Below are 57,671 nucleotides of genomic sequence, written 5' to 3'. Positions count from 1 at the left end.
AAAGCTACGAATTTAGTTAAATTAAAATATCCTAATATAGTTATTGACGGACCTTTACAATATGATGCAGCTACCATTCAAGAGATAGGAAAAATAAAAGCTCCAAATTCAAATGTTGCTGGAAAAGCTACAGTATTAATTTTTCCTGATTTAAATACTGGCAATACTGTTTATAAAGCGGTACAGAGATGCGGAAAAATTGATGCTATTGGACCTATTTTGCAAGGAATGGATAAACCAGTTAATGATTTATCGCGTGGAGCATCTGTAGAAGATATTGTTTACACAGTTGCAATAACTGTAATTCAATCTCAAAAAGAATAATATAATTTATAATAATATGATCAACAATTAAATATATTTAAAAAAAATAATCAAAAAAAATTATAAAATCTTTTCACGATTTTTATAAAATTTTTGAAAAGCAAGTAAAGTATTATCACTAACATGATGCTCTATGCCTTCTGCATCCAGCTGAGCGGTTTTTAAATCTATTCCTAATGATAATAAAAATTTTTTTACAATTACGTGACGTTTATGATTCTTTATGGCGAGTTTTTTTCCTTTATCAGTTAAAAAAATTCCCCGATATGACATTTTTTTTATAAGACCAGCTTCAAATAATCGTCTTAACATTTTAGCAACAGTAGGCTGAGCCACGCCTAAATATATTGCAATATCTATTTGACGTATAATATCTAACGTTTTTTTAAGATAATTAATTAATTCAACATAGTCATCAATTAATTCATGACGATGTGCTTCTCGTGTTTGTTGAAATGCTTCAATATGTTCTTTTATTGCTTTAAAATTTTTTTTTATTAATATAGTATTGTTTTTTATATGAAAAACCATCGTAAGTTTTCCTTCTTATTATATTAATAGATTTAATTATTTTAATATTTTCAAATAAATATTAAATAAAATATATCATTTTAATAAAAACAACAATATCAAAAAAAATCAGTAATTTAATTGATTTATTGAAACAATATTATATCCGTTATCAACATGAATAATTTCTCCTGTTATTCCATTGGCAAGATTTGAACAAAGAAAAGCAGCAACATTGCCTATATCTTCAATAGTTACATTCCTTTTTAATGGAGTTACTGATTGAAAATGTGATAGCATTTTTTTAAAATTTTTTATACCAGATGCAGCAAGAGTTCTTATTGGACCAGCAGAAATTCCATTTACACGAATGTTATTTTTTCCTAGTGAATTTGCCATATAACGAACATTAGCTTCTAAAGAAGCTTTAGCTAAGCCCATAACGTTATAGTTTAAAATAACTTTTTCGGCACCCAAATATGATAGTGTTAATAGACTAGATTGCTCATTTAACATATTACAAGATTCTTTTGCCATTGCAGCAAAACTATAAGAACTAATTTCATGCGCAGTAATAAAACCTTCTCTACTAACTTGTGTTAAGTAGTCGCCATCCAATTGATCAATAGGAGCAAATGCAACTGCATGTACAAAACCATCAAAATTTTTCCAGAAATTTTTTAATTCATTAAACATAAATTTTATGTTTTTATCGCTCGATACGTCACAAAGTAAAACAATATTAGATTTTAGTTCTTTTGCAAAATTTTCTATTCGACTCTGTAACTTTTTTTTTTGATAGCTAAAAGCTAATTCAGCTCCTTGTTGATGCATAGCTTTTGCTATGCCCCATGCAATGGATCTTTTACTTGCTACACCAGTAATTAAAATACGTTTACCTGAAAGAAAACCCATAAAATACCCAATTTATAGTGAAATTTTTTATATTATATATCATCTAATATAGATAAAATTTTTTTAACACTAGTTGTTATGTTTATATATAAAATCGTTTATTTTTAATCCCAACATAAATAAAGTTAAAATATAGCTTGTTCCACCTATAATACAAATGCTAATTAAACGTAGTAATCTATAAAAGATAGTCCCAGTATTCCATACTGGATAAAAATTAAGAAAACCATATAATGTAATAATCATTATTATAATAGCTATTAATATACGTAGTAAAAAAATTTTCCATCCATTAATTAGATAAAACCTTTTTGTTTGTATTAGTTTTAAAAATAATAAAATTGAATTAACATTAGCTGATAATCCAATCGATAAAGCTAATCCTATGTGTTTAAAAAATTTTATAAATATTATATTCATCATTTGTGTAATAATCAATGTTATTATACTAATTCTTAATGGAGTTTTCATATCATTATATGAATAAAAAGCTGGTGCTAATATTTTTGTTAAAATTAAACCTATCAAACCTAACGAGTAAGCCATTAATGCATGTTTTGTCATTAGAGCATCAAACATTGTAAATTTATTATATTGAAATAAAGATATAACTAAAGGTCCAGCCAAAATATAAATAGCAACAGCGCTTGGGAAAGCTAATAAAATAGATAATTTTAATCCCCAATTAATAAGATTAGAATATTGATCTGTGTTATTTTGAGATACACTATTGGATAATAGTGGTAATAAAATGCTACTAATTCCTGCGCCTAAAATTCCGCATGGTAACTCCATTAATCGATCAGCATAATACATCCAAGAAACTGAACCAGAATCTAAAAAAGAAGCAAAAATAGTATTTGTTAATAATGTTATTTGATTAATTGACACACAAAATACAGCTGTACAAAAATTTTTTAAAAAATCCCAAACTTCGCGATTTTTTAAATTAAATTTAGGTAATATACACATATTAATTTTTTTTAAAAAAAAGAATTGATATAATAATTGTAATATCCCTCCAATAAAAACAGCCCAAGCCAATATTAGTATTGGTGGATTAAAATAAGGTATTAAAAAAAGAGAACAGAAAATTATGCTAAGGTTTAATAAACATGGAGAAAATGCTGGTATGATTAAATAATTCCAAGTATTTAAAATACTCGCTATTAAAGATGTCATAGAAATAAAAAATATATAAGGGAACACAATCTTTAACATTAAGGAAGTTAAAATAAATTTTTTTTGATCATTTTGAAATCCAGGAGCAGTTATTAAAACAATATAAGAAGAAAAAAAAATTCCTAAAACAGTTATAACAATTAACGATAACATTAATAATCCAGTAATATATGAAATAAAAATTTTTGTTTTATTTTTTCCCTTCCTTTTTTTATATATAGTTAAAATAGGCAAGAAAGCTTGAGAAAATGCTCCTTCTGCGAAAATTCTCCTTAATAAATTAGGTATTTTAAAAGCTACAAAAAAAGCATCTGTATTACTTCCTGAACCAAAAATATGTGCAATGATTGCATCTCTAATAAATCCTAATATTCTAGAAAAAAAAGTTGCAAAACTGATTAAAAAAAATGATTTTAGTAAATTCATATCTGTTATAAAATATTATAATAGTATTGATAATGATAAATATTAGTATTTTATTATGAATAATATATAAAAAATTTAATAAATAACATTTATTGATTAATTTTTGATAATCTTTAGTTTTTTAAAATTAAAAAAAATGTTAATATCTTATTTAAGATTATACCGAAGTGGCGAAATAGGTAGACGCAGTTGATTCAAAATCAACCGTAGAAATACATGTCGGTTCGATTCCGATCTTCGGTATTTACTATTTAAAATTTATTTATTAATATTTTTTTAAAAAAAGTTAATATTATCATTGTAATAAATGAAAGTTTTAATAAACAATTTTCAGAATATAAATAATATGAACCTTGAATTTTCAAAGATTTTCAATAATTTAGATAAACAAACTTTTTTTTCAAATACGCTATATATTGTTCCAACTCCTATCGGAAATATTTCTGATATTTCTTTACGAGCGATACAAATATTATCAAAAGTAGATTTAATAGCAGCAGAAGACACCCGATATACTAGTATTCTGCTCAAAAATTTTAATATTAAAAAAAAATATATATCATTTAATGCTTATAATGAACCACAAAGAAATCATCAGTTGATAAAATTGTTAGAAAAAAAAAAGTATTGCTATAGTATCTAAAGCAGGAACTCCATTAATTAATGACCCTGGTTATAAATTAGTGCAACTTTGCAAAGAAAAAAAAATTCGAATTATTGCATTACCTGGTGCTTGTGCAGCAATTACTGCATTAATTGCTTCGGGATTACCTTGTATCCGATTTTGTTATGAGGGATTTTTACCAAAGATTTCTAAAAAAAGATACGAGCTTTTATGTTCATTGTCTAAAGATGTCCGAACTTTAATTTTCTATGAAACTAATCATCGTATTATAGAAAGCTTAAAAGATATGAAAAAAGCATTTGGTGAAACTAGATATATTGTTTTAGCACGAGAAATTACTAAAAAATGGGAACATATTTATGGTTCTCAAATATGTAAATTAATAGAATGGTTGAAAGAAGATAGAAACAGATATAAAGGAGAACTAGTTTTATTAGTAGAAGGATATAAAAATTTAAATAAAAAAATACTTGACAAGAAAATAATTAAAACTTATTTTTTATTAAAAAAAGAACTTTCTTTAAAAAAAGCAGTATACTTAACTGCAAAAATTCACGATATCCAAAAAAATTTATTGTATAAATTTGCAATAAATGAAGAAAAATTAGAAGTATAACTATCAATATTATTAAAAAAACACTAACTAGACAGTCGCTTTTTAAAAAATCAAAAAGAGGAAAGTCCGGGCTCCAAAGAGCAAAGTGCCAGGTAATACCTGGGAGGTGAAATTCCTACGACTAGTGCAACAGAAAAAAAACCGCCAATTTAGGCAAGGGTGAAAAGGTGTGGTAAGAGCACACCGCATATCTGGAAACAGTATATGGCGATGTAAACTCCACTTGGAGCAAGGCGGAATAAAGATTTTGTACTGCTCGTACAAATAAAATCAGGGTAGCGCTGCTTGAATTAGTAAGTGATTACTAATCTAGATGAATGACTGTCCAAGACAGAATCCGGCTTATCGGTTAGTAGTTTTTTATATTAACAAAAACAATACGTTCAAATGTATTGTTTTTGTTACTTTCATTTTATATGATAATCAATGTACCATAAACATGGTTTATAAATGATGCTATATAATAAAAACTTAGAAACTTTTTCTAATAAAAAAGAAGATATTAATAATATTATAAAAAAAATAAAATGCCAAAATATAGATGGTGCAGAAATCAGTTTACAAAAAATAATTGGTATAAACGTAAAAACTCGTTATGGAAAACTGGAAAACATTGAATTTCATAATGATGAAATATTAAATATAACAATTTATTCTAAATTACGTAGAGGCAGTGCTTCTACAACTGATCTCTCAAAAAAATCAATTAATTCCACATTAGAAAATGCTTTAGATATTGCGCATTATAGTCAACCAGATACTTTTTCTAGTATGCCGGAAGAAGAATTGCTTGCTTTTAAAGCTAGAGATTTAGATTTATATCATCCTTCTACTATTAGTGTTGACGAAATAATTAATTTAACCGCTTGTGCTGAAAAAGTTGCGCTTAATTTTGACAAAAAAATAATTAATACAGAAGGAGGAAACTTTAATGGTTATATAAAAATAAAAATTTTTGGTAACACATACGGTATGTTACAAGATTATTATACAAGTTATTATTCTCTCTCAACATCAGTAGTTGCAGAAAAAAATAATAAAATGGAGGCTGATTACGATTATACTGTTAGTAGAATCATAGATGATTTAAAAAAACCAGAATTTATTGGTAAATCATGTGCAAAACGTGTATTACGTAAATTATCTCCAAAAAAAATATCTACTATGAGTACACCAGTAATTTTTTTAGCTGATATAGCAACTAATCTTTTTAGATGTCTATGTGCAGCTATCAATGGTAAAAATGTATATCAAAAATCAACTTTTTTATTACATTCTTTAGATAAACAAATTTTTCCTGAATGGATATCTATTGAAGAAAAACCTCACATTTTAAGAGGCATCGCTTCTGCTCCATTTGATGCAGAAGGAGTGGCTACAAAAAAAAACATTATTGTGAAAGATGGTATTTTAAAAAATTGGTTATTAGATAGTTATTCAGCAAAAAAACTAGGTTTAAAAAGTAATGGACATGCAAATGGTATATATAATTTGACAATAACTCATAAAAATAACAATTTTGATCAATTGTTAAAAAAGATGAATAAAGGACTAATTATAACTGAACTCATGGGTCAAGGAATTAATATTATTAATGGAAATTACTCTAAGGGAGCAGCAGGTTTTTGGGTTGATAACGGAAAAATTCAATACCCTGTTAATGAGTTTACTATTGCCGGAAATTTAAAAGAGATGTGGAAAAATATTGTCTCTATTGGTAATGATATTGAAAATAGAGGAAGTATTCAATGTGGTTCAGTATTATTATCAGAAATATACGTAGGAGGAATATAAACTACATATAAACCATTATAATTTTTCAAGAGGTATTTTTTATGTCTTTTAAAACAGTTTCTTCAGGAAAAAATCTTCCAGAAGATGTATATGTTATCATTGAAATTCCTTGTAATTCCGATCCTATTAAATATGAGATTGATAAAAAAACAAATGTTTTTTTTGTTGATCGTTTTATTAATACAGCAATGTTTTATCCATGTAACTATGGATATATTAATAATACTTTATCATTAGATGGTGATCCACTTGACGTTTTAGTGCCCACTCCATATCCATTAAGATCGTCTTCTGTAATTTTGTGTCGCCCAGTTGGGATGTTAAATATGATTGATGAATCAGGAGATGATAAAAAGATTATTGCAGTGCCTCATAAAACAATATCTCAAGAATATGAAAATATTAAAAATATAGAGGATGTATCAAAATTATTACGTTTACAGATTGTTCATTTTTTTGAACATTATAAAGATCTTGAAAAAAATAAATGGGTAAAAATTATAGGATGGTCATCTATCGAAACAGCAAAAGAAGAGATTATAAATTCTTTTAAAAGATTTCACCTTAGAAATAAAAAAAGTACTTAAATTAAGTATAATACTAACATATATATTATACATGAACAATAAACCCAGGATTAATAAAAGTTTGACGAGGAAAATAATCTATATCTTGTGAACAATTTAAACTATTAATTTTTGCTCCAGCTGAAATAGCTATTATATGTCCTGCAGCTGTGTCCCAAATGTTTGATGGACTAAACCTAGGATATATTTGTGCTTTTCCTTCTGCAATTAAACAAAATTTTAGAGATGACCCCACAGAAGTAATTTGATCGTGATTAAAATTTTTAAGGTAATTTTTTAATTCAAAATCTTGATGATATCGACTAATTATTATTAATGGATTATTTTTTTTTTTAGAAAATATTTGTTTTTTTTTTCCGTTTTTTTCTTTCCACGATTCTTTTTTTGTAGCATAATAAATAGTACTTAAAGCTGGAGCAAAAATTACACCTAAAATAGGTTTTCCGTGTTCAATCAAAGCAATATTAATTGTAAATTCATTATTGTGATGAATAAATTCTTTAGTTCCGTCTAATGGATCAATTAACCAATATTTTGTCCACTTTTTTCTTTTTTCCCATTTTTCAAGGTTTTCTTCAGACAGTATTGGAATATAAGGAGTCATTTTTTGCAATCCTTTAATTATAATTTTATTTGATAAAAGATCAGCAATAGTAACAGGAGAACTATCATCTTTTTTAAAAACTTCAATGTTTTTTTGTTTATAAATAGTCATAATATTTTTACCTGCTTTATACACTAATTTACAAATTTTTTTTAACATTTTATTATCTCTTTAAGATGATATAAATAATTTTAATATCTATTTTTTATAACACATGGTTTTTTATTATGTCATTTATAGTTAAATTTTAGTTTTTGTAACGAAACCACTAAAAATTTATTCAGGTATGATATTAATAAAAATTGAAGCAGTAATATTATTTTGAAAATTAAATTGTACTTCATGTTTACCAGCAACTCTGATCATATTTTTTGTTAATTTAATTTCATTTTTTTCTACTATAATACCTATTTTAAATAAAGCATTTTTAATATTTTTTGCGTTGACAGAACCAAATAATTTTCCTTTTTTTCCAACTTTAGCTTTAATTATAATTTCTCCCAAAGCTTTTATTTTTTCGGCGCGTTGTTGTAAGTTTTTAATCATTTTTAGAGATTTTTTTTCTAGTTCTTCGCGTTTATTTTTAAAATTTTTAATATTTTTTTGAGTCGCAGAAATTGCTTTTCCTTTAGGAATTAGAAAATTTCGTGCATACCCTGATTTTACCTTTATATGGTCACCAAAATTACCTAGCTTTTTTAACTTATTAATTAAAATTATATCCATAAAATATTCCTATAAAATTTACTGATGACGATCAGTATAGGGTATTAGCGATAAGTAACGTGCACACTTAATAGCATGAGAAAGTTGTCTTTGATATTTTGAACGTGTTCCTGTAATACGACTTGGAACAATTTTACCACTTTCAGTAATATAACTTTTTAATGTGTTGATATCTTTATAATCAATTTTTTTTATACCTTCTACAGTAAAACGACAAAATTTACGTCTGCGAAAATAACGTACCATATAAAAACTCCTATAATTTTTTTTTGAATGGTTTTTTAATAAATATTTTTTAGAAAAAAAAGCGATTTTAACAAATAAAAAAATGCATTTTTTTAAAAAATTCTACACATGAGTGGATAGTTTAATTACATTATTACTTTCATGAATTAGATTTTCACGACGTTCTTCTTTGAATTTTAAAATAGGTGAAATATCAGTATGTGCGCTTTTAGCTTTTATGATTATATGACGAATTATTGAATCATCAAAACTAAAATTTTTTGATAATTCTTGTACGATATTTTTTTTTGTTTCAATATTTATTAAAATATAATGCGCTTTATTTAATTTTTTAATAGAATAGGATAGCTGTCTTCTCCCCCAATCTTCTAATCTATGTATAATTCCTTGTTTTGAAGTTATATATGTAGTATATTTTTCAATAATTTTTTTTACTTGATCACTTTTATCGGGATGAATTAAAAAGACAATTTCATAATGTTGCATAAAAAAACCTTTTATTTATTTTAAAACATTTTCATAAAAAAAACAATTAATATTGTTTATTATATTTTTTTTACATATTTTTGAAATACTATCATTTTATAACGTATAAATAAATACTAATTTATTTTATATTATTATTTATAATGGTTTTTGTTCTTTGTTTTAAAATTTCAAATAATAATATACCGGTAGCAACTGATACATTTAATGAAGAAACTTTTCCTACTATTGGAATACTTAATAAAACATCACAATTTTTTTTTACTAAACTGCGAATGCCTTTATCTTCCGATCCCATAACTAAAGCTAGTGGGCCATTCATTTTTGTGTTATAAAATAATTGATCAGCCTCACTATCGCTGCCTAATATTTGAATATTATAATCTTTTAATAAAGATATTGTATGTACAATGTTCGTTACACGAATGACAGCAATGTTTTCTGTTGTACCGCAAGAAGTCTTTTTAACTGTTGCATTAATTTTAGCTGAACGTTTTTTAGGAATAATGACTACATCAACACCTGCTGCTTCTGCGCTTCTTAAACAAGCACCTAAATTATGTGGATCAGTAATGCTATCTAAGATTAATAAAAATGGATTTTTTATTTTTTTTAATAAAATATATAAATCTTTTTCTTGCAAAGATATAGATGGTTTAACGTATGCTACTAAACCTTGATGAACACAATTTTTAAATTTTTTAAACCAATTGTTATCTACCTTATTAATATTAATATTATGTTTTTTAAGTTCATTAATTAATAGTACACGTCTACTATTATTTTTTTTTATGCAAAAAATTTCTTTAATAGAATCTGGATTTTTTTTTAATAAAGAAAATATCTGGTGAATACCAAAAACTGTTTCAAACATATGTCATTTTATACCTATAATAAATATTTTTTTAAATTATTAATAAAAACTTTTTTAAATATATTATTAATAATAAAAGTTCTTATTATACTAAAATCAACATAAATAACAATTTTTTATAAAATTTTAATGTAAAATAGTGTAAAAATATAATCTGTTTTGTTCTTATAAAAAGGAAAAGTGTTTCTAATTGTTCTTTTCCTTTTTTTTTCACTTTTTTAAAAAAAATTAGAATTGGAATTTAAAAAAATTGTATCTAAACGATCTGGACCAGTAGAAATTATGTATACTGGAATACCAATTATTTCTTCGATAGCTTTAATATAAGAATAGGCTAAATTAGGTAAATCTTTACAAGATTTTATTCCAAAAGTACTTTTTTTCCATCCTTTATAAATTTGATAAACTGGTGTTACTGATTCCCAATCTTTTAATAGAATTGGTGTGTTTTTTATTTTTTTTCCGTCTTTTCTATAATAAGCAACACATATTTTTATTTCTTCTAATTGGTCTAAAACATCTAATTTAGTAATACAAATACTTGAAAGAGAGTTAACATGAATAGAACGACGAATTGCTACTATATCTAACCATCCAACTCGTCGCATACGACCTGTAGTTGAACCAAATTCATTACCGTTTTCTCTAATTTTTTTTGCTAAATTTCCGAAAATTTCAGTAGGAAAAGGACCTGAACCTACTCTTGTACTATAAGCTTTTATTACTCCTAAAACGGAATGTATGTTTTTCATACCAATACCAGTACCTGTGAAAACTCCTCCAATTGTGGTATTAGAAGATGTCACATAAGGATATGTTCCATGATCAATATCTAATAATGCACCTTGAGCACCTTCAAATATAATTTTTTTATTTTTTTTACATTTTTTTTCTAAAAATTCTGAGACATCTACTAATATTTCTTTGATATAATCAAATGACTCTATTGTGTTTTTTAATGTTAAATTAAAATCAATACTATCTTCTTGATAAAAATTTTTTAATTGAAAATTATAAAAATTTAATGTTTGTTTTAATTTTTCAGAAAAATTTTTTTTATCAAAAACATCACCAATACAAAAACCCCTACGCGCTATTTTATCTTCATAAGCTGGACCAATGCCACAACCAGTAGTACCAATTGCTTGTTTTTTATTTTTTTCACGAGCAATATCTATTTTTACATGATATGGCATCACCAGATGACAGTTTTTAGAAATCAATAATCGTTTTTTTACTGAAATTCCTTCTTTTTCTAACATATATATTTCTTTAATTAAAGCATCTAAAGAAACTACTACTCCATTACCAATAATACTAATCACATCTTTATGCAAAATTCCGGATGGAATTAAGTGTAAAATAGTTTTTTTATTATTAATAACAATTGTATGGCCTGCATTATGTCCACCTTGATATCTCACAACATAATTTACTTTTTCAGTAAGGAGATCTACAATCTTACCTTTTCCTTCATCTCCCCATTGTATACCTAAAATTACTATAGCTTTCTTCATTATTTATTTACCAATCTTTAATTTTTAATGGCAACTTTTTGTACATTATGTATGAATATTATAATTATTTAATTATTATTTTTAAAAAAAATTATGATGAGTCTATATTAAATTTAATTAATTTTTGTTAATGAAAATATATTCTTTTATTTCATTTAAAGAAATACTAAATATTTCATAAATATGTAATTTAAAAATTTTTACATATTACACACAACAATTAATATTTTTAGTTCTTGTTAAAGAAAAATATTTGTTGAATTTGGTTTAACGCAATAGATTTTTTTTCATGATTTAACCAATAAATGTTTTTCCATTGACGTAACCAGGTCATTTGTTTCTTTGCAAGCTTTTTAGTATTATTAACTGCTTTAATAATCATATTATCATAACTAATTTCTCCAGATAAATAAGACCACATTTCACGATATCCTAATGTACGCATAGAAGATAAATCTTTATTCATATCTTTTTTTATATAAAATTTTTTAACTTCTTCTTCTAAACCTAAATCTAACATTTTTTTAAATCTTAATGAAATAAGTTTATTAAGTTTTTCTTTATCTGAAGGATAAATAACAAATTGATAAAAATCATATGGTAAAGAGTGATTATTTTTTTTAGTTAAACTTGTTAATGTTTTACCTCCTGATAAATAAAAAATTTCTAAAGCTCTTAAGACTCTTTGAATATCGTTAGGATGAATTCTATTGCTAGCAATAGGATCAATTTTAGATAATTTACTATGCAAGTAAATAAGATTGTTTGAGTATTTCTTTTTTATTTGATTTCTTAGCTGAAAATTACTAGAAGGTAATTTTGGTAATCCATTTAATAATGTTTTAAAATAAAACATTGTACCCCCAACTAAAAGAGGAATATTACCACGTTTTGTTATACTGTTCATTGCAGCACAAGCATCAAAATAAAAATCTGCTACAGAATAATTTTTTTTTGGATTGCAAACATCAACTAAAAAATGAGGTGCAATTTTTAGTTCTTTTTTTGATGGTTTATTAGTTCCGATATCCATACCTTTATATACTAGCCCAGAATCAACACTAATAATTTCTAATGGTAATTTTTTTTTTAGCATAATTGCTAATTTAGTTTTTCCTGATGCAGTTGGTCCCATTAAAAAGATAGCTTTAGGTTTTATTAATTGTTTTTTATGCATTATTATTTAATATTTTAAAATAGTTTTTCAATATTGATTTCGTGTAAAAAATTTGGGAACAATGTCTTGAAATCATTTTTGCAGATCAGTTGAATATTTTTGATAAAAGCGGTAACTTGAAAAGTATTAGAATAAAAATTTTTTTCTGTACTTGCGTTAGCTAACCAATCTAATAAATCGTTTAAAGATAAATAGGAGTTTTGTGCAAGATATTTTAATAAATTTAAAATCAAATTTTCTAAATGTTTTATTCTTAAACATTTAGGAATTTGATATAGTGTTATATAATTTAAATCTTGTTTGAAATTTATTCCGATATTTTGCAGTTGTTTGTGATATATTAACAGCGATTTTTTTTCATTATCATTAATATGTATTTTAATAGGAAACAAAAGAAGATGTTTTTTCTTATATAAACTACTAGAATATTGTATCAGTTGTACTTTTTTTAAAAAAATTAAACCTAGCTGTAAATCAAGAAATATTAATCCTGTATTATTTTCTATTAATGCAACTTTTTTTTTAAAAATGGTGATAACTTTTTTAAAATTTACAAATTTTTTAGAAATATCATGATTAGATATTTCTAATTTATTTATTGCTTGTGTAGTATTAGTTTCATGTTTTTTTTCCTTACATTCATCGTTTTTTAGTAATATATGATTTTTTATAATTTTTTTTTTGTTATAAAAATTATTTTTTTTTTCTATAAATAAATTATTTGTTAAAAAATTTTTCTTATTTATTAAAATTTTCGAAATTGCTTCATATATAAAATTATAAACTAATTTAGGTTCATAAAAACGTACTTCACTTTTTTTGGGGTGTATATTTACATCAATTTTTTGAGGTTCAATTGTAAAATAAAGTACATAACAAAAATTAATATCTTTATAAAAATAATTTTTTGTAGCTTTGCGTATACATTGAAAAAGTATATTGTTGCGAACAATCCTTTTATTAATATAAAAATATTGTATATTTTTTCCCTTTATATTTTTTAATGGATTAATTATCCATCCTTTCAAGGAATAATTATTATTAAAATAGTTAACTTTTTCAGCGTTTATTATAAAATTTGATCCTATAACATCTTCTATTCTTTTTTCATTATTGTTGAATTTATTAACAGAACGATATCTCCTAACGTTTTTATTATTGTGATTAACTGAAATAGATACATAAAAGTTAGATAAAGCAAGAATTTTAATAATTTCATCTAAATGTAAAAATTCTGTCGCTTCAGTACGTAAAAATTTTCTTCTTACAGGAACATTATAAAACAAATCTAATATTTCTATTGTTGTACCGTAAGGATGTGCGATAGGTTGAATTTCAATGTTTTTTTGTTCTCCTTCAGAGTAAATTTTCCAACCTTCTTTTTGTTGTTGTGTTCGAGAAATTAATGAGCAACGTGAAACAGAACTAATACTATATAAAGCTTCTCCTCGAAACCCAAAACTTTTTATAGCATCTAAATCTTCTATTTTATAAATTTTACTGGTAGAATAACGTGCTAAAGCTAAAGATAACTCCTCTTTTTTTATTCCATGTCCATCATCATAAATTTGAATTAGTTTTTTTCCTCCTTTTTCAACATTAATATTAATGTTTTTAGCTTCAGCATCTAGACTATTTTCAATTAGTTCTTTAACAACAGAAGCAGGACGTTCCACTATTTCACCAGCAGCAATTTGTTTAATTAATTCTTTTGACATCATTTTTATTAACATAAATTTTTTATACTTAATTTTTTGTTAACACGATTTAAAAGCGTTAAGATTAATATTTTTTTCAATGTTATGTAAAATTACAAAAAATTATTCATGATCTTTTATGGTTTTTTTTAATATTGATTGACCATATTTTGAATGAGAAAAAATTTTTACATAGCGAGAAAAATTTTTATAGAAAAAAAATAAGGATAAATCTGGATAAGGTAAAAATTTTTTTCCTTTTTTAGGCCATTCAATTAAGAAAATGCTATCTTCCTCAAGATAGTCTTGAATTCCTATTTCATACAACTCATCTTGATAAATAAGACGATATAGATCAAAGTGATGAATAATAACTTTTTTTAAATTATATGATTTTACTAGTTCATACGTTGGACTGTTTATTTTATCGTAATAATTAAAACCGTTCATAAATCCATAAACAAAAGTTGTTTTTCCTGAACCTATATTTCCATATAAATAAATAGTACCTATAGTTTTGAATTTTTTTGCTATTTTTTTACCAAAGTTAATAGTATCTATACTTTTATTTAATAAAATTGAATAACTTTTCATTTTTTTAAAAACCTAGGATTAATAAATTTATATAATACTTTAAATAAATCTGTTGCTAATAATCCTCTTGTTCCTTTTTTCTTTGCTAAAAAATCAGCAGCAGCACCATGTGCTATACATCCTATAGAAGCAGCTGTAAAAAGATCCATATCAACCATAAATGATCCAATAATTCCACTTAAAATGTCTCCCATGCCTCCAGTAGCCATTCCAACGTTTCCAATATCAGCAATTGCAATTTTTTTTTTACTAGCAATTATTGTCCCAGGCCCTTTTAGAACTACTATACCTTTATGTTTTTTTCTTAATTCTTTAGCTATAGACAATCGATTATTTTCAATATCTTGAATTTTTACGTTTAATAAAACGGCGGCTTCTTTTGGATGTGGAGTAATAATACAATTATTATTTTTATATGTATGTTCTGATAATATACTTAATGCGTCTGCATCTAATAATATAGGTTTTTTACTATTTATTACTGTTAAAAAAGCGAATTTTCCCCATTGATTTTTTCCTAATCCTGGGCCAATAATGATGACATCACTCCAGAGTATTTCTTTTTCTAAATTAAATTTTGTTAATTCGTTTACCATTAACTCAGGTCTAACTGTTATATTAATCATAGCAATATTTTCTTTATGAGTAAGTATTTTAACTAAACCTGCTCCAGCTCTTAAAGCTCCTTCAGCTGTCATATAAACAGCTCCTACTGTTCCTTTATATCCACCTATTACTAAAATTTTTCCGCAATTACCTTTATGCAGAATAGGACTTCTTGGAAGTAATTTATTTTTTAAAAAGTTAGTATTTATTCTTTGTATAGGCGATTTTTTTCTTTTTAGCCAATTATTCATATTCAAATGAATATAATGAATTTTTCCAATGTATTGACGTGCTTTTCCTGTCAAATGCCCAGGTTTAATAAATAGAACAATAATAGTATCATCAGCTTGTATTGTTTCTCCGAAAGTATTGCCAGTTTCAGAAATTAATCCTGATGGAATATCTATTGATAAAGTTTTAGCATGATGCATGTTAACTTTTTTAATAATTTTTTCATATTTTTCTTTATAAAACACATATAATTGATCTCCTAATAAGGCATCTATAATTAAATTTGCTTTTGGAAAAGTAGAATTAAGAGAATAAATTTTTTTACCTGTTCTTTTCCAAATTTCTCTTAAAGAGTCTATATATTGATTTTTAAAAAATATTTTTTCTTGGGAATCAATAATGTTTACGTTATAACCTTCATAATAAGCTAAAATAGCAATAGAATATCCGTATAATCCATTTAAATTATGACCACATAATAAAAGCCAATTTTTTAGATTTGGATATATTTTTTTAATTTTTTCATAAATAGATGTACTAGCTTTTTGTAAAAATTCTTCAAAAGAAAGATTATAAAATTGCATTATTTCTTTTTGTAATTTGATAGAATCGTGAACAGACCAAATATCATTTGGTAAATTTATATTTATCATAATAATTTATTTATGAATTTCATTACATAACTTAAAAAGTTTTTTTTAAGTATTATTTTTTAGTAAAGAAAAACTTTCGATAATAATTTAACTCTGCAACCGATTCTCGAATATCAAACAAAGCTTGATGTTTACTCTTTTTTTTAATTGATATTAAAATTTCTGGCTTCCAACGCACTGCTAATTCTCTAATAGTACTTACATCAATATAACGGTAATGAAAATAGGACTCTAAATGTGGCATATATTTAAATAAAAAACGTCTATCTTGTGCTATTGTGCTTCCACAAATAGGAGATTTTTTTTCTGGCACCCATTTTTTTATAAAATTTATTGTTAAATCTTGAGCTAATTTTTCATTATAATTACTAGATTTTACTTTTTCTATTAATCCGGTATGTGAATGTGTTTTTTTGTTCCATTGATCCATATTTTCTAATACTTCATCTGTTTGATGTATTGCTAATGTAGGTCCTTCTGCTAAAATATTTAAATCACTATCAGTAATTAGAGTAACGATCTCAATTATACGATCTTTTTCTGGGTTTAAACCAGTCATTTCTAAATCAATCCAAATTAAATTTTTTTCATTTTTTTTGTTCATTTTATTTTAGAGAATGGTATAATTTATAAAAATTTGTTAAAATTTTAAAAATTTTGTTGTCTTCATTGATGTAATATAGCATTAGTTTGATATTTGAAAAAATAATACGCCTAATAATTATTTTTATATATTTTACCTAAATATTTATTTAGATTAAAGTACTGAATTTTATAATAACTTATCTTTTAATAGATAAATAAATATTTTTTTATTACTTTATAAAAAGTAGGGAAAAAATGTTAGATTTTTTAAAACTTAAAATTAGTTATCTTTTTTTAAATAAATTTATTGTTAAATTTATTAGTTGGTTAGTTAATATACAAGTTACTTGGTTAACTAAATTATTTATAAAACTATTTATTTGGTTTTATAAAATTGATATGTCTGAAGTAAAAGAATCTAATATAGAAAAATATAAAAACTTTAACGATTTTTTTGCAAGACCGTTAAAAGAAGGTATGCGTCCTATTGATAATGATATAAAATCTATAGTGTTTCCAGCAGATGGTAAAATATTTCAGTTAGGTTGTATTAAATATAACATATTGTTACAAGCAAAAAAAAAATACTATACATTAGAATCATTGTTAGCAGGTGATGAAAAAATGGCTGAAAAATTTTATAATGGTAAGTATATTAGTATTTATTTACATCCATCTAATTATCATCGTGTACATATGCCTTATACGGGTATTATTCGTAAAATTATTTATGTTCCTGGAGAACATTATCTATTAAATACAGTTTCTATAAACAATGTTAAAAACCTTTATGCACGTAATGAACGTGTGATTTGTTATTTTGAAACAGAAATAGGTCCAATGATACAGATTTTAGTTGGTGCCGCAATGGTTGGTAGTATTGAAATATTAAAGAAAGGAACTATTATCCCCCCTCGTGAAGGGGTAATAAAAAAATGGAATTTTTCTAAAGATCATGTATCTAATTACCAAAATTTTTTGTTGAAAGGACAAGAAATGGGTAAATTTAAAATAGGTTCTACAGTAATTAGTTTATTTTCTTCAAATAATAATATGAGAATACTTTCTCATTTAACAGTGAATAGCCTAACTCGTGTAGGTAAACCATTTGCGGTTCATTCATATAAAAGTAAATAAACAATTGTTAATTTATTAAAATAAGAGAGAGATAAATCTTTTGCGTTTTCTTTACTATATTATTCTTAATTTTTTTTTATTAATTAATAGTTCTTTTTCGCATACTTTAGTTCATGTTGACCAAGTAGAAAAAGAACCAATAAACTTACAATTTCAAAAGAATCAATTAATTAAAAAAAAATATAATCAATGTAATAAAGTTTCATTACTTTTAGTAACTGCATCTGAAATAAAAAATGATATTAATGAAATTATAGCAAAATATATAGAACAATTAAAAAAAATAATAAATAATTTGATTAAAAAACTATTAATGCAAATAGCTTATAAAGCTAATGTAGCTTATATATATAAAAAAAAAGTAAAAAAATCATTTTTTAAAGATCGAAAAAAGCAGTCAATATATGATTTTATGATAATGCATCATAAAAATAATTATTACTTAGATGAATGCTTAAGTTTTCTTCATACTAAAATACATAAAAACAGACAAAAAAAAGCAGAAAAAATATTAGAAAAAATAGAAGAACCTGTTAAAAATAATCAAAAATTACCATCAGTCATTAGAAATCAATTACGTATAAATAAAGATCTTTTTAATGTTTTAAGCCAACAAAATCAACAAATGGAATCTATTTTAATACAAAAAAAAATTGTTCATTCACAAATTATTCAAGTACGTCATGTCTTAAATACATTATATGAACAATCAAAATGGTTAAAATTTTCTAATTTAGTTGGAGAAGCTTTACGAACTCAGCTAATACATTTACCTTCACCTGAAATTCAAAAATCTAAAAGTATAGATAACCAATTAGGAGATTTACATGCAAAAAAATTAATTTATCAAAATAAACTGGATCATGAAAAAGATATATTACAACAATGTTTTAATGAAAATAAAGATTTAGATAAAAATCAAAAAGATACTTTGATTTATCAATTAAAACATAGAAATAATTTACTTAATTTGTTAATCATAGGATGTGATAATTTAATTATAGAACTTAATAAATTAAGAATTAGTAGACATGAACTTAAAAATATTTTGCTTGCTGTCAAAGAATCTACACATCGTTATTTATTTTGGACAGCAGATATTAGTCCAATTAATTTTTATTATCCTGTAGAAGTAATACATGCTTTTTCTTTCATTCTTTCACCTAATGTTTTTAGTCAATTATATAATTCATTATTAATAATCTTTAGTAAAAAAGAAACATTAATAACAATTATTATATCTCTTTTGTTTATTGGTTTGAGTTTACAACTAAGAAAAAACTTTTTATTATTTTTAGAGAATACTGCAAATCAAGTAGGAAAGGTGACTCAAGATCATTTTTATATTACATTATTTACTGTTTTTTTATCTATTATAATTACAGCGCCACCAATATTATTATGTGCGACGTTAGGAACAGCTTTACAAAGATGTTGGTCTTATCCAATAGCTGTTTCTTTAGGTGAAGGAATTATTTCTACATTACCACTATTATTTATTTTTATGATTAGTGCAGCTTTTGCTGAAAAAAATGGTTTATTTCTTATTCATTTTCAATGGTCATATAATCGTGTTGCCCATGCTATGCGTTATTATCGTTTAATTATTTGGTTTATTGTACCATTAATTATGTTAATGGTTACCTTCGCTAATTTTGAAGAACATCAATTATCAGCAACACTAGGAAGATTATGTTTTATATGTATTTGTGGAGCACTAAGTGTTGTAACAAGTAGTTTTAAGCGTGCTGATATTCCTTTATATCTTGATAAAGAAGGTAATTGTAAAAATTTAATTAATTATTTTTTATGGAACGTAATGATTGCTATTCCTATATTATCCGCTTTTGCAGCTTGTATAGGATATTTAGAAACAGCAAAAGCTTTGTTAGCTAAACTTGAAATTTCAGTAGCTATTTGGTTTTCTTTACTAGTAATTTATTACATTATAAGACGTTGGATGCTGATTCAAAAAAGACGAATTGCTTTTGATCGTGCTCGTCAAAAAAGAGCAGAAATACTAGCTAATAGATCACGTAGTGAAGAAGAAAAAGAATTATTAATGCAAAATGCTGATTCAGTAGAAATTGATGAACCTATTATTGATTTAGATAAAATTAGTTCTCAATCTCTGCGTCTAGTAAGATCTATTTTAACATTAATAGCCTTATTATCAGTTATAATTTTATGGTCAGATATTCACTCTGCTTTCAGTTTTTTAGAAAATATTCATTTATGGGAAGTACAGCGAACAATTAGTAATGTAAATCATGTATATCCTATCACTTTAAGTTCCATATTAATAACAGTACTCATACTTTTTATTACTGCACAATTAGTAAGAAACATGCCAGCATTATTAGAATTAGCAATTTTACAACATATCAGTTTAAAACCAGGTACTGGTTATGCTATTACTACTCTTACAAAATATTTTTTAATGTTTATAGGAGGAGTAATTGGATTTTCATTTATTGGAGTTGAGTGGGTAAAGTTACAATGGTTAGTAGCTGCTCTTGGTGTTGGATTAGGTTTTGGTTTACAAGAAATTTTTGCAAATTTTATTTCAGGTTTAATTATTTTATTTGAAAAACCAATTAGAATTGGAGATACAGTAACTCTTCGTAATTTAACTGGTAGCATTACACGCATTAATACACGAGCAACTACTATTATAGATTGGGATCGTAAAGAAATTATTGTTCCTAACAAAGCATTCATTACTGAACAATTTATTAATTGGTCTCTTTCTGATTCTGTTACACGTATAGTTTTAACAATACCTGCATTCACTAAAGAAAGTACTGAAAAAATTACTACCATTTTAAAAAAAGCAGCAGAAATGTGTTCTTATGTTTTGACTATTCCTTCTCCTGAGGTTTTTTTAGTAGATTTACAAAAAGGCATTCAACTATTTGAATTAAGAATTTATGCAGCTGAAATTGGGCATCGTATGCCTTTACGACATGAACTACACCAATTGATTTTAAAAGGATTTAAAGAGCACAATATAGATTTACCATTTCCACCAACTCAAATACGAACGGAAATTTTTCATAAAAATAAAAAAAAATTATAATTTAGAATTAATTTTTTTTAAAAATTACTTATTTAATTAACCTATAATTTTTTCTTTATATATTTTTTTTTTATGCTAAAATCTTGTTGCAGTTTTTTTTTTGAATAAAGTTTTTATCAAAAATAAAAATTTTATTTAACAAATAATAAAAATAATTCAAATACTAAATTTCAGTTGTTAATAACTTATTTGATATAGATCCGGTACCTTATGCGAAAGATACTAACAAATCAAGAAAATTTAATTAAACAATTTAAAACTTTGTTAAAAGAAAAAAAATTCGGTTCTCAAAATGCTCTTGCTCAAGAGCTAAAAAAAAAAGGCTTTCAAAAAATTAATCAATCTAAAATTTCACGTATATTAATGAAATTAGGTGCTATACGTATAAGGAATACTAGAATGGAAATGGTTTATTGTTTACCACCTAGTGAATTAAATATTCCATCTATTACAAATACATTAAAAAGTTTGGTGTTAAATATTGATTATAATGATGTAATGATAATTATTCATACCATACCCGGAAGCGCTCATATTATTGCAAAATTAATTAATTCTTTAGAAAAAAAAGAAGGTATTTTAGGCACACTTGCTAGTAATGATACAATATTTATAACTCCAAAAATTATTTCAAATATTAAAAAAATTTTTTTTGTTCTTCAAGATTTATTTGATAATAAATAAATAATTTAAAATTTTATATATAAAATATATAATCTTTTATATATCTATTAAAATTTTCATTTTTTCATATAAATAATATACCGTAATTTTTGAACAAAATTTATGAAAATATCAGATATAAATTAGAAAACTTTTTATGTATTTTATTAATATGGTCATTTCAAGAAATTAATAATTGACATATTAAAAGATAAATATTTAATAAAATTACTAATATTACGATTAACCAACCAAAATATTTGGTTAAAGTTGTATTTACCATATCATCCATTAATTCACGATTTCCTGTAAAAACAAGTAATGGTACTATTGCTAAAGCAATACCAAAGCTTAATAAAACTTGACTAAATATTAAAATTTTTGTGGGATTCCACCCAATTAAAATAACAATAAAAGAAGGAATCACAGTAATTAATCGTCTTATAAATAATGGAATATTAAATCTAATAAATCCTTGCATTACAACTTGTCCTGCTAAAGTTCCTACCACTGTAGAAGAAATACCAGCTGTAATTAAACTTAACCCGAAAACTGTTGCAGCGGCATTATTTAATAATGGTTTTAATGTCATAAATGCTTGATCAAGTTCAGCTAATTTAGTATAACCATTAAAATGAAAAACTGCGGCAGAAGTGGCCATCATTGCTAAATTAACAAAACCAGCTATTGTCATAGCAATAGTAACGTCTAGTTTTGTGGCATTATAACGTTCTTTTCTTGTATTTTTGTCACCTTCTTGAGTTAAGGCTGAGTGTAAATATATTACGTGAGGCATAATAGTTGCACCTAAAACTGCTGCTGATAAAAACACTGAATTTTTATCTGGTAAATATGGTATAAACATTCCTTTTGTTAACTTTAGAGCGTTAGGTTGAGAAAAAATTAATTCAACAATATAAGAACCAGCGACAAAAATTAAAAATCCTCCAATAATTATTTCTAGTATTTTTTCTTTTCTGTTTTGAAACGTTAAAATAAAAAATGTTAGAAAACCAGTTATAATTGCTCCTTTTATTAAAGACATGCCAAATAATAGTTGAAAACCTAAAGATGCTCCAATAAATTCTGCTAAGTCTGTTGCCATAGCAATAATTTCTGCTTGTATCCAGTATAACCAAACGACTTTTTTAGGAAAACGGTCTCGAATATGTTCAGCAAGATTCTTTCCTGTTGCAATTCCAAGCTTAGCAGAAATTAATTGTATTAACATTGCCATAATATTAGATAATACCACTACCCAAAGTAAACTATATCCATATGATGAACCTGCTTGAATATTAGTCGCAAAATTTCCAGGATCAATATATCCCACAGCTGCAATAAAAGCTGGTCCTAATAAAGCGAGATTTATTTTTTTCTTATTTTTTATGATATAGTTTACTGAACTACTTTTAGTCATAAATTTTACCTTATTCATATTTTTTAATATATTTTTTTAATATGAACCAAATAGATAATTATTTAATAATAAATTATAGCATTTGCTATAAAAATAAAAAATAAATTAATTAGAAGTATTCATGTTTATGAAACATTAAAAAAATTAGTAAAAATTATAATGAATATTCCAATTAATTTATATTATTAGTATAATTGAAAATTATGATGTGTTAAAAAATTATAAATTATAATATCATTTTTCATAATCTTTATAAAAAATAAACATTATCTATTTAAGATACTTCACTTTAAAATATATGAACAAATTCAAATGTCTTTAAAAATTTTAACTTCAACTATTATTGGAATAAAAAAATTTATTAAAAATCCTATAATTGAATTGCATCAATCAGATAAAGGAACTTTAGCTGTACTCGATAAAAATATACCAGTTATGTATGTTTTAACACAAGAAAGATTGTCATATTTACTAGAAATAGAAAAAAAAATGTTTTTAGAAAAAAACTATTTTTTAGATAAAAGTCAATCTAAAAAATCTTTTAGAAAAAACTTAAATGACTATCAAATACTACCAAAAGAAAAATTTGCGATGTATAAAAAATGGCAACCAGATATTGACTTTCAAAAAAAAGCTGCTGTTTGGGGGGTGATATTAGAACAACCTGTTAGCACATCAGAATTAGCATCATTTATTGATTATTGGATCGTAGAAGAATGTATTTTACATCACGTTCAATGGCAACAAAAACTTGCACGGAATATTAAATTAAATCGTTTAATAGATAATAAAATTACGAAAAAAAAACATACTGGATCTAACAATCACCATTATAATGATAATGTTCCAGATGGTTTTAGAAGTGAATAATAATGAAAAAACATGATTATTTTTTTAATCGTTTAAAAAAAATAATTCCTCAACATATTAAACCAAAATTTGGTACTGGATTAGAATTATTAAAATGGAATCAAGAACAAGGTAAATTAAATTCTACAAAAATTATTAAAAAAAATTATGAAATAAAATTTAAAAAAACTGTTATGCAATCTGGTATTCACGAATTATATAAAGATTGTTCTTTTGATAACTATCAATTAGAAAATGAAAGACAAAAAAAAGCATTATCTATGGCAAAAAGATATTTAAAGGAATTTAATCAAAATAGTTTAGCTAGTTTTATTTTTTCTGGTAAACCAGGAACAGGTAAAAATCATTTAGCTACAGCAATAGGTATGAATCTTATTTTAAATGGTAAAAGTTTTTTACTAATTACTGTTGCAGATATTATGTCTAATATTAAAGAAACTTTTTCTTTTAAAAATTCATTACATGAAAAAAATTTACTATATAATTTTTCTAATATTGATTTATTAGTGATTGATGAAATCGGTATTCAGATAGAATCACGTTATGAAAAAATTGTAATTAATCAAATTATTGATCGTCGTTCTTCTTCAAAACGTCCAACAGGTATGCTTTCAAATCTTGATTATATAAGTTTAAACCATTTGCTAGGAGAAAGAGTAATGGATAGAATGCGTATAGGGAATAGTATTTGGGTACGATTCGATTGGGAAAGTTACCGTAAACATATAAAATAAACACTGTTATTTATACTAATAAATATCGCAGATTATTTTTCAAATTATATTAATTTATTTATAATGAAGATCAACGATTTCTTTATATTATATTTTAAATAATTTTTTTACAATACCATAAGTATATAGATTATTAAATTATAATTAAATAATATAAAATTTAAATAATCTGTCATCTAAGATTGCAAACATTTTTTTTAATACAATTTTATTGTAATTATTATAAAATAGCAAAAAAATAAGAAAACCTCACAAAAGATAAAAACTCAACAGTAAATTATCTTTTTAAGATAAATAACTAAAAATTTTATAATAATTCACAAAATTAATATCATTCTCTTTAAATTTGTAATCCAATACTATATTTTAAATACTTTTAAAGTATACCACAAACAACGTTGAAACTATTAATATACTATATTCATCATTTAATTAAAGGAAGGAAACATTTGTTTAAGTTAAATTATAAATTAATAAATTTTCTTGCTACTATATCAAATATTAATAATCTTTCTTTCAATTATGGTTCAGAAATTGCTATTTTAGGCTATTCTAATGTTGGAAAATCTACTTTAATCAATATCCTAGCTAACAAAAAAATATCAAGAACTAGCAAAAAAGTAGGATGTACTAAATTTATCAATATTTTTGAAGTTATTTCTGGAAAAAGAATTATTGATTTTCCTGGTTACGGTTATACAAATTTTTCTAAAAAAGATGAAAAAAAAACAAAAAAAATGTTATACGATTACATTGTAAGCCGAGTTTTTTTAAAAGGTGTATTATTATTAATAGATATTAGATTTCTTTTAAAGGATATAGATCGAGAAATTTTAAATAAATTAATGCTTAGAAAAGTTTCTATTACCATTGTATTAACAAAATCTGATAAGGTTTCTTCTGCGAAGAAGAATGTTCAATATGAATGTCTTAAAAAAGAAATAAGCATGATTAGTGATAAAATAAGTATAATAATTTTTTCGTCAAAAATTAAAATAGGAATGAAAAAACTTATTAATACTATCAATAAAAACTTATCACAATAAAATTTTTTAACTTAAAAAGTTAATAACGTTTTTTTTAAAATTTAATTCTTTTAATAAAAAGAATAACCTCTTTTTATCACATTTTCGAATAAAAAAATTATTATACTTATCTTTAATAACTACATTTGTTTTTATTTTAGCTAATTGATAAGATAAGAATGCGATTTTTTTATGATTTTTTAATTGCTTGAAGACAAAATTAGAACAATTTTTATTGTATATATCAAATTTCTCAATGCTATCATAAATAGATTCTATATTACCAAATTTTTGTATAAGATCTTTTGCTCTTTGTTTTCCTATTCCAGGTACACCTGGAATATTATCTGATATATCACCAATCAATGCGAAATAATCAACAATAAAATTAGGGGTTATACCATATTTTTTTTCAACTTCTTTTGGTCCAATTAATTCTTTATTTATAATATTAAATATATTAATTTTATTTGAAACTAATTGAGTCATATCCTTATCAGCTGTGCTAATTAGTACAGGTTTTTTTTGAAATTCAGCTAATTTAGCAATAGTGCCAATAACGTCGTCTGCTTCAACTCCTGGAATAGAAATAATTGGAATACCCATTGCTTGAATAATATCATGTAAGGGTTTAATTTGAATAGATAGTTCGTTAGGCATTGGTAAACGATGTGATTTATACTTTTCGTATAACTCATTTCTAAATGTTTTTCCTTTATGATCAAAAACAACAGCTACATTAATAGGTTGATATTTTTTTATTAAAAAATTGAGTACATAAATAAAACCATATATTGCACCTATAGGTTTTTTTTCCGTGTTAACCATAAAAGGATAAGAATAATAAGCTCTATATAAATGAAATGATCCATCAATTAATAAAAAAATATTGTCATTTTTTTTTTTCATAAAGTATTGTTTTAAACCATAAAATCAATAAAAAACAAGAATTAGTTTTACTTGGCAAATTCCTACTCTCACATGGGGAGACCCCACACTACCATCGGCGCCATAGTGTTTCACTTCTGAATTCGAAATGGGATCAGGTGGTACCACTACGCTATTTTTACCAAGTAAAACATAAATAGATTCTTATCTATATCATTTATAGTAAGCGAACAACATTTCTGCAAATCAAAATAACATAAAAAATTTTTGATGTTGTAAGATTAAGCCTCACGGGTCATTAGTACTAGTTAGCTCAACGTATCGCTACGCTTACACACCTAGCCTATCAACGTCGTTGTCTTCAACGTCCCTTCAGGACTCTCTTAGAGTCAGGGAGAACTCATCTTAGGGCAAGTTTCGTGCTTAGATGCTTTCAGCTCTTATCTTTTCCGTACTTAGCTACCGGGCAATGCCATTGGCATGACAACCCGAACACCAGCGGTACGTTCACTTCGGTCCTCTCGTACTAGAAGCAACCCCCTTCAATTCTCCTACGCCCACGGCAGATAGGGACCGAACTGTCTCACGACGTTCTAAACCCAGCTCGCGTACCACTTTAAATGGCGAACAGCCATACCCTTGGGACCTACTTCAGCCCCAGGATGTGATGAGCCGACATCGAGGTGCCAAACACCGCCGTCGATATGAACTCTTGGGCGGTATTAGCCTGTTATCCCCGGAGTACCTTTTATCCGTTGAGCGATGGCCCTTCCATTCGGAACCACCGGATCACTAAGACCTGCTTTCGCATCTGCTTGCGTTGTCACGCTCGCAGTTAAGCCAGCTTATGCCTTTGCACTAAACTTACGATTTCCGACCGTAATTAGCTGACCTTTGTGCTCCTCCGTTACTCTTTAGGAGGAGACCGCCCCAGTCAAACTACCCACCAGACACTGTCTGCACTCCGGATGACGGAGTAACATTAGAATATTCAACATTAAAGGGTGGTATTTCAAGGACGGCTCCATATAAACTAGCGTTTATACTTCATAGCCTCCCACCTATCCTACACATCGATGTTCAATCTTCAATATCAAGCTATAGTAAAGGTTCACGGGGTCTTTCCGTCTTGCCGCGGGTACACTGCATCTTCACAGCCATTTCAATTTCACTGAGTCTCGGGTGGAGACAGCCTAGCCATCATTACGCCATTCGTGCAGGTCGGAACTTACCCGACAAGGAATTTCGCTACCTTAGGACCGTTATAGTTACGGCCGCCGTTTACCGGGGCTTCGATCAAGAGCTTTTCTTTTAGAAAAAAAAAAGATAACCCCATCAATTAACCTTCCGGCACCGGGCAGGCGTCACACCGTATACGTCCACTTTCGTGTTTGCACAGTGCTGTGTTTTTAATAAACAGTTGCAGCTAGCTATTATCTTCGGCTAGTTTCAGCTTAAAGAGCATGTCTTTTTACTTACTTCTAGCGTGCCTTCTCCCGAAGTTACGGCACCATTTTGCCTAGTTCCTTCACCCGAGTTCTCTCAAGCGCCTTAGTATTCTCTACCTAACTACCTGTGTCGGTTTGTAGTACGGTTCTATATTATCTGAAGCTTAGAAGATTTTCTTGGAAGCATGGCATTAATTACTTCAATTCCTAAGAATTTCGTCATCACACCTCAGTTTTTATTTTTCGGATTTTCCTGAAAAATTAACCTACATGTTTAAACCGAGATTTCCAACACTCGGCTAATCTAGCCTTCTCCGTCCTTTCATCGCAATAATATAAAGTACAGGAATATTAACCTGTTTTTCCATCGATTACGCTTTTCAGCCTCACCTTAGGATTCGACTTACCCTTTTCTGATTAACATCGAAAAGGAAACCTTAGTCTTTCGGCGAATGGGTTTCTCACCCATTTTATCGTTACTCATGTCAGCATTCGCACTTCTGATACTTCCAGTAAATTTCACAACTTACCTTCTTCAGCTTACAGAACGCTCCTCTACCCAACAAAATTATTTGTTGCCGCAGCTTCGGTACATAATTTAGCCCCGTTACATCTTCCGCGCAGGCTGACTCGACCAGTGAGCTATTACGCTTTCTTTAAATGATGGCTGCTTCTAAGCCAACATCCTGGCTGTTTAAGCCTTCCCACATCGTTTCCCACTTAATTATGACTTAGGGACCTTAGCTGGCGGTCTGGGTTGTTTCCCTTTCCACAACGGACGTTAGCACCCGCTGTGTGTCTCCCGTAATAACATTCTTTGGTATTCGGAGTTTGCATTGGATTGGTAGGCTGGAGTAGCCCCCTAGCCAAAACAGTGCTCTACCCCCAAAGATGAGTTTACGAGGCGCTACCTAAATAGCTTTCGAGGAGAACCAGCTATCTCCCGGTTTGATTGGCCTTTCACCCCTAACCACAAGTCATCCACTAATTTTTCAACATTAGTTGGTTCGGTCCTCCAGTTAGTATTACCTAACCTTCAACCTGCTCATGGTTAGATCACCGGGTTTCGGGTCTACATCCTACAACTTAACGCCCAGTTAAGACTCGGTTTCCCTACGGCTCCCTTATACAGTTAACCTTGCTATAGAATATAACTCGCTGACCCATTATACAAAAGGTACGCAGTCACATTATAAAAAAAATGCTCCTACTGCTTGTACGTATACGGTTTCAGTATCTTTTCACTCCCCTTTAGGGGTTCTTTTCACCTTTCCCTCACGGTACTAGTTCACTATCGGTCAATCAGGAGTATTTAGCCTTGGAGGATGGTCCCCCCGTATTCAAACAGGATATCACGTGTCCCGTTTTACTCATTGAGTACACAAATTATATGTTTTTATATACGAGACTATCACTCTGTATCGTGTGATTTTCCAAACACTTCTACTAACAAAATAATTTGATAAAACTCTGGGCTTTTCCCCTTTCGCTCGCCACTACTAAGGGAATCTCAATTGATTTCTTTTCCTCAGGATACTTAGATGTTTCAGTTCTCCTGGTTTGCTTCATTATATTATATATTCGTATAATGATGATGTATGTTACTACATCGGGTTTCCCCATTCGGACACTACCGGTTATTAACGGATCTTATCGCCTTACCGATTCTTTTCGTAGATAAGCACGTCCTTCATCGCCTCTGATTGCCAAGGCATCCCCCGTATACGCTTAATTGCTTAATCTTACAACTCAAAAATTTCTTTTTAATATGTTGTATGCTATTCAACATTTATCTATACAGCGTTTTTTGTTGAATATTTTGATTTGCCAAAAATGTTAAAGATCGTGTACTAAAAAAATAACTGATATATTTTAATAAAATAAAAGTAGTCCTCCTTTTACGATAAAAGGAGGACTATGATATATAACGATTATTCATTAATATATTTACTAAATAATTTGTTGTGAGCACTTTTCAGGAATACCTTTTAACAAAGTTAAGGAGGTAATCCAACCGCAGGTTCCCCTACAGTTACCTTGTTACGACTTCACCCCAGTCATGAATCACAAAGTGGTAAGCACCATCCCGAAGGTTAAGTAACTTGCTTCTTTTGCAATCCACTTCCATGGTGTGACGGGCGGTGTGTACAAGGCCCGGGAACGTATTCACCGTGGCGTTCTGATCCACGATTACTAGCGATTCCGACTTCATGGAGTCGAGTTGCAGACTCCAATCCGGACTAAGACGTATTTTATAAGATTTGCTAGCTCTTACGAGATTGCTACTTTTTGTATACGCCATTGTAGCACGTGTGTAGCCCTGGTCATAAGGGCCATGATGACTTGACGTCATCCTTACCTTCCTCCGGTTTATCACCGGCAGTTTCCTTTAAGTTCCCGGCCGAACCGATGGCAAAAAAGGATAAGGGTTGCGCTCGTTGCGGGACTTAACCCAACATTTCACAACACGAGCTGACGACAGCCATGCAGCACCTGTCTCACGGTTCCCGAAGGCACTTCTATATCTCTATAAAATTCCGTGGATGTCAAGACCAGGTAAGGTTCTTCGCGTTGCATCGAATTAAACCACATGCTCCACCGCTTGTGCGGGCCCCCGTCAATTCATTTGAGTTTTAACCTTGCGGCCGTACTCCCCAGGCGGTCGACTTAATGCGTTAGCTTCGAAAACTACAGGTCATGCCCACAATTTTCAAGTCGACATCGTTTACAGCATGGACTACCAGGGTATCTAATCCTGTTTGCTCCCCATGCTTTCGCACCTGAGCGTCAGTATTCATCCAGGGGGTCGCCTTCGCCACTGGTATTCCTCCAGATATCTACGCATTTCACCGCTACACCTGGAATTCTACCCCCCTCTATGAGACTCTAGTTTATCAGTTTCAAATGCCATTCCTAAGTTAAGCTCAGGGATTTCACATCTGACTTAATAAACCGCCTACGTGCTCTTTACGCCCAGTAATTCCGATTAACGCTCGCACCCTCCGTATTACCGCGGCTGCTGGCACAGAGTTAGCCGGTGCTTCTTTTGCACGTAACGTCATGTATCAAACGTATTATATTTGATATTTTTCTTTCGTGCTGAAAGTACTTTACAACCCGAGGGCCTTCTTCATACACACGGTATAGCTGCATCAGGCTTGCGCCCATTGTGCAAGATTCCCCACTGCTGCCTCCCGTAGGAGTCTGGACCGTGTCTCAGTTCCAGTGTGGCTGATCATCCTCTCAGACCAGCTAGAGATCGTCGCCTAGGTGAGCCTTTACCCCACCTACTAGCTAATCTCGTCTGGGTTCATTTAATAACATAAGGTTATTATTTGTTAAAATAATAATCCCCTACTTTGGTCTAAACGACATTATGCGGTATTAGCCATCATTTCTAATGGTTATCCCCCTTTATTAAGTAGATCCCCAGATTGTACTCACCCGTTCGCCACTCGCCGACAAAGAAGCAAGCTTCTTTTCGTTGCCGTTCGACTTGCATGTGTTAAGCTTACCGTTAGCGTTTAATCTGAGCCATGATCAAACCCTTCAATTTTTATTGACTTTTCTTTTAATTCATGTTTTTAAACTTACTATATAACGTAACTTTAACATGCATTAAAAATATCTGTTTTTATGAAGATATTTCCTTGAAAAATGCCCACACAGATTATTTAGTTAATTATAAAAGAACAGTTTTTATTAAAAAAAAACATATTCATTATATATTGAAAAATAAAAAAAACAATACTTTTATATACTTTATATAAACTTTATATAATTAAAAATTTTAAAAAATGTTGTTTTTTATAAACTTTTTAACAATTTTTACAAAAAAAGTAAGCGAATAATATACCTAACTCGAATAATAAGTAAATGAAAATCGCAAGAAAAGTTTGAGAAATAATATCTGGAGGAGTTAAGAAGATACTAATTATAAATGAACTTAAAAAAAAATAGGAACGTTTTTTTTTAAGTTTTTTTAAATGCAAAACTTTTGCCCAACATAATATAACTATAACAATAGGTACTTCAAATATACTACCAAAAATTAAAAATAGCGATGTAATAAAATCAAGATATTTTTCAATATCAGTAGCTATTTTAATTCCTGTAGGCATATTATTAATTATAAAATGAAAAAAAAACGGTAAAATAAAAAAATATGAAAAAATAACACCAATATAAAATAAGCAAATACTTGTAAATAAAATAGGAAAAACTATTTTTTTCTCATTATTATATAAAGCAGGTGCAATAAACTGCCAAAATTGATAAATTATAATTGGTGCGCTTAAAAAAAAAGATACAAAAACTGTTAATTTAACTGGAACAAAAAATGGAGCAGAAAGATCAGTGGAAATCATACTTGTACCAGGCGGCATTTTTTTTATCAAAGGACTAGCAATTATGATATATATATTATTAGAAAAACATATTAAAAATAAAAAAAATAATAAAACTGTAATTAAACAGTTAATAATACGTTTTCTTAATTCAAGTAAATGATCGATAATAGATTGCGTTTTTAAGCTCATTTTTTATTCAAATTATTTTAAAACTTTTTTAAAAGTTTTAATGATATTTTATTAATAAAGTTTTATAAAATTCATGTTCTTATATTTGTACATTATGTTCATCTTTATAAGTATTGTTAGAAAAATAGCTTTTATTTTTTAAATGAAAGTAATGGATTTCTTTTTTTAAATCATTAACACAATTTATTAGTTCATTAAATATCATATTATTATTTTTTATATTGCTAATTTGATTTATATTGTTTTGTAATTCTTGCATTGTAGAATATTTTTCAAACTCATTTCTTGTATTAATTAGTAAAAGACGTATTTTTTTAAAAAAAAATATTATACATTTAAAAGCAGAAAGAAATTTTTTTGGACCTAAAACAACTAAACCAATTAATAAAGCTAAAAAAATTTTACTAATACTAATATTAAACATATTTATACCTATTTATAAAATAATTATTGTTAATTAATTTTGTTTTTTTCTGTTTCTATATGATTCTTATCATAATTAATATTTTCTTTATTTATATGATTTTTTTTATGATCTTGCACATCTTCTTCACGCATTGCTTTTTTAAAATCTTTAATGGATGTTCCTAAATCAGATCCTAGATTACGTAATCTTTTAGTACCAAACACAAGTAAAATAATAACAGCAACAATTAACAATTTTCCAATACTAATTTTTCCCATAAAATTCACCTATTTTATTATTGATTTTTCATTAATTTTTTTTAATAACTAACAAATTTTACATTTATATATAATAAAAATATAATTTTCTTTTTTAGAAATCTTTATATTTTATTAATTATCATTTTAAGTTATCTTCTTTCCAAAATTCTGTTTGATTTAAAATTTTTTGGTTAATAGAACTTTTAATTTCAACACCTAACTTTTTAAAATTTTCAGTTTGTGAAATGAGATTTCCTCGTCCTTGAATTAGTTTTTTTAAAGCATTTTCATAACTTTTTTGTGCTTTATCAATATTTTGTCCAATATTTATAATATCATCAACAAATAATCGAATTTTGTCATAAAGACGAGATGCACGCTTAGCAATTAATTGAGAATTCCTGTTTTGATATTCTGATTTCCAAAGATTATTTATAGTTTTTAATGCAACTAATAAAGTAGTTGGGCTTACTAACATAACATTTTGTTGTAAAGCTTCATTTAATAAATCTGGTTGATGATTAATGGCTAATAAAAACGCTGGTTCTATTGAAATAAACATTAATACATAATCTAATGATCTTAATCCAGGAGATTTTTGATAATTCTTGCTACTTAATAATCGAATATGATTACGAATTGATTTTATGTGTTCTTGAAGAGCTTTTTCACGAATTAGCTTATCGTCTGTGTTAAAATATTTTTCGTAAGCAATAAGAGTTGTTTTAGCATCTATAACAACATCTCTACCTTGAGGTAGACGTACAATAATATCTGGTTGTATACGATTTTTATCTTTAAGATGAATAGTTACTTGTTTTTCATATTCATAACCTTCTCTTAATCCAGAACATTCAAGAACGCGACTTAAAACAGTTTCTCCCCAATTACCTTGTGTTTTAATATCTCCTTTTAAAGCTTTAGTAAGATTAATAGTTTCTTTTGTGATTTGACTGTTTAATTGCTGTAATTGATTTATTTCATACTTTAATATGTTACGTTCACAAGAATCTTGACCTAATTTATCGTTGATTTCACGACGAAAACTTTCTAATTGCTCTTTAAATGGAATAAAAAAATTGTTTAAATTTTGTTGATTTTTTTCTTCTATTTTAGAATCATTATTCACTAATTTTTCTTTTATGATATTTTCAAATTTATTAATTGTTCTTTGTTCACTTTCAAACAATAGATTTTTATGTGCTTTTTTATCAAATTTTATTTCTTGAATATGATTAATAGATTCTCGTAATTCAGTTTCTTGTATATTATTTATTTCTACTTGTTCTTGCAATTTTTGACATATTTGTTCATATTCTTTACGCCAATATTTTAATTCTTGTATTTTTTCATCTTTTTGTAATAAACAATTTTTTAAATTTAGCAATTCTTTTTCTTGTTTTTCTAAAAATTTTCTTTGAAGATCATATTTCTTTTCGAAGATATTTTCATTTTTTTTTAAAAAACGATATTTATAAAAAAAATATTTTTTCAAATACTGAATACGAAAATACGAAAAAATTAATGTCAAACTAATACTTAATAAAATTAATAAAGGATATATGATGAATGTTTTATTCATTTATTTTAATATTTATTACATTTTTCTTTATAAAAAGTATTTTATAATTTTTTTTATATTAGTAATCTTATTTCTTTCATTAAATATTAAAATAAATGTATATAAATCAGCAGAATTTCTTTGAAATCTGCTGACATTAATTATTATTATATGATATTTATTATTTATTAAAGTTTTTTACGAAAATTTTTTGTTGCAGTGACCATATTTTTTAATGCTATATATGTTTCTTTCCAATTTCTTGTTTTTAAACCACAATCTGGATTTATCCATAATTGATTTTTTGGTATGTATTTCGTTATTTTGCTAATACAGTGTTCAAAATCAATAACACTTGGAATATTCATAGAATGCACATCATAAATTCCTGGACCAATATCTTTAAAGTATTTATTTTTTTTAAAAATATTTAATAAATTTTCATTAGAACGAGAATTTTCAATTGTAATTACATCTACATCTAGTAAAGATATTGATTCCATAATGTCATTAAATTCACAATAACACATATGCGTGTGAATTTGAGTGGTATCTTTAACTACACAAGCACTCAATTTAAAGGAATTTACTGCCCACATTAAATAATTTTTCCATGCAGACTTATGAAGAGGTAATCCCTCTCTTAATGCAGGTTCATCAATTTGAATAATGCTAATTCCAGATTTTTCTAAATCTTTTACTTCATCTCGTAATGCTAATGCAATTTGTTTTGCAATTAATTCATAGGAAATATCTTCACGAGGGAATGACCAAAGTAGAATAGTAACTGGACCAGTTAACATACCTTTTATTGGTTTTTTTGTTAAAGATTGTGCATAATTAGTCCATTTAATAGTAATAGGTTTAGATCTATAAATATCACTAATAATAATAGGAGGTTTTACACATCTTGAACCATAACTTTGCACCCAACCATTATTTGTAATTAAAAAACCTTCTAAATTTTCACTAAAATATTCAACCATATCATTTCTTTCGGGTTCTCCATGAACTAATACATCTAATCCAATTTTTTCTTGTTTTTTAATAATGTTCTTAATATGATTATTCATCATATGATTATATTGTTCGCTATTAATTTGATTTGTTTTAAAATCAAAGCGTGTTTTTCTTATTTCTGTTGTTTGAGGGAAAGATCCAATAGTTGTAGTCGGTAATAACGGTAACTTTAATTTATTTTTTTGTTTGATAGAACGGATATTATAAGAATTTTTTCGTTTTATATCATATATATTAATATTAGCAATTCTATCATATATTTTTTTATTTTTAACATGTAAAGATTTTTGTAAAAAACTAACATTTTCCCATTGTTCTAAATATTTTATATTATTTTCTTTTAAAGCAAGACTTAAACATGCAATTTCTTCACATTTTTGTATAGCAAAAGAAAATAATTGTTGTGTTTTTTTATCAAAATTATTTTCTGCATTAATATCAATAGGTATATGTAAGAATGAACATGATGGTCCAATCCAAATATTTTTATATTTATTGATAATCGGAAAAAAATCTTTAAAAATTTTGATTAAATCAGATCGCCAAACATTACGTCCATTTATTATTCCTAAAGATAAAATCCAATTTTCAGGAATTGATTGTTTGAGGTTATTAATATCATATTTACCATAAATTAAATCAACATGTAAACCTTGAATAGGCAATTGATTAATAATATCTATATTATGATTGATACTATCAAAATAAGTTGTTATTAGTATTTTAATATTTTTATTATATAAAGCTTCATAAACTTGTTTAAAACATTTTTTCCAATCTTGAGATAGTTCTAAAACTAATATAGGTTCATCTATTTGTATCCATTCAATTTTACGTTTTTCTAATTCATAAATAATTTTTTGATAAACAGGAATTAATTCAGATAGCAAGGATAATCGGTCAGATTTTGTTTTTTCTCCTACCATTTTTCCTAACCAAAGATAAGTTAATGGTCCTAATATAACTGGTTTTACTCGATATCCAATTTTTTTTGCTTCATCTATTTCATCAAATAACTGAGTCCAAATAAATTCAAATTTTTGATTTTTATAAAATTCTGGCACTATATAATGATAATTAGTATTAAACCATTTTTTCATTTCAGATGCTGGAATAGATTGACCTTCTTTAGTAGTAAAACCTCGCCCTATTTTAAAAATAGTATCAATATCAATATTTTCATTATTTTTATAACGTTTAGGAATATTTCCTAACATTAAGCTAGTAGTTAAAACATGATCATACCATGCAAAGTCTCCGACTGATATTAAATCAATACCAGATTTTTTTTGTAAATTCCAATGATGTTTTCGAAGTTTATAACCAACTAAAAACAAATCCTCTTTTGAAATCTTATTATTCCAATAAATTTCTTGTGCTTTTTTTAGTTCGCGATTTAATCCAATACGTGGAAAACCAAGTATATGATTTACAATGGTCATTATTTTTCCTTAAATATTCTATATAAATGAAATTTTTTAAAAATTAATGTATTTAAAATGAATTAGTAACTGAAAAAACAACTAAAAAAGGAGGGATTAAATAATACTATTTTAGTAAATAAGAAATACCATACAAGCAAATGTATTAAAACAATATAAATATAATTTGTTAATTTTCATAAGAGTGAATAAATATAAAAAATTCCATTAAATAATCTCAAAAAACATTTTATTTTTAAAGAATCAAATGTTTTTTTAGAATAAATATAGAATATATCTATCTAAAAAAATGTCTTTTAGATAGATATATCATCTTTAAAAACTTTTAAAAGTTTTTATATATCAACATTAATAGCTTTTAAAGCATTTTTTTGAATAAATTTTTTTCTTGGTTCTACTTCATCACCCATTAAAGTAGAAAACAAATAATCTGCTTCTATTGCATCTTGAATAGTAACACGTAACATATGACGATTTTGAGGATTCATTGTTGTTTTCCACAACTGTTCTGGATTCATTTCTCCTAATCCTTTATATCGTTGTATTGTCAAAGAACTACGAGATTTTTCTATTAAATCGTTTAATAATTCTTCAAAATTTTCTAATTTTTTTTGTACACCATTACTACATTCAATATAAGCATTATTATTAATCAAATATTGTATTTTTTCTCCAAATAAAAATATGTAACTATATTTTTTTTCATTAAAAAATAATTTATTTAAAACACATTCCATATCATTTTTATAATCAGATATATAAAAAATGGGAAAGAATGTATTTGTTTGCAAGTCTTTCTTTATTATATATTTTACTTGTAATAATTCTTTGTTTTTTGATTGTTGATCATGTAAAAATTTCGATAACTTTTTTGCCCAAATTATCATTTCATTTTCATTGCTAAAATCATCAATTTTTTTTTGATAAATTAAAGCTTTTAACAAAACTATAGGATAATCTTGTTTGTTTTCTTCAATAATTTGTAAAACATTTTGAAACATTAATACTAAATTAATAAATTTTTTTTTATTTTGAGGAAAAATATTATTATTAGAATTATAAAAAATAATATTTTCTAATGCTATTTTTATTAAATAGTTATGCATTTTTTCTTCATTTCTTATATATTTCTCTGTTTTTCCTTTTTTAATTCTATATAAAGGTGGTTCAGCAATATAAAGATAACCACGATGAATAAGTTCTGGCATTTGACGAAAAAAAAATGTTAGTAATAAAGTACGAATATGAGAACCGTCAACATCTGCATCGCTCATAATTATAATACGATGATATCTTAATTTATCAGGATTATATTCTTCTGTTCCAATTCCACATCCTAAAGCAGTGATTAATGTAGTTATCTCTTGTGAAGAGAGCATTTTTTCAAAATTAGCTTTTTCAACATTTAAAATTTTACCTTTTAGTGGTAAAATTGCTTGATTTTGACGATTTCGTCCTTGTTTTGCAGATCCACCTGCTGAATCACCTTCTACTAAATAAATCTCAGAATTTTCAGGATTTCTTTCTTGACAATCTGCTAATTTACCTGGCAGATTAATTATGTCTAAAGTTCCTTTTTTTCGTGTAATTTCACGAGCTCTTCTAGCAGCTTCTCTGACACGTGCAGATTCAAAAACTTTATGCACTATAATTTTTGCATCATGAGGGTGTTCTAAAAGATATTCAATTAAATATTCATGAATTTTTGATTCAACTACTGATTTTACTTCAGATGATACTAATTTTTCTTTTGTTTGTGAAGAAAATTTGGGATCTGATAATTTAATGGAAACTATAGCTGTTAAACCTTCTCTAACATCTTCTCCAATTACGTTAAATTTTGTTTTTTTTCCATATCCTTCTTTTTCTATATAGTTATTAAATGTACGTGTAATACCTGAACGGAATCCAGAAAGATGAGTTCCCCCATCTTTTTGAGGAACATTGTTTGAAAAACAAAAAATACTTTCCCTAGTACTAGAGTTCCATTGCAAAGCAATTTCAACATGAATATCATCTTTTTTAGAAGAAAAATACAAAATATTTGAATGAATAGGATTTTTATTTTTATTTAAATAGTTAATAAAGGATTTTAAACCACCTTTATTATAATATTTTTGAACTATATTTTTTCTTTTATCTATTAAAGTAATACAAATACCAGAGTTTAAAAATGAAAGTTCTTTAACACGTTGTGCAATAATTTCATATTTAAAATCAATTACATTTGTAAAAATTTTATTATTTGGCCAAAATCGTATACATGTCCCTTTTTGATCAGTTTGTCCTGTCAATTTTAACTTTTCTTGAGGTACACCATATAGATAAGTTTGATTATAAATTTTATTTTTACGATAAATAGTTAATTCTAATTTTTTAGATAGCGCATTAACAACAGAAACTCCTACTCCATGTAATCCTCCAGAAACTTGATAAGAATTATTATCAAATTTACCTCCTGCATGAAGTACAGTCATAATAACTTCCGCTGCAGATATACCTTCTTCCTTATGTATACCTGTTGGTATTCCACGACCATCATCTATTACGGAAACAGATCGATCTTTATGAAGATTAATAGTTATATTTTTACAATGTCCTGCTAATGCTTCATCAATCGAATTATCAACTATTTCAAAAACCATATGATGTAAACCAGTTCCATCATCTGTGTCTCCTATATACATCCCCGGTCTTTTTCTTACTGCATCTAATCCTTTCAGGATTTTAATACTAGAAGAATTATAAGAATCTAACATGATTTGTTCCTATTTATTTTATATATAAGTTTTCTAAATTTTATATATAAGAATTAACTTTATTATAATCTAATTGGCATAATGATATAAAATAAAAATGGATTATTAATATCAATAATTTTTATGCTAGATAATTCATCAGTAAATAATAAACGTACATTTTGACAATCTAATGTATGTAAAATGTCAATCATATAACTAACATTAAAAGCAATTTTGAAGTTGTCATAATTATAATAAATTTTTAATACTTCTTCTCCTTTTTCTTGAATAGAATTACTAGAGAAAATGCTTAATAAATTTTTTTTTATATCTAAAGTTATACTGTTATTTGTTTCATTAGAAAGAATTGATATTCGTAATAAAGCTTCTTTAAACAATAAACGATTAATATCCATAGTTTTTGTTGGAATATTTGATAAAAATGTATTGTAATCTGGAAAATTGCCATCTACTAATTTTGAAGTAAAAATGATGTTTCCTATATAAATACGAATATTACTTTTACCAATTTTAATTTCTATTATTTCTTCATGAAAACTTTTTAATAAATATAAAAGTTCTATAATCGCTTTACGAGGAACAATAATAGAATATTTATCATAAAAATCGTTAATAGGCATTGAATTAATTGACATGCGATGCCCATCAGTTGCTACAACTTGTAATTTATTCTTTTCAAATAAAAAAAACATACCATTTAAATAATAACGTATATCTTGATTCGCCATAGAAAAAAAAGTAGATTCAATGATTTTTTTAAATTTTTCTTTATCAACAAAAAGTTTTTGTTTGCATTCCCACTTTTCTAAATATGGAAACTCTTTTGCTGGTAAAGTAGCAAGAGAAAAACGACTATTTTTAAATGATAAAAAAATAATATTCTTTTGTAAAGAAAGGGTTATTTTGATATTTTCAGAAAAAGATCGACAAATATTAAAGAGCTTTTTTGCTGAAACACTTATTTCTCCATATTCATAAATTTCGTATAATTCAATTTTTGCAATAAGCTCTATTTCTAAATCAGTAACAGTTAATAATAAATTGTTTTCTTCAGTTTTTAATAAAACATTATTAAGAATAGGAAATAGAGGACGTGATACGACTAATCTCACAATTTTTTGTAAAGATTTTGTAAAATTATTACGTTCTATAACAAATTTCATACATATCTAAAAGCTTTTTTATTATTGATATTTCATTGTACAATCTATATAAATTTATTTTAAGCTTTATTAATTATTAAAAAATTTATACAAGTAATCAAAATATATTATATGTAAATATCAAGATCAAAAACTTTTCATAAATGTTAAGTACACTAATAATATTATATTTTTAATACTATGTATTAAATATCATAAGATAATTGACATTTATTGTCAGGATAGTATCCTGTAATTATTTATTTTTTCAACATTGGAATAAAAATTTAATGAAACGAACTTTTCAACCATCTTTAATTAAACGTAATCGTTCACATGGTTTTCGCATACGCATGAAAACAAAAAACGGTCGTAAAATTTTATCAAATCGTCGTTTAAAAAATAGAACACGGTTAACAATTTCAGATTGTAAATAAATTTGAAAAATTTAAATTTAACTTTTCCTAAAAATTTAAAACTTTTAAAAAAACGAGATTTTTATAACGTTTTTAAACAGTCAAAAAAAATACATACTAAAGAAATTACTGTTTTTTTTTCATTTAATTTATTTAAGAATCCTAGAATAGGAATTATAATCGGAAAAAAATATATAAAATACTCCCATGATAGAAATCGTATTAAAAGATTAATTAAAGAAAATTTTCGATTATTTCAACATCGACTTCCTAACGTAGATTTTGTTATTATGATAAAAAAAGATATTTGTAATTTTAGTAATAAAAAAATTACTAATTTAATGGAGCAAATGTGGTATTACTTACAAAAAATATAAAAAAAATAGAAATTATTTTAATTTTTTTATATAAAAAAATTATTAGTCCTATGCTTGGCCCTCATTGTCGTTTTCAACCAACTTGTTCTGAATATGCATTACAAGCATTAAAAAAATCAAATATTATTACAGGCAATTGGTTAATTATAAAACGTATATTAAGATGTCATCCTCTAAATTTAGGTGGCTATGATCCAGTACCATAAACTAAAATAAAAAAATAAAGAATGATGGATTTAAAACGTAACCTTTTTTTAGTTTTTTTTATCTTTATTTCTTTGATTATGTGGGAAACTTGGCAGAAAGATCACATTATTGCTGTTAAAAAACAGCCGTTTGTTCAAAACAACAATATTAAAAATAATACTATCAATTCTCATTATATCAATGATCATAAAAAAATTATTACAGTAAATACTGATGTTTTTTCTATAAAAATTAATACTCAAGGGGGCGATATTGAAGAAGCTAAGTTAATCAATTATCAAGAAAAATTAGGTTCTAATAAACCTTTATCATTATTAGAAACTAGCCCATTTTTTATTTATCAAGCTCAAAGTGGTTTTACCGGTAAAAATGGACCTGATAATCCTAAATATGGAGAAAATAAAAGACCCACTTATAGTGTGCAACAAGATAAATTTGAAATGAAGAAAAATGAAAATAAAATTAGTGTACCACTAATCTGGAAAAATAAAGAAGGTATAATCTATAAAAAAACATTTATATTTAAACGAGGAGATTATGATATAGATTTAGTCTATAATATTAAAAACTTAACGGAGAAACCAATAGAAGTTTCTATATATGGTCAATTAAAACAAAGTATAAATTTACCTAAAAATCGTGATAACAAAAAATTTTCTATACGTACTTTTCGTGGTGCTGCTTATTCTACAGAGAATAATAAATACGAAAAATACAAATTTGAAACAATAAAAAACAAAAAACTCAATATACAAACAAATCACGGTTGGGTAGCAATGTTAGAACAATATTTTGCTACAGCTTGGATACCTCATACTTTAGGTAAGAATTATTTTTATACAAATTATTCGGGAACAGATTTCGTAACAATAGGATATCGATCATCTATAATAAATATTCCTCAAAATTCTGAAAAATCAGTAAAATCAACTTTATGGATTGGTCCAGAAATTCAAGATAAAATGTCTAAAGTAGCTAAAAATCTTGATTTAACTGTGGATTATGGTTGGTTATGGTTTATTTCACAACCATTATTTAAATTATTAAGATTAATCAATAGTTTTGTTGGAAACTGGGGATTATCTATTATAATTATAACATTTATAGTTCGAGGACTTTTATATCCTTTAACTAAAACTCAATATGTTTCTATGGCAAAAATGAGAATGTTGCAACCTAAAATGCAAAAAATTCGTGATCGTTTTTGTGATGATAAACAAAAAATGAGTCAAGAAATTATGCATTTATATAAAACTGAAAAAGTTAATCCTTTAGGAGGTTGCTTACCATTAATTATTCAGATGCCTATTTTCCTTGCGCTTTATTATATGTTAATGGATTCAATAGAGTTACGTCACGCACATTTTATTTTTTGGATTCACGATCTTTCAGAAAAAGATCCTTATTATGTTCTTCCTATTTTGATGGGGATTACTATGTTTGTAATTCAAAAAATATCACCGAATAATTCATCTGATCCTATGCAAAAAAAGATTATGAATTTTATCCCAGTAGTTTTTATTATCTTTTTTTTATGGTTTCCAGCAGGTTTAGTACTATACTATATAATTAGTAATTTTTTTACTATATTACAACAACAAATAATCTATAAAAATTTAGAGAAAAAAGGAATCTATCAGCAAAAAATCTAATAATTAACTGTACAAGGAATATTAAAAATAAAATGAATAATGAAAAGAATGATACTATTGCAGCGATTTCTACAAATATTGGTAGATCTGGGATAGGTATTATAAGAGTATCTGGTGCTTTATCTTCATATGTTGCTCAAAAAATATTAGGAAATATTCCTAAAGCTCGTTATGCACATTATTCATCGTTTAAAAATATTAAAGGTATTGTTATTGACAAAGGTATTGCTATATGGTTTAAAAAACCTAATTCTTTTACTGGAGAAGATTTATTAGAATTACAAGGACATGGTAGTCCTTTAGCTTTAAAAATATTATTAAAAGAAATTATTTCTATACCTAATATTAGAATAGCTCAACCTGGAGAATTTAGTAAACGTGCGTTTCTTAATAACAAATTAGATTTAACTCAAGCAGAATCGATTATTGATTTTATAAACGCAAGTTCAATACAAGAAATACGTGCAGCTGTAAACTCTCTTCAAGGTTTTTTTTCTAATTTTTTAAAAGAGATAATTCATTTAATTAAAAAATTACGTATTAATTTGGAATCAATTATTAATTTCCCAGAAGAAGATATCAGCCATTTAAGCGATCAAAATATTCATAACCAAATAAACAGTATTCATAAAAAATTGATTAATCTTTATAAAAAAGCTTCTGAAAATCATTTAACAACAGCAAACACGAAAATCGTTATTGCAGGTTTTCCGAATGCTGGTAAATCTAGTTTGTTTAATACATTATTAAAATATGAAGCAGCTATTGTAAGCAAAATTTCTGGTACAACTAGAGACGTTTTACGTGAAAATATTTATATAGATGAAAAACAAGTATCTATAGTTGATACTGCAGGATTAAATTTTTTAAGTAAAAATGAAATTGAAAAAATTGGTATTAAAAAAGCTTGTAATGAGATCAAAACAGCTGATCATATTTTTTTTGTAATTGATGCTTATACTACTAAACCAAATTATCAAATAGAAAAAATTTGTCCTGAATTTTCAGTGATATTTAACAAAGTACCAATAACGATTATACATAATAAAATTGATCTTACTCAAGAAAAAGAAGAAATCATAAAAATTAACAACCGATATGTTATACGTTTATCTACATATACAGGAAAAGGTATAAAAATTTTATATCAATATCTAAAAAAAAACATTTTGTTTAAAAATACTAATTGTAATTTTTTTGTTAGAGAGCGTCATTTAAACTTACTTAAAAAAGCTTCTAACGAAATAATAAAAGCAAAGAATAATAGTCAATATAATTATTATGAATTAATAGCAGAAGATCTTCGTTTATCAGAAAATTTATTAAATGAAATTATTGGAAAACATATATCACGCGATGAAATTCTTACAGATATTTTCAATAGTTTTTGTATAGGAAAATAGTGATCAAATATTATTCTACTGTAACTGATTTTGCAAGATTTCTTGGTTGATCAATGTCGTTTCCTTTTATTAAAGCAATATAATATGATAGGAGTTGTAAAGGTATCACATATAAAATAGGAGCAATTTCTTCAGAAGTTTTAGGAAGAGAAATTACATGAACATTCTTGTTGTTTTTTATAAAATTAATTTCTTCATCAGCGAATATATATATTACACCGTCTCTAGCACATATTTCTTCAATGTTAGACTTTAATTTTTCTATTTGATTATTTTTAGATAATAAAGCTATTACAGGAATTTCTGGATCAATCAAAGCTAGAGGACCATGCTTTAATTCACCTGCTGCATATCCTTCTGCATGTATGTAAGTGATTTCTTTTATTTTTAACGCACCTTCTATAGCAATTGGATATTGATTTCCTCTACCAATAAATAAGATATGTTTTTTTTTATAGAGCTTATTAGCTAAAAATTTTATTGAATCTTTTTGATGAAAAATTTTATTTATATTTTGAGGTAAATTTTTTAATTCAAAAATTAGTTGTTTTTCCGATTGTTGAGAAATTTTACCGTTTAGTACACCAATTCTAATAATTAATAAAAAAAGTACAATTAATTGAGTAGTAAAAGCTTTAGTAGAAGCAACACTAATTTCATGTCCTGCTTTTGTAATTAAAGAAATATCAGATGCACGTACTAGTGATGAATTTTCAACATTACAAATTGATAATGATATTATTTTTTTATGTTTTTTTTTCAATAAATTTAAAGATTGCAATGTATCTGCTGTTTCTCCTGATTGAGATAAAAATATAAATAAACTATCTTTATCTATTAAAATATTTTTTTTATAACGAAATTCAGAAGCATATTCAACATTACAAAAAATATTAGCTAAAGATTCACACCAATGACGTGCAATCATACCAGAATTATAAGAACTGCCGCATGCTATTATCTGAATTTTTTTTACCGTATTTAAAATATTATTATTTTCTAAATTTCTCATATTAACTTGTTTATTTTTTAAATAATAATTAATAGTTTCTGTAATAACATATGGTTGATCATGGATTTCTTTTTTCATGTAATAACGATATTTTCCTTTATTTTGATATACATCTTGATTTTTTTGAACTATTTCAGGTCTATTAACAATTTCATTATTTTCATTAAAAATTGTGATACGAGAATGTGTTATTTCTACAATATCATTGTACTCTAAATATATAAATTTATTTGTAAATGGAAATAAAGCTATTTGATCTGAAGCAATAAAGTTTTCTTCTTTTCCTATACCAATAACTAAAGGATTTCCTAAACAAACACCTACTAATACTGTAGGATTTAACAGATCCATCACTGTTAAACTATATGTTCCTACTATTTGATTAATAACGCGTAAAACTATTTCTTTTAAGTTTCCTCCATTTTTTTGTTCAAAATGTATTAAATGTGTAATTACTTCAGTATCAGTTTCAGAAGTAAACACGTATTTATTTTTTATTAATTTTTCTTTTAAAACTTCATAATTTTCTACAATACCATTGTGAGCTACAATAATATTTTGTGAAATATGAGGATGTGCATTTTGTTCAGACGGTTTTCCATGTGTAGCCCATCTTGTATGTGCAATTCCAATAGCTCCTGCTGGAAAATTGCTATTTTTTACTAAATTTATTAAATTTTCTATTTTTCCTGCACGAGCTAAACGTGTAAAAATCCCTTTTTCTTTAATAACAACTAATCCAGCTGAATCATAACCTCTATAAGATAAACGTTTTAGTCCTTCTAATAATTTATAAACAACGTCTTTTTTTGAAAATATACCTATAATTCCACACATAATATTTTTTCCTAATTTATACTAATAAAATTTTCTATTTAAGATTTTTTTATATTTTTCCAATTAGATATATGAATTTGTTTTTTTTTGTTGTATACCAATTCCTTTTCTTTAACATTTTTTTTAACAGTGGTACCAGCTGCTATTATTGCATTATCTTCAATAACAAGTGGAGCAATAATTTCTGTATTAGAACCAATAAAAACATTATTTCCAATTGTTGTAGGATGTTTGTTTTTTCCATCAAAATTGCATGTGATTGTTCCAGCTCCAATATTTACGTTTTTCCCTATTGAAGCATTACCTACATACGAAAGATGTTTAGTTTTTGAATTATCACCAAAAGTTACTTCTTTCATTTCAACAAAATTACCAATATAAGAATTAGAATTAATTATATTGTTAGAATGTAAATGCGCAAAAGGACCAATAATACAAAAAGAAGAAACTATTGTATCTTCAATAATTGAAAATGGCTTTATTTGACAATTATCACCTATTGTACTATTCGAAATAATACATCCCGATGAAATAGTTACATTTTTACCTAAAATAACTTTACCATTTAATTTAACATTTGTATCTATTTCTAAATTTTTTCCATATATCATTTCTCCTTTTAAATAAAAATGATCAGGATCGTTAAGTATAACTCCATCAATTAAAAGTTTTTTAATTCTTTTTTTTTGATAAATTTTTTCAAGTTTTTTCAATTCATATTGATTATTGATACCATCTGTTTCTTCAATAAATTGAGGATGAATAACAGCAATTTTTTTATTTTCCTGATATGCAAAATGAATAATATCAGTTAAAAGATATTCATTATTTATATGATCTCTTTTAACATTTGGAATCCAACGTTTTAAATCTGCAGAATTAGCTATTAATATACCAGTATAAACTTCACTAATAGATAGCTGCTCTTTAGTTGCATTTTTAGATTCAATAATTTTAACTACTTTTGAATTTTTTCGTAAAATTCGTCCATAATCATTATTTTTTTTTAGATATTTTGTTATAATTACAAGATCGTTATTTTTTTTAAATTTTATTAATTTTTTTAAAGTTTTTTGAGAAATAAGTGGGACATCACCATAAAGAATTAAAACTTCTTCCTTATCTTTAAAATAAGGACATACCATATTAACTGCATTTGCAGTACCTAAATTATTCTTTTGAAGAATCCAATATAACTTAGAATAAGATAATAAATTTTTTAACAATTTTTCATTATTTTTATTATGTATTAAATATATTATATACGGATTTATTGATTTTGCTGCGTCTAATACATATTGAATTAATGGTTTACCTGAAAAATTATGTAAAACTTTAGATAAATCAGAATTCATACGGTTGCTATTTCCTGCAGCAAGTATTAAGACAATTATCTTTCTATCAGACATATTTTTCCTTATATAAAAATACCTATTAATTTTCTAAAAACCGTAAATAAAATTATTGCCTTAATTTTTTTGTTAATTCAATAACACGTAGTTTCGCTATTTCTTTTGCAAGTTGTATTACGGCTTTTGTATAATTTATATCATTATTTTTAAGTTTTATATTTTTTTCTGCTATATTTTTAGCCTTTAAAACGCGTTGTTCATCTAGTTCCTCACCTCGAATAGCAGTATCCGCTAAAATTATTACATTTTTAGGTTGAACTTCCAATATCCCACCAGAAATATAAATATATTCTTTTTCTTCTGATTCTTTAACTAAAAAAACCATTCCTGGTTGTATAGTAGTTAATAAAGGGGAATGTCTAGGATAAATACCTAAATTTCCTTCGGTTCCGGAAACTTGAATCTTTTTTACTAATCCCAAAAAAATTTGTTTTTCTGCACTTACTATATTTAAACAATAGTTCATAATAACTCTTATTTTTTTAGTTATTTTTGTTTTTTATATTCTTTTTGCTTTTTCAATTGCTTCGTTAATATTCCCTATCATATAAAAAGCTTGTTCTGGCAAATGATCTAAATCGCCTGTAATAATTTTTTTAAATCCTTGTACAGTTTCTGATAAAGAAACATATTTTCCTAAAGAACCAGTAAAGACTTCTGCAACAAAAAATGGTTGTGATAAAAATCTTTGTATTTTTCTTGCACGAGAAACTAATAATTTATCTTCTTCAGAAAGTTCATCGATACCTAAGATCGCAATAATATCTTTTAAATCTTGATAACGTTGTAAAATAGATTGTACGTTTCTTGCAATATCATAGTGTTCTTGTCCAACAATTAATGGATCTAACTGACGACTATTAGAATTTAAAGGATCAACAGCTGGATAAATACCTAAAGAAGCAATTTGTCTACTTAAAGTAATCGTTGAATCTAAATGCGCAAAAGTAGTTGCTGGAGCAGGATCAGTTAGATCGTCTGCTGGAACATAAACAGCTTGTACAGATGTTATTGAACCTCTTTTTGTAGAAGCAATTCTTTCTTGTAAGGTACCCATTTCTTCTGCTAATGTTGGTTGATAACCTACAGCTGAAGGAATACGTCCCAATAATGCGGAAACTTCTGTTCCAGCTAAAGTATAACGATAAATATTATCAATAAACAGTAATACATCATAACCATCGTCACGAAATTTTTCAGCAATAGTTAATCCTGTTAATGCAGTACGAAATCGATTTCCAGGTGGTTCATTCATTTGTCCATATACTAATGATACTTTATTGATTACTTTAGATTCACACATTTCTCTATAAAAATCGTTACCTTCACGTGTTCTTTCTCCTACTCCAGCAAAAACAGAATATCCTGAATGTTCAATTGCAATATTTCGAATTAATTCCATCATATTTACAGTTTTTCCAACACCAGCACCACCAAATAAACCTACTTTTCCACCTTTTGCAAAAGGACAAATAAGATCAATTACTTTAATTCCAGTTTCAAGTAGCTCCTGAACAGGAGAAATTTCTGTATAGGATGGTGCTGAAGAATGAATAGATCTTTTTTCAATTTTTTGTTGATTTTTTTCTAGAAATGATCCTTTCATATCAATAGGTTCACCAAGAACGTTCATAATTCTTCCTAAAGTTATTTTCCCTACTGGTACTTGAATTGAATTTTTTAAATCTTTTACTATTAAACCACGTTTTAATCCATCTGAAGAACCCATTGCAATTGTTCGAACAATACCATCTCCAATTTGTTGTTGCACTTCTAAAATCAATTTACTTGCGTTATTTTGAACTTCAAGTGCATTATATATTTTTGGTATACATTCTTTAGGAAACTCAACATCTACAATTGCTCCAATAATTTGAATAATTTTTCCAGTTATCATTATACTTTCTCTATAATTGCTAATGATTAAAATTTTTGTGGTTTTTCTTAAAATTAAATTAAAGAAAACCTGCAATAATCTCGTTGAGTTCTTGCGTTATACTTGCTTGACGAATTTTATTATAAATAAATTGCATTTCTTGTACTATTTTTTCTCCATTGTCAGTAGCTGATTTCATTGAGATCATCCTAGCAGCTTGTTCACTAGCTAAATTTTCTAAAACATTTTGATATACTTGTGATTCAATATAACGTTGTAATAAAATATTTAATAAAATCTTAGGATTTGGTTCGTATATATAATCCCAATTTTTTTTATTAAAATTATTTTTTTTCGATTCGGGTAATGGGAGAAGTTTTGTAATAACAGGAATCTGTGAAAGAGTACTAACAAATTTATTATTAGCTATATATAATTGATCAATTTTTTTTTCTTCATATAATTTTAACATTGTTTTTATAGATCCAATTAATTGTATGATAGAAGGATCATCTCCAATGCCAATAGTTTTTGTAACAATGTCTTTACAAAAAGTACTAAAAAAAGAAAAGGCTTTTGAACCTATTACAGCTATTTTTATAGTTATTTTTTTTGTAGTAAAATTTTTTATATTTTCAAGAATTGTTCTAAACAATAAACTATTTAAATTGCCACATAATCCACGATCTGTTGATATTATTATATAACCAACACTTTTTATTTTTCTTTTTTCTAAATAAACATTTTTATATTCTAAATTTCCTAATGCAAGGTTATTAATAACTTTTATCATTGCTTCTGAATATGGTCGACTAGAAATCATGCGTTCTTTTGCTTTACGCATTTTAGCACTTGAAACCATTTGCATCGCCTTCGTTATTTTTTTTGTATTATTAATACTTTGAATTTTTTTTCTTATTTCTTTGACATCGGACATATTATTGCTCTTACATTTTTAACATTCATTTAAATTTTTAAAAAAAATAGTTTCTTTAAAAATATTAAAAATTTTTTGAAATCCTTTTTTAACTTTTTCTGTATATTTTAAATTTTCATTAATTTCTTGCATAAATTCTTTATGGTTTAAATTTGCATAATTGATAACTTCGTTTTCAAAAAGACTAATATTTGAAACCTTTACATTATCTAAATGATTATTTTCAGCAGCAAATAGTAATAAGCTTTGTTCAGCAACAGACATTGTTGAATATTGTTTTTGTTTTAGTAATTCGGTGATTTTTTGACCATATGTTAACTGTTTTAAAGTAACTTCATCTAAATCTGATGCAAATTGTGCAAAAGATTCTAATTCACGATATTGAGCAAGCGCAGTACGAATTCCACTAGATAATTTCTTTATTATTTCAGTTTGTGCTGCACTACCTACTCTAGAAACTGAAATACCTGGGTTTACTGCTGGGCGGATTCCAGAATTAAATAAATTTGATTCTAAAAATATTTGTCCATCTGTAATCGAAATTACATTAGTTGGAATAAACGCAGAAACATCACCTGCTTGGGTTTCTATAATTGGTAAAGCGGTTAATGATCCAGTTTTATTTATAATATTTCCATCATTAAAATTATTTACATATTCTTTGTTTACTCTTGATGCTCGTTCTAGTAATCTGGAATGCAAATAAAAAATATCTCCGGGAAAAGCTTCTCGACCAGGAGGTCTACGTAGTAATAAAGAAATTTGACGATAGGCAATTGCTTGTTTAGATAAATCATCATAGATAATTAATGCATCTTCACCTATGTCTCGAAAATACTCTCCCATAGAACATCCTGAATAAGGTGCTAAATATTGTAAAATTGCTGATTCAGAAGCAGTAGCTACAACAATTATAGTATGATTTAAAGCATCATGTTCTTCTAATTTTTTCACTACATTGGTAATTGTAGAAATTTTTTGTCCAATAGCTACATAAATGCACTTAATAGATGAATTTTTTTGATTAATAATTGTATCAATAGCGATTGTAGTTTTTCCTGTTTGACGATCACCAATAATTAATTCTCTTTGTCCGCGACCAATAGGAATCATTGCATCTATAGATTTGTAACCTGTTTGTAATGGTTCATTAATTGGTTCTCGATCAATAACTCCAGGTGCATTTCTTTCAATTGGTAAAAAGGATGAATTTTTTATTTTTCCACATCCATCAATTGGTTCACCTAAAGCATTAACTACTCTACCCAGCAAACTTTTTCCTACAGGAACTTCAAGAACACGACCAGTGCATCTTACTTTCATACCTTCAGTAATTCCATAAAAAGAACCCATAACTACAGCACCTACTGAATCACGTTCTAAATTTAAAGCAACTGCGTATTGATTATTCTCTAAAACAATCATTTCACCTTGCATAACATCAAACAAACCATAAATACGAATAATTCCATCACTAATTGCAGTAACAACTCCTTCTGAATACGTTTCTTTAAAACAATTGAATTCAGCAATTCTCTGTTTAATTAAATTGCTAATTTCAGTAGAGTTTAGTTGCATATATGATTTTTTCCTTTAAGACTAAGATTGCATTTTTTTGTTTAAGTTATTAATTATATTTTTAATACTACAATCAATGACTAGATCGTTTATTTTTATTAAAAATCCTCCTATTATATTTTTGTTTATTTCGTTTTTTAATTTAATATTTATACAAAATTTTTTTTTAAGGCTATTTTTTAAAATAGTTATTTGTTTTTCATTCAATTGATTAGCAGAAAATACTTTTATATATAAAATATTTTTATACTGATAATACAATTTTTTGAATTCTTTTAATATGAATGGAATTAGTAGTAAACGTTTATTCTCTGATAAAATTTTAATAAAATTTTTAATAAAATTATTAATTTTATTGTTTAAAACTAATATTAACAGTTCTGCTATCTTTTTTTCTGAAACAATATTGTGCTGTAATTGTTCTTTTATTTCTTTCTCGCAAAAAATATTAGATAAAAGTTTTAATATTTCTTGCCAATATTCAATTTGATTGTGTTCTTTTGAAAAATGGAAAATTGCTTTTGCATAAGAACGTGCGATAGTAACATTTTTGTTATTCATTGATAATTCCATTATAAATCTTTAATGGTTTTTTTTATCATTTGATTATTCATTACATGATCCATAGAATAATTTGTCATTATTTTTTTCACACTATTAATAATTAAACATATCGTATTTTTTTGCAATTCCTCTTGTAATTTCAATTTTTCATTATTAATTTCTATATGAGCTTTTTTAATTATTCTATGGTACTCCAATACAGCTTTTTTTTTAGCTTCTTCTAATATTTCTTGTTGTAAAATTTGTGCTTTTAATATTATATCTTTTGCATCTTCTTTTGATTTTTGAATAGTCTCATTAAGACCAATTTTTTTTAATGTTAACTTTTTTTTAGTATTTGCAATAGATTCAAATTCCTTAATAATATTTTTTTGTCGCTTCTCTATTGTGTTAATAATAGGTGGCCATATATATTTTGCACAAAATATTAAAAATATAAAAAATGCAATAGATTGACCTAAAATAGTTGCATTAATATTCATGAGATATTGCCTTTTTAAAAAGTGTATAAAATGTTAGATGAAAATTGAATAACAGAAAGTACGCTATTACTTGTAGAAGAGTAGTAAATAACTTTAATGAGAAAATATTAAATATAAACCAATTCCAACAGTAATCATTGGAATAGCATCAATTAAACCCATAACAATAAAAAATTGTGTACGAATTAAAGGTATTAAATCTGGTTGTCTTGCTGCTCCTTCTAAAAATTTTCCTCCTAAAAGACTTATTCCAATTGCAGCGCCAATAGCTGCTAACCCCATCATTATAGCAGCGCTTAAATATAGTAAATCGTTCATTTTTTCTCCAATAAAAGAAGTAATAAATAGTTAATGTTTATCTGACGCTAACGAAAGATATACAATTGTTAAAGTCATAAAAATAAAAGCTTGTAAAAAAACTATTAATATATGAAACAAAGCCCAAGGGACACTTAAAGTCCATTGATTCCACCAAGGTAAAAATCCTGCGATAACAATAAAAATTAGTTCACCTGAATATATATTACCAAACAATCTTAAACTTAAAGAAATTGGTTTAGATATTAAAGTAATAGTTTCAAGTAAAATATTTATTGGAATAAATACTGGATGATTAAAAGGTTTTAAAATTAATTCTTTAAAGAAATAAACACTGCCTTTTTTATAAATGCTGTAAAAAATTATTAATAAAAATATACTTAATCCCATTGATAATGTAATGTTAATATCTGCAGAAGGAACAACACGTAGATCAGGTAATTTTATCCAATTTTCAGCAATATATGGAATAAAATCCACAGGGATTAAATCCATTGTGTTCATTAACAATACCCAAACAAAAACAGTTAATGCAAGAGGAGCAATTACTTTGCTTTTTTTTTGATAAATATCATTTACATTATTGTTAATAAAGTTAATTAATAATTCTAAAGCAATTTGTTTTTTTTCAGGAATACCTTTGCTAACAAAACTATTAATCATTTTTTTAAATAAAAGTAAAAAAATAGCACCTAATAAAATTGAAAAAAACATTGAATCTATATTAACGATCCAAAAATTATTATCTTGAATAGGATCATTAACTATTTTTAATGTACGTAGATTAAAGTGTAGATGTTTTAAATGATGTTTAATATAATTTTGTGTTGTTAATATTTCTCCTTTTTTTATCATATTTTTTCCTTTAAAATAAAGTATACACATGAAAGATATAAAAATTATTTATAATTTTTCTTTAATAATCTTGATAAGATCAATTGATATTGTATGCAAATTTTAAAAATTTTTGCAATTATCAAAACATTAATTTAATAAAATTAGATATATATTTATTATATAATGATAACTTATAAATTTTACAGTTTTCAATTGATAGAATTAATTTTACATATCTTTATATAATATAATTTTCTATTCAAACTTATAAAAAACATTAGCATTTATCGTAGTATAAAGAAACTATTTTATATTATTTAATTACAAAATCGTTATTTTTTTTTGCTGACTTTTTTTAAATGACATTTTTTAACATATAATCAAAAATGTTTATAAAATCTTTTTTTTCTATAAAAAGCAACATTGTATACTAAAAAATTCATACTTTTGCAATATGTTAATTGCAGTTATTAACTATTAAAAAATATATTAACTTTTAATTAGCAACTGTTTTTTTTTAAGATAAATTAAAAGAATCGAAATAGCAGCTGGTGTAATACCGGAAATTCTTGAAGCTTGTCCAATAGATTGAGGTTGGCAATTGTTTAATTTTTGAACAACTTCATTTGATAATCCTGTAATTTTACTATAATCAAAATTTTGGGGAAGATAAACTTTTTCATAAAATTTATAACGTTCTATATCTTTTTGCTGTCTTAAAATATATCCTGCATATTTTATTTGTATTTCCACTTGTTCTGACATATCTAAATGAGTTAGCGGAGGACCAAATTCTTTCAAACTAGTTAGTTGATTATAATCAATATCAGGTCTTTTTAGTAAGTTTTCTGCATTAGTTTTTTTTTTTATTTTTATATTAAGCTTACAATTGATTTCTTTTATATTATTACATTGTGGATCAATCCAAAGTGCTCTTAATCGTTGAGATTCTTTTTCTATTATTTCAACTTTTTTTTCAAAAAGTTTTAAACGATAATCATTTATTAATCCAAGAGAATGAGCAATTTTAGTTAATCTTAAATCAGCGTTATCTTCCCTTAATATTAAACGATGTTCCGATCTAGCAGTAAACATTCGATATGGTTCATTTGTACCAAGCGTGCATAAATCATCTATTAATACTCCAATATATGCTTGATCTCTACGGGGAAACCAACCTTCTTTATCCATAGCAAATCGAGCAGCATTTAAACCAGCTATTAATCCTTGAGCTGCTGCTTCTTCATAACCAGTTGTACCATTTATTTGTCCTGCTAAAAACAATCCATGTATGTTTTTTGTTTCTAATGTCGATTTTAATACTCGAGGATCAATGAAATCATATTCAATAGCATAGCCTGGACGTATAATTGTGGTTTTTTCTAATCCTTTTATTGATTGAACTATTTTTTTTTGTATATCGAAAGGAAGACTGGTTGAAATACCATTAGGATATATTACGTTACTATTTAATCCTTCAGGCTCTAAAAAAATTTGATGACTTTTTTTATCAGAAAAACGTATAACTTTATCTTCAATAGACGGGCAATATCTCGGGCTAATGCCTTTAATTAATCCTAAATATACAGGGCTTTTATAAAAATTATCACTAATAATTTTATGTGTTATTTGATTAGTATGAGTAATCCAACATGGTATTTGAGGTAAAGGTTGTAAGTTTTGATTAATAAATGAAAAAAATGGAATAGGAACGTCTCCATGCTGTATATCTAAATTATTAAAGTTAATAGTATCTTTAGCAAGACGAGGTGGAGTACCAGTTTTTAATCTACTAATTTTAAATGGTAAACTTTTTAAAAAGTTAGCTAACTTAATTACTGATGGATCGTTCTCACGCCCTCCTTGATAACTAGATAATCCAATACGGATAATACCGTTTAAAAACGTTCCTACACTTAATACAATAGATTTACAAAAAAATTTTATTTTTTTTTGTGTTTTTAACCCAATAACTTTATTATTTTTAATAATTAAATCATCAACAACATGTTCTTGAATATATAAATTTTTTTGATTTTTTAAAAAATTTTTAACTGTTGTTGAATAAATTATACGATCTGCTTGAGCACGAGTTGATCTAACTGCCATACCCTTACTAGAATTTAATTTTTTAAATTGAATTCCAGCTTTATCTATAGCGTTTGCCATCACTCCACCAAGTGCATCTATTTCTTTAACAAGTTGTCCTTTTCCTATACCTCCAATTGCAGGATTACATGACATTTGACCAATAGTGTTCATTTTTTGAGTTAATATTAATGTTTTTTTTCCTAATCTAGCTGAAGCCATAGAAGCTTCTATTCCAGCATGACCACAACCTACTACAATAACATCAAAAAAATTTTTTGTATTATTCATATGAAAAGTAAAAT

General features: G+C 26.0%; 47 protein-coding genes, 1 tRNA gene, 3 rRNA genes, 1 other RNA gene and 2 pseudogenes (1 of these 54 running past the window's edge). 17 read left to right on the top strand and 37 right to left on the bottom strand.

Translation table 11 applies throughout. The annotated features are described in order from the left end of the window. Positions 1–324 carry the 3' portion of a phosphate acetyltransferase gene (gene pta, locus TGUWTKB_RS00265; protein ID WP_041062328.1) on the top strand. The gene continues 1,806 nt to the left of window position 1, outside the view, so the window shows 324 of its 2,130 coding nt (coding positions 1,807–2,130); the start codon falls outside the window, past its left edge; it ends in the stop codon at positions 322–324. 60 nt (positions 325–384) lie between these two features. Here pta and mntR read toward each other — a convergent pair whose 3' ends face one another. From mntR to murJ, 3 genes are all read right to left on the bottom strand, one after another. Continuing rightward, positions 385–855 (bottom strand): manganese-binding transcriptional regulator MntR, encoded by a 471-nt coding sequence (gene mntR, locus TGUWTKB_RS00260; protein ID WP_052459508.1) that lies wholly within the window; start codon positions 853–855, stop codon positions 385–387. A 108-nt stretch (positions 856–963) separates the two neighbouring features. After that, positions 964–1,749 carry an SDR family oxidoreductase gene (locus TGUWTKB_RS00255; protein WP_041062325.1) on the bottom strand — a complete coding sequence of 262 codons (786 nt, stop codon included), beginning with the start codon at positions 1,747–1,749 and terminating at the stop codon, positions 964–966. A 69-nt stretch (positions 1,750–1,818) separates the two neighbouring features. Then, entirely contained in the window at positions 1,819–3,357 is a 1,539-nt protein-coding gene (gene murJ / locus TGUWTKB_RS00250) for a murein biosynthesis integral membrane protein MurJ (protein WP_041062322.1), read from the bottom strand. A gap of 161 nt (positions 3,358–3,518) precedes the next feature. Between murJ and TGUWTKB_RS00245 the strand changes: the two genes are divergently transcribed. The 5 genes and pseudogenes from TGUWTKB_RS00245 to ppa all read left to right on the top strand — a co-directional run bounded on the left by TGUWTKB_RS00245 (position 3,519) and on the right by ppa (position 6,979). Beyond that, positions 3,519–3,600: transfer RNA gene (locus TGUWTKB_RS00245), tRNA-Leu, on the top strand. A 103-nt stretch (positions 3,601–3,703) separates the two neighbouring features. Next, positions 3,704–4,598: pseudogene (gene rsmI, locus TGUWTKB_RS00240) on the top strand (16S rRNA (cytidine(1402)-2'-O)-methyltransferase). Between the two features lie 19 nt (positions 4,599–4,617). After that, positions 4,618–4,959, top strand: an RNA gene (gene rnpB / locus TGUWTKB_RS03350) — RNase P RNA component class A. Between the two features lie 89 nt (positions 4,960–5,048). Beyond that, complete coding sequence (gene pmbA / locus TGUWTKB_RS00235) at positions 5,049–6,392, top strand: metalloprotease PmbA (protein WP_041062320.1); 1,344 nt, start codon at positions 5,049–5,051, stop codon at positions 6,390–6,392. A gap of 41 nt (positions 6,393–6,433) precedes the next feature. Then, on the top strand, positions 6,434–6,979 hold the full coding sequence (gene ppa, locus TGUWTKB_RS00230) for an inorganic diphosphatase (RefSeq protein ID WP_041062318.1): 546 nt from the start codon (positions 6,434–6,436) through the stop codon (positions 6,977–6,979). A gap of 25 nt (positions 6,980–7,004) precedes the next feature. Here ppa and cysQ read toward each other — a convergent pair whose 3' ends face one another. The 11 genes from cysQ to orn all read right to left on the bottom strand — a co-directional run bounded on the left by cysQ (position 7,005) and on the right by orn (position 16,994). Further along, positions 7,005–7,742: a 3'(2'),5'-bisphosphate nucleotidase CysQ gene (cysQ, locus tag TGUWTKB_RS00225; RefSeq protein ID WP_041062316.1), complete on the bottom strand. Its 738-nt coding sequence runs from the start codon at positions 7,740–7,742 to the stop codon at positions 7,005–7,007. A gap of 117 nt (positions 7,743–7,859) precedes the next feature. After that, the gene (rplI, locus tag TGUWTKB_RS00220; RefSeq protein WP_041062314.1) at positions 7,860–8,309 is read right to left on the bottom strand and encodes a 50S ribosomal protein L9; all 450 of its coding nucleotides are present in this window, start codon (positions 8,307–8,309) and stop codon (positions 7,860–7,862) included. Between the two features lie 18 nt (positions 8,310–8,327). Next, the gene (gene rpsR, locus TGUWTKB_RS00215) at positions 8,328–8,555 is read right to left on the bottom strand and encodes a 30S ribosomal protein S18 (protein ID WP_041062312.1); all 228 of its coding nucleotides are present in this window, start codon (positions 8,553–8,555) and stop codon (positions 8,328–8,330) included. Between the two features lie 102 nt (positions 8,556–8,657). Beyond that, a complete protein-coding gene (gene rpsF / locus TGUWTKB_RS00210; protein WP_041062310.1) occupies positions 8,658–9,041 on the bottom strand; it encodes a 30S ribosomal protein S6 in 384 nt (127 codons plus the stop codon). Positions 9,042–9,162: 121 nt separating this feature from the next. After that, complete coding sequence (rlmB, locus tag TGUWTKB_RS00205) at positions 9,163–9,915, bottom strand: 23S rRNA (guanosine(2251)-2'-O)-methyltransferase RlmB (RefSeq protein WP_041062308.1); 753 nt, start codon at positions 9,913–9,915, stop codon at positions 9,163–9,165. 218 nt (positions 9,916–10,133) lie between these two features. Then, positions 10,134–11,432 (bottom strand): adenylosuccinate synthase, encoded by a 1,299-nt coding sequence (locus tag TGUWTKB_RS00200; RefSeq protein ID WP_041062306.1) that lies wholly within the window; start codon positions 11,430–11,432, stop codon positions 10,134–10,136. Positions 11,433–11,661: 229 nt separating this feature from the next. Further along, positions 11,662–12,612, bottom strand: coding sequence for a tRNA (adenosine(37)-N6)-dimethylallyltransferase MiaA (gene miaA / locus TGUWTKB_RS00195; RefSeq protein WP_408605739.1), 951 nt, complete (start codon positions 12,610–12,612; stop codon positions 11,662–11,664). An 11-nt stretch (positions 12,613–12,623) separates the two neighbouring features. Beyond that, positions 12,624–14,342, bottom strand: a complete 1,719-nt coding sequence (gene mutL / locus TGUWTKB_RS00190; RefSeq protein ID WP_052459507.1) for a DNA mismatch repair endonuclease MutL — start codon at positions 14,340–14,342, stop codon at positions 12,624–12,626. Positions 14,343–14,429: 87 nt separating this feature from the next. Continuing rightward, positions 14,430–14,900: a tRNA (adenosine(37)-N6)-threonylcarbamoyltransferase complex ATPase subunit type 1 TsaE gene (tsaE, locus tag TGUWTKB_RS00185; RefSeq protein ID WP_041062302.1), complete on the bottom strand. Its 471-nt coding sequence runs from the start codon at positions 14,898–14,900 to the stop codon at positions 14,430–14,432. Then, the gene (locus TGUWTKB_RS00180; protein WP_041062301.1) at positions 14,897–16,390 is read right to left on the bottom strand and encodes a bifunctional ADP-dependent NAD(P)H-hydrate dehydratase/NAD(P)H-hydrate epimerase; all 1,494 of its coding nucleotides are present in this window, start codon (positions 16,388–16,390) and stop codon (positions 14,897–14,899) included. Before TGUWTKB_RS00180 ends, tsaE begins: the two co-directional genes overlap by 4 nt. A 52-nt stretch (positions 16,391–16,442) precedes the next feature. After that, positions 16,443–16,994: an oligoribonuclease gene (gene orn / locus TGUWTKB_RS00175; RefSeq protein ID WP_041062298.1), complete on the bottom strand. Its 552-nt coding sequence runs from the start codon at positions 16,992–16,994 to the stop codon at positions 16,443–16,445. A gap of 236 nt (positions 16,995–17,230) precedes the next feature. On the opposite strand from orn, the gene asd reads away from it, so the two are divergent. From asd to argR, 3 genes and pseudogenes are all read left to right on the top strand, one after another. Continuing rightward, entirely contained in the window at positions 17,231–18,112 is an 882-nt protein-coding gene (gene asd / locus TGUWTKB_RS00170; protein WP_041062296.1) for an archaetidylserine decarboxylase, read from the top strand. Positions 18,113–18,251: 139 nt separating this feature from the next. Next, positions 18,252–21,191: pseudogene (gene mscM, locus TGUWTKB_RS00165) on the top strand (miniconductance mechanosensitive channel MscM); the annotation flags it as partial. 210 nt (positions 21,192–21,401) lie between these two features. Then, a complete protein-coding gene (gene argR / locus TGUWTKB_RS00160; protein WP_041062293.1) occupies positions 21,402–21,875 on the top strand; it encodes a transcriptional regulator ArgR in 474 nt (157 codons plus the stop codon). A 160-nt stretch (positions 21,876–22,035) separates the two neighbouring features. On the opposite strand, the gene TGUWTKB_RS00155 is transcribed toward argR, so the two are convergent. Beyond that, complete coding sequence (locus TGUWTKB_RS00155; protein WP_041062291.1) at positions 22,036–23,274, bottom strand: Nramp family divalent metal transporter; 1,239 nt, start codon at positions 23,272–23,274, stop codon at positions 22,036–22,038. A gap of 312 nt (positions 23,275–23,586) precedes the next feature. Here TGUWTKB_RS00155 and TGUWTKB_RS00150 point away from each other — a divergent pair, with 312 nt between their 5' ends. From TGUWTKB_RS00150 to yihA, 3 genes are all read left to right on the top strand, one after another. Next, positions 23,587–24,144 carry a DnaT-like ssDNA-binding domain-containing protein gene (locus TGUWTKB_RS00150; protein ID WP_041062289.1) on the top strand — a complete coding sequence of 186 codons (558 nt, stop codon included), beginning with the start codon at positions 23,587–23,589 and terminating at the stop codon, positions 24,142–24,144. A 2-nt stretch (positions 24,145–24,146) separates the two neighbouring features. After that, a complete protein-coding gene (dnaC, locus tag TGUWTKB_RS00145) occupies positions 24,147–24,878 on the top strand; it encodes a DNA replication protein DnaC (RefSeq protein WP_041062287.1) in 732 nt (243 codons plus the stop codon). Between the two features lie 449 nt (positions 24,879–25,327). Beyond that, positions 25,328–25,924, top strand: a complete 597-nt coding sequence (gene yihA, locus TGUWTKB_RS00140) for a ribosome biogenesis GTP-binding protein YihA/YsxC (RefSeq protein WP_041062285.1) — start codon at positions 25,328–25,330, stop codon at positions 25,922–25,924. Positions 25,925–25,930: 6 nt separating this feature from the next. On the opposite strand, the gene TGUWTKB_RS00135 is transcribed toward yihA, so the two are convergent. The 11 genes from TGUWTKB_RS00135 to dnaN form a co-directional block, all read right to left on the bottom strand. After that, positions 25,931–26,812: a 5'-3' exonuclease gene (locus TGUWTKB_RS00135; protein WP_041062283.1), complete on the bottom strand. Its 882-nt coding sequence runs from the start codon at positions 26,810–26,812 to the stop codon at positions 25,931–25,933. A 49-nt stretch (positions 26,813–26,861) separates the two neighbouring features. Further along, positions 26,862–26,977, bottom strand: a 5S ribosomal RNA gene (gene rrf, locus TGUWTKB_RS00130). A gap of 91 nt (positions 26,978–27,068) precedes the next feature. Beyond that, positions 27,069–29,981 (bottom strand): 23S ribosomal RNA (locus TGUWTKB_RS00125). Positions 29,982–30,237: 256 nt separating this feature from the next. Next, positions 30,238–31,795, bottom strand: a 16S ribosomal RNA gene (locus TGUWTKB_RS00120). Together the 16S, 23S and 5S rRNA genes form the textbook arrangement of a ribosomal RNA operon. 262 nt (positions 31,796–32,057) lie before the next feature. Continuing rightward, complete coding sequence (gene tatC, locus TGUWTKB_RS00115; RefSeq protein WP_041062280.1) at positions 32,058–32,777, bottom strand: twin-arginine translocase subunit TatC; 720 nt, start codon at positions 32,775–32,777, stop codon at positions 32,058–32,060. Positions 32,778–32,856: 79 nt separating this feature from the next. After that, on the bottom strand, positions 32,857–33,201 hold the full coding sequence (locus TGUWTKB_RS00110; protein WP_041062278.1) for a Sec-independent protein translocase subunit TatA/TatB: 345 nt from the start codon (positions 33,199–33,201) through the stop codon (positions 32,857–32,859). 29 nt (positions 33,202–33,230) lie between these two features. Beyond that, the gene (tatA, locus tag TGUWTKB_RS00105; RefSeq protein ID WP_041062276.1) at positions 33,231–33,461 is read right to left on the bottom strand and encodes a twin-arginine translocase TatA/TatE family subunit; all 231 of its coding nucleotides are present in this window, start codon (positions 33,459–33,461) and stop codon (positions 33,231–33,233) included. Between the two features lie 121 nt (positions 33,462–33,582). Then, complete coding sequence (gene rmuC, locus TGUWTKB_RS00100; protein WP_052459505.1) at positions 33,583–35,025, bottom strand: DNA recombination protein RmuC; 1,443 nt, start codon at positions 35,023–35,025, stop codon at positions 33,583–33,585. A gap of 167 nt (positions 35,026–35,192) precedes the next feature. Further along, positions 35,193–37,466, bottom strand: a complete 2,274-nt coding sequence (gene metE / locus TGUWTKB_RS00095; protein WP_041062274.1) for a 5-methyltetrahydropteroyltriglutamate--homocysteine S-methyltransferase — start codon at positions 37,464–37,466, stop codon at positions 35,193–35,195. 335 nt (positions 37,467–37,801) lie between these two features. Continuing rightward, the gene (gene gyrB / locus TGUWTKB_RS00090) at positions 37,802–40,225 is read right to left on the bottom strand and encodes a DNA topoisomerase (ATP-hydrolyzing) subunit B (RefSeq protein ID WP_041062272.1); all 2,424 of its coding nucleotides are present in this window, start codon (positions 40,223–40,225) and stop codon (positions 37,802–37,804) included. 62 nt (positions 40,226–40,287) lie between these two features. Continuing rightward, positions 40,288–41,391: a DNA polymerase III subunit beta gene (gene dnaN / locus TGUWTKB_RS00085; protein ID WP_041062269.1), complete on the bottom strand. Its 1,104-nt coding sequence runs from the start codon at positions 41,389–41,391 to the stop codon at positions 40,288–40,290. Between the two features lie 269 nt (positions 41,392–41,660). On the opposite strand from dnaN, the gene rpmH reads away from it, so the two are divergent. From rpmH to mnmE, 5 genes are read left to right on the top strand one after another with little or no spacing between them, the layout of a single operon-like run. Next, on the top strand, positions 41,661–41,807 hold the full coding sequence (gene rpmH / locus TGUWTKB_RS00080; RefSeq protein WP_041062267.1) for a 50S ribosomal protein L34: 147 nt from the start codon (positions 41,661–41,663) through the stop codon (positions 41,805–41,807). A 2-nt stretch (positions 41,808–41,809) separates the two neighbouring features. After that, complete coding sequence (gene rnpA, locus TGUWTKB_RS00075) at positions 41,810–42,163, top strand: ribonuclease P protein component (RefSeq protein ID WP_041062265.1); 354 nt, start codon at positions 41,810–41,812, stop codon at positions 42,161–42,163. Next, positions 42,139–42,369 carry a membrane protein insertion efficiency factor YidD gene (yidD, locus tag TGUWTKB_RS00070; RefSeq protein ID WP_041062263.1) on the top strand — a complete coding sequence of 77 codons (231 nt, stop codon included), beginning with the start codon at positions 42,139–42,141 and terminating at the stop codon, positions 42,367–42,369. The genes rnpA and yidD overlap by 25 nt, the downstream gene beginning before the upstream one ends. Positions 42,370–42,393: 24 nt before the next feature. Continuing rightward, entirely contained in the window at positions 42,394–44,022 is a 1,629-nt protein-coding gene (yidC, locus tag TGUWTKB_RS00065) for a membrane protein insertase YidC (RefSeq protein WP_041062261.1), read from the top strand. Positions 44,023–44,054: 32 nt separating this feature from the next. After that, entirely contained in the window at positions 44,055–45,425 is a 1,371-nt protein-coding gene (gene mnmE, locus TGUWTKB_RS00060) for a tRNA uridine-5-carboxymethylaminomethyl(34) synthesis GTPase MnmE (RefSeq protein ID WP_041062259.1), read from the top strand. A gap of 10 nt (positions 45,426–45,435) precedes the next feature. Here mnmE and glmS read toward each other — a convergent pair whose 3' ends face one another. The 11 genes from glmS to mnmG form a co-directional block, all read right to left on the bottom strand. After that, positions 45,436–47,274, bottom strand: coding sequence for a glutamine--fructose-6-phosphate transaminase (isomerizing) (gene glmS, locus TGUWTKB_RS00055; RefSeq protein ID WP_041062258.1), 1,839 nt, complete (start codon positions 47,272–47,274; stop codon positions 45,436–45,438). A gap of 38 nt (positions 47,275–47,312) precedes the next feature. Further along, positions 47,313–48,683: a bifunctional UDP-N-acetylglucosamine diphosphorylase/glucosamine-1-phosphate N-acetyltransferase GlmU gene (gene glmU / locus TGUWTKB_RS00050; protein WP_041062256.1), complete on the bottom strand. Its 1,371-nt coding sequence runs from the start codon at positions 48,681–48,683 to the stop codon at positions 47,313–47,315. A 52-nt stretch (positions 48,684–48,735) separates the two neighbouring features. Further along, entirely contained in the window at positions 48,736–49,152 is a 417-nt protein-coding gene (locus TGUWTKB_RS00045) for a F0F1 ATP synthase subunit epsilon (protein ID WP_041062254.1), read from the bottom strand. A 33-nt stretch (positions 49,153–49,185) separates the two neighbouring features. Continuing rightward, positions 49,186–50,583: a F0F1 ATP synthase subunit beta gene (gene atpD, locus TGUWTKB_RS00040; RefSeq protein WP_041062252.1), complete on the bottom strand. Its 1,398-nt coding sequence runs from the start codon at positions 50,581–50,583 to the stop codon at positions 49,186–49,188. A gap of 58 nt (positions 50,584–50,641) precedes the next feature. Continuing rightward, the gene (gene atpG / locus TGUWTKB_RS00035; protein ID WP_041062251.1) at positions 50,642–51,499 is read right to left on the bottom strand and encodes a F0F1 ATP synthase subunit gamma; all 858 of its coding nucleotides are present in this window, start codon (positions 51,497–51,499) and stop codon (positions 50,642–50,644) included. Positions 51,500–51,517: 18 nt separating this feature from the next. After that, positions 51,518–53,077, bottom strand: coding sequence for a F0F1 ATP synthase subunit alpha (atpA, locus tag TGUWTKB_RS00030; RefSeq protein ID WP_041062248.1), 1,560 nt, complete (start codon positions 53,075–53,077; stop codon positions 51,518–51,520). Between the two features lie 21 nt (positions 53,078–53,098). Further along, positions 53,099–53,638: a F0F1 ATP synthase subunit delta gene (locus tag TGUWTKB_RS00025; protein ID WP_158499405.1), complete on the bottom strand. Its 540-nt coding sequence runs from the start codon at positions 53,636–53,638 to the stop codon at positions 53,099–53,101. An 11-nt stretch (positions 53,639–53,649) separates the two neighbouring features. After that, positions 53,650–54,123 carry a F0F1 ATP synthase subunit B gene (gene atpF, locus TGUWTKB_RS00020; protein WP_041062245.1) on the bottom strand — a complete coding sequence of 158 codons (474 nt, stop codon included), beginning with the start codon at positions 54,121–54,123 and terminating at the stop codon, positions 53,650–53,652. A 93-nt stretch (positions 54,124–54,216) separates the two neighbouring features. Beyond that, entirely contained in the window at positions 54,217–54,441 is a 225-nt protein-coding gene (gene atpE / locus TGUWTKB_RS00015; protein ID WP_041062244.1) for a F0F1 ATP synthase subunit C, read from the bottom strand. A gap of 30 nt (positions 54,442–54,471) precedes the next feature. Continuing rightward, on the bottom strand, positions 54,472–55,296 hold the full coding sequence (gene atpB / locus TGUWTKB_RS00010; protein WP_041062243.1) for a F0F1 ATP synthase subunit A: 825 nt from the start codon (positions 55,294–55,296) through the stop codon (positions 54,472–54,474). 471 nt (positions 55,297–55,767) lie between these two features. Further along, positions 55,768–57,657, bottom strand: a complete 1,890-nt coding sequence (gene mnmG / locus TGUWTKB_RS00005) for a tRNA uridine-5-carboxymethylaminomethyl(34) synthesis enzyme MnmG (protein WP_041063476.1) — start codon at positions 57,655–57,657, stop codon at positions 55,768–55,770. Between the last annotated feature and the right edge of the window lie 14 nt (positions 57,658–57,671).

Source organism: Candidatus Tachikawaea gelatinosa (assembly GCF_000828815.1).
Classification (GTDB): domain Bacteria; phylum Pseudomonadota; class Gammaproteobacteria; order Enterobacterales; family Enterobacteriaceae; genus Tachikawaea; species Tachikawaea gelatinosa.
This window is presented reverse-complemented; position numbering and strand designations above follow the sequence as displayed.

Excerpts from the sequence above, each read along its gene's own strand:
- pmbA (WP_041062320.1), top strand. The coding sequence starts at position 5,049 with ATGATGCTATATAATAAAAACTTAGAAACTTTTTCTAATAAAAAAGAA.
- TGUWTKB_RS00155 (WP_041062291.1), bottom strand. The coding sequence starts at position 23,274 with ATGACTAAAAGTAGTTCAGTAAACTATATCATAAAAAATAAGAAAAAA.
- rlmB (WP_041062308.1), bottom strand. The coding sequence starts at position 9,915 with ATGTTTGAAACAGTTTTTGGTATTCACCAGATATTTTCTTTATTAAAA.
- tatA (WP_041062276.1), bottom strand. The coding sequence starts at position 33,461 with ATGGGAAAAATTAGTATTGGAAAATTGTTAATTGTTGCTGTTATTATT.
- rplI (WP_041062314.1), bottom strand. The coding sequence starts at position 8,309 with ATGGATATAATTTTAATTAATAAGTTAAAAAAGCTAGGTAATTTTGGT.
- TGUWTKB_RS00025 (WP_158499405.1), bottom strand. The coding sequence starts at position 53,638 with ATGAATAACAAAAATGTTACTATCGCACGTTCTTATGCAAAAGCAATT.
- orn (WP_041062298.1), bottom strand. The coding sequence starts at position 16,994 with ATGAACAAAAAAAATGAAAAAAATTTAATTTGGATTGATTTAGAAATG.
- rpsF (WP_041062310.1), bottom strand. The coding sequence starts at position 9,041 with ATGCAACATTATGAAATTGTCTTTTTAATTCATCCCGATAAAAGTGAT.
- asd (WP_041062296.1), top strand. The coding sequence starts at position 17,231 with ATGTTAGATTTTTTAAAACTTAAAATTAGTTATCTTTTTTTAAATAAA.
- atpA (WP_041062248.1), bottom strand. The coding sequence starts at position 53,077 with ATGCAACTAAACTCTACTGAAATTAGCAATTTAATTAAACAGAGAATT.
- rpmH (WP_041062267.1), top strand. The coding sequence starts at position 41,661 with ATGAAACGAACTTTTCAACCATCTTTAATTAAACGTAATCGTTCACAT.
- dnaC (WP_041062287.1), top strand. The coding sequence starts at position 24,147 with ATGAAAAAACATGATTATTTTTTTAATCGTTTAAAAAAAATAATTCCT.
- atpF (WP_041062245.1), bottom strand. The coding sequence starts at position 54,123 with ATGAATATTAATGCAACTATTTTAGGTCAATCTATTGCATTTTTTATA.
- glmS (WP_041062258.1), bottom strand. The coding sequence starts at position 47,274 with ATGTGTGGAATTATAGGTATATTTTCAAAAAAAGACGTTGTTTATAAA.
- rpsR (WP_041062312.1), bottom strand. The coding sequence starts at position 8,555 with ATGGTACGTTATTTTCGCAGACGTAAATTTTGTCGTTTTACTGTAGAA.
- TGUWTKB_RS00135 (WP_041062283.1), bottom strand. The coding sequence starts at position 26,812 with ATGAAAAAAAAAAATGACAATATTTTTTTATTAATTGATGGATCATTT.
- TGUWTKB_RS00045 (WP_041062254.1), bottom strand. The coding sequence starts at position 49,152 with ATGAACTATTGTTTAAATATAGTAAGTGCAGAAAAACAAATTTTTTTG.
- atpB (WP_041062243.1), bottom strand. The coding sequence starts at position 55,296 with ATGATAAAAAAAGGAGAAATATTAACAACACAAAATTATATTAAACAT.
- murJ (WP_041062322.1), bottom strand. The coding sequence starts at position 3,357 with ATGAATTTACTAAAATCATTTTTTTTAATCAGTTTTGCAACTTTTTTT.
- TGUWTKB_RS00200 (WP_041062306.1), bottom strand. The coding sequence starts at position 11,432 with ATGAAGAAAGCTATAGTAATTTTAGGTATACAATGGGGAGATGAAGGA.
- dnaN (WP_041062269.1), bottom strand. The coding sequence starts at position 41,391 with ATGAAATTTGTTATAGAACGTAATAATTTTACAAAATCTTTACAAAAA.
- TGUWTKB_RS00150 (WP_041062289.1), top strand. The coding sequence starts at position 23,587 with ATGTCTTTAAAAATTTTAACTTCAACTATTATTGGAATAAAAAAATTT.
- ppa (WP_041062318.1), top strand. The coding sequence starts at position 6,434 with ATGTCTTTTAAAACAGTTTCTTCAGGAAAAAATCTTCCAGAAGATGTA.
- atpE (WP_041062244.1), bottom strand. The coding sequence starts at position 54,441 with ATGAACGATTTACTATATTTAAGCGCTGCTATAATGATGGGGTTAGCA.
- cysQ (WP_041062316.1), bottom strand. The coding sequence starts at position 7,742 with ATGTTAAAAAAAATTTGTAAATTAGTGTATAAAGCAGGTAAAAATATT.
- TGUWTKB_RS00180 (WP_041062301.1), bottom strand. The coding sequence starts at position 16,390 with ATGATAAATATAAATTTACCAAATGATATTTGGTCTGTTCACGATTCT.
- tatC (WP_041062280.1), bottom strand. The coding sequence starts at position 32,777 with ATGAGCTTAAAAACGCAATCTATTATCGATCATTTACTTGAATTAAGA.
- TGUWTKB_RS00110 (WP_041062278.1), bottom strand. The coding sequence starts at position 33,201 with ATGTTTAATATTAGTATTAGTAAAATTTTTTTAGCTTTATTAATTGGT.
- mnmG (WP_041063476.1), bottom strand. The coding sequence starts at position 57,657 with ATGAATAATACAAAAAATTTTTTTGATGTTATTGTAGTAGGTTGTGGT.
- yidC (WP_041062261.1), top strand. The coding sequence starts at position 42,394 with ATGGATTTAAAACGTAACCTTTTTTTAGTTTTTTTTATCTTTATTTCT.
- atpD (WP_041062252.1), bottom strand. The coding sequence starts at position 50,583 with ATGATAACTGGAAAAATTATTCAAATTATTGGAGCAATTGTAGATGTT.
- mntR (WP_052459508.1), bottom strand. The coding sequence starts at position 855 with ATGGTTTTTCATATAAAAAACAATACTATATTAATAAAAAAAAATTTT.
- atpG (WP_041062251.1), bottom strand. The coding sequence starts at position 51,499 with ATGTCCGATGTCAAAGAAATAAGAAAAAAAATTCAAAGTATTAATAAT.
- TGUWTKB_RS00255 (WP_041062325.1), bottom strand. The coding sequence starts at position 1,749 with ATGGGTTTTCTTTCAGGTAAACGTATTTTAATTACTGGTGTAGCAAGT.
- mutL (WP_052459507.1), bottom strand. The coding sequence starts at position 14,342 with ATGTTAATAAAAATGATGTCAAAAGAATTAATTAAACAAATTGCTGCT.
- tsaE (WP_041062302.1), bottom strand. The coding sequence starts at position 14,900 with ATGAAAAGTTATTCAATTTTATTAAATAAAAGTATAGATACTATTAAC.
- mnmE (WP_041062259.1), top strand. The coding sequence starts at position 44,055 with ATGAATAATGAAAAGAATGATACTATTGCAGCGATTTCTACAAATATT.
- rmuC (WP_052459505.1), bottom strand. The coding sequence starts at position 35,025 with ATGAATAAAACATTCATCATATATCCTTTATTAATTTTATTAAGTATT.
- gyrB (WP_041062272.1), bottom strand. The coding sequence starts at position 40,225 with ATGTTAGATTCTTATAATTCTTCTAGTATTAAAATCCTGAAAGGATTA.
- glmU (WP_041062256.1), bottom strand. The coding sequence starts at position 48,683 with ATGTCTGATAGAAAGATAATTGTCTTAATACTTGCTGCAGGAAATAGC.
- metE (WP_041062274.1), bottom strand. The coding sequence starts at position 37,466 with ATGACCATTGTAAATCATATACTTGGTTTTCCACGTATTGGATTAAAT.
- argR (WP_041062293.1), top strand. The coding sequence starts at position 21,402 with ATGCGAAAGATACTAACAAATCAAGAAAATTTAATTAAACAATTTAAA.